The organism is Rhodanobacter ginsengisoli, assembly GCF_042657065.1.
GTDB classification, from domain to species: domain Bacteria; phylum Pseudomonadota; class Gammaproteobacteria; order Xanthomonadales; family Rhodanobacteraceae; genus Rhodanobacter; species Rhodanobacter ginsengisoli.
In genome coordinates, this window is record NZ_JBHSNF010000004.1 from 169919 (window position 1) to 227589 (window position 57671).

Annotated in this window: 42 protein-coding genes and 1 riboswitch; of the genes, 14 read left to right on the forward strand and 28 right to left on the reverse strand. The window is 67.5% G+C overall.

The window, feature by feature from the left end:
- Positions 1-149 precede the first annotated feature (149 nt).
- A complete protein-coding gene (locus ACFPPA_RS16845; protein WP_377322016.1) occupies positions 150-2273 on the forward strand; it encodes an autotransporter family protein in 2124 nt (707 codons plus the stop codon).
- 280 nt (positions 2274-2553) lie between these two features.
- Positions 2554-3924, forward strand: coding sequence for a M20/M25/M40 family metallo-hydrolase (locus ACFPPA_RS16850; protein WP_377322018.1), 1371 nt, complete (start codon positions 2554-2556; stop codon positions 3922-3924).
- A 29-nt stretch (positions 3925-3953) separates the two neighbouring features.
- On the opposite strand, the gene ACFPPA_RS16855 is transcribed toward ACFPPA_RS16850, so the two are convergent.
- The 13 genes from ACFPPA_RS16855 to gspE all read right to left on the reverse strand — a co-directional run bounded on the left by ACFPPA_RS16855 (position 3954) and on the right by gspE (position 20425).
- Positions 3954-6653 (reverse strand): bifunctional diguanylate cyclase/phosphodiesterase, encoded by a 2700-nt coding sequence (locus ACFPPA_RS16855; RefSeq protein WP_377322020.1) that lies wholly within the window; start codon positions 6651-6653, stop codon positions 3954-3956.
- 184 nt (positions 6654-6837) lie between these two features.
- A complete protein-coding gene (gene hrpB / locus ACFPPA_RS16860; RefSeq protein ID WP_377322021.1) occupies positions 6838-9363 on the reverse strand; it encodes an ATP-dependent helicase HrpB in 2526 nt (841 codons plus the stop codon).
- Positions 9364-9445: 82 nt separating this feature from the next.
- Positions 9446-11785 (reverse strand): type II secretion system secretin GspD, encoded by a 2340-nt coding sequence (gene gspD / locus ACFPPA_RS16865; RefSeq protein ID WP_377322023.1) that lies wholly within the window; start codon positions 11783-11785, stop codon positions 9446-9448.
- A gap of 3 nt (positions 11786-11788) precedes the next feature.
- Positions 11789-12541 carry a hypothetical protein gene (locus tag ACFPPA_RS16870; protein ID WP_377322024.1) on the reverse strand — a complete coding sequence of 251 codons (753 nt, stop codon included), beginning with the start codon at positions 12539-12541 and terminating at the stop codon, positions 11789-11791.
- A complete protein-coding gene (gspM, locus tag ACFPPA_RS16875) occupies positions 12538-13194 on the reverse strand; it encodes a type II secretion system protein GspM (protein WP_377322026.1) in 657 nt (218 codons plus the stop codon). The genes ACFPPA_RS16870 and gspM overlap by 4 nt, the downstream gene beginning before the upstream one ends.
- On the reverse strand, positions 13191-14378 hold the full coding sequence (locus ACFPPA_RS16880) for a type II secretion system protein GspL (RefSeq protein WP_377322028.1): 1188 nt from the start codon (positions 14376-14378) through the stop codon (positions 13191-13193). Before ACFPPA_RS16880 ends, gspM begins: the two co-directional genes overlap by 4 nt.
- Entirely contained in the window at positions 14375-15247 is an 873-nt protein-coding gene (locus ACFPPA_RS16885; protein ID WP_377322030.1) for a type II secretion system minor pseudopilin, read from the reverse strand. The genes ACFPPA_RS16880 and ACFPPA_RS16885 overlap by 4 nt, the downstream gene beginning before the upstream one ends.
- On the reverse strand, positions 15244-15912 hold the full coding sequence (locus tag ACFPPA_RS16890; RefSeq protein WP_377322032.1) for a prepilin-type N-terminal cleavage/methylation domain-containing protein: 669 nt from the start codon (positions 15910-15912) through the stop codon (positions 15244-15246). The genes ACFPPA_RS16885 and ACFPPA_RS16890 overlap by 4 nt, the downstream gene beginning before the upstream one ends.
- Positions 15909-16343 (reverse strand): type IV pilus modification PilV family protein, encoded by a 435-nt coding sequence (locus tag ACFPPA_RS16895; RefSeq protein WP_377322034.1) that lies wholly within the window; start codon positions 16341-16343, stop codon positions 15909-15911. Before ACFPPA_RS16895 ends, ACFPPA_RS16890 begins: the two co-directional genes overlap by 4 nt.
- Positions 16340-16798, reverse strand: a complete 459-nt coding sequence (locus ACFPPA_RS16900) for a GspH/FimT family pseudopilin (RefSeq protein WP_377322036.1) — start codon at positions 16796-16798, stop codon at positions 16340-16342. Before ACFPPA_RS16900 ends, ACFPPA_RS16895 begins: the two co-directional genes overlap by 4 nt.
- Before the next feature lie 2 nt (positions 16799-16800).
- Positions 16801-17226 (reverse strand): type II secretion system major pseudopilin GspG, encoded by a 426-nt coding sequence (gene gspG / locus ACFPPA_RS16905; RefSeq protein ID WP_377322242.1) that lies wholly within the window; start codon positions 17224-17226, stop codon positions 16801-16803.
- Between the two features lie 34 nt (positions 17227-17260).
- Complete coding sequence (gene gspF / locus ACFPPA_RS16910) at positions 17261-18478, reverse strand: type II secretion system inner membrane protein GspF (RefSeq protein WP_377322037.1); 1218 nt, start codon at positions 18476-18478, stop codon at positions 17261-17263.
- Positions 18479-18691: 213 nt separating this feature from the next.
- Positions 18692-20425: a type II secretion system ATPase GspE gene (gene gspE / locus ACFPPA_RS16915; RefSeq protein WP_377322039.1), complete on the reverse strand. Its 1734-nt coding sequence runs from the start codon at positions 20423-20425 to the stop codon at positions 18692-18694.
- Positions 20426-20783: 358 nt separating this feature from the next.
- Here gspE and ACFPPA_RS16920 point away from each other — a divergent pair, with 358 nt between their 5' ends.
- Both ACFPPA_RS16920 and ACFPPA_RS16925 read left to right on the forward strand, forming a co-directional pair.
- Complete coding sequence (locus tag ACFPPA_RS16920) at positions 20784-23543, forward strand: Calx-beta domain-containing protein (protein WP_377322041.1); 2760 nt, start codon at positions 20784-20786, stop codon at positions 23541-23543.
- A gap of 156 nt (positions 23544-23699) precedes the next feature.
- The gene (locus ACFPPA_RS16925) at positions 23700-24509 is read left to right on the forward strand and encodes a TatD family hydrolase (protein ID WP_377322043.1); all 810 of its coding nucleotides are present in this window, start codon (positions 23700-23702) and stop codon (positions 24507-24509) included.
- A gap of 34 nt (positions 24510-24543) precedes the next feature.
- Here the strand turns inward: ACFPPA_RS16925 and ACFPPA_RS16930 are convergent, their stop codons facing one another.
- The 4 genes from ACFPPA_RS16930 to ACFPPA_RS16945 form a co-directional block, all read right to left on the reverse strand.
- The gene (locus tag ACFPPA_RS16930; protein ID WP_377322045.1) at positions 24544-25080 is read right to left on the reverse strand and encodes a pseudouridine synthase; all 537 of its coding nucleotides are present in this window, start codon (positions 25078-25080) and stop codon (positions 24544-24546) included.
- A 29-nt stretch (positions 25081-25109) separates the two neighbouring features.
- Positions 25110-26096, reverse strand: coding sequence for a class I SAM-dependent methyltransferase (locus ACFPPA_RS16935; protein ID WP_377322046.1), 987 nt, complete (start codon positions 26094-26096; stop codon positions 25110-25112).
- A gap of 296 nt (positions 26097-26392) precedes the next feature.
- Positions 26393-27505: an S-(hydroxymethyl)glutathione dehydrogenase/class III alcohol dehydrogenase gene (locus tag ACFPPA_RS16940; RefSeq protein ID WP_377322048.1), complete on the reverse strand. Its 1113-nt coding sequence runs from the start codon at positions 27503-27505 to the stop codon at positions 26393-26395.
- Positions 27506-27576: 71 nt separating this feature from the next.
- On the reverse strand, positions 27577-28497 hold the full coding sequence (locus ACFPPA_RS16945) for a LysR substrate-binding domain-containing protein (protein ID WP_377322050.1): 921 nt from the start codon (positions 28495-28497) through the stop codon (positions 27577-27579).
- Positions 28498-28605: 108 nt separating this feature from the next.
- On the opposite strand from ACFPPA_RS16945, the gene ACFPPA_RS16950 reads away from it, so the two are divergent.
- Positions 28606-28785, forward strand: coding sequence for a hypothetical protein (locus ACFPPA_RS16950; protein WP_377322051.1), 180 nt, complete (start codon positions 28606-28608; stop codon positions 28783-28785).
- Between the two features lie 59 nt (positions 28786-28844).
- On the forward strand, positions 28845-29789 hold the full coding sequence (locus ACFPPA_RS16955; RefSeq protein WP_377322053.1) for an aldo/keto reductase: 945 nt from the start codon (positions 28845-28847) through the stop codon (positions 29787-29789).
- 30 nt (positions 29790-29819) lie between these two features.
- Here ACFPPA_RS16955 and ACFPPA_RS16960 read toward each other — a convergent pair whose 3' ends face one another.
- Together ACFPPA_RS16960 and aceK are read right to left on the reverse strand one after the other, a co-directional pair.
- The gene (locus tag ACFPPA_RS16960) at positions 29820-30836 is read right to left on the reverse strand and encodes a TraB/GumN family protein (protein WP_377322055.1); all 1017 of its coding nucleotides are present in this window, start codon (positions 30834-30836) and stop codon (positions 29820-29822) included.
- Positions 30837-30902: 66 nt separating this feature from the next.
- Entirely contained in the window at positions 30903-32639 is a 1737-nt protein-coding gene (aceK, locus tag ACFPPA_RS16965; protein WP_377322057.1) for a bifunctional isocitrate dehydrogenase kinase/phosphatase, read from the reverse strand.
- An 82-nt stretch (positions 32640-32721) separates the two neighbouring features.
- Positions 32722-32803, forward strand: a riboswitch (ZMP/ZTP riboswitch).
- A gap of 23 nt (positions 32804-32826) precedes the next feature.
- Between aceK and ACFPPA_RS16970 the strand changes: the two genes are divergently transcribed.
- The gene (locus ACFPPA_RS16970) at positions 32827-33459 is read left to right on the forward strand and encodes a LysE family translocator (protein WP_377322059.1); all 633 of its coding nucleotides are present in this window, start codon (positions 32827-32829) and stop codon (positions 33457-33459) included.
- A gap of 31 nt (positions 33460-33490) precedes the next feature.
- On the opposite strand, the gene ACFPPA_RS16975 is transcribed toward ACFPPA_RS16970, so the two are convergent.
- Positions 33491-34411, reverse strand: a complete 921-nt coding sequence (locus ACFPPA_RS16975) for a LysR substrate-binding domain-containing protein (RefSeq protein ID WP_377322061.1) — start codon at positions 34409-34411, stop codon at positions 33491-33493.
- 108 nt (positions 34412-34519) lie between these two features.
- On the opposite strand from ACFPPA_RS16975, the gene ACFPPA_RS16980 reads away from it, so the two are divergent.
- Positions 34520-34726, forward strand: a complete 207-nt coding sequence (locus ACFPPA_RS16980; RefSeq protein ID WP_377322062.1) for a hypothetical protein — start codon at positions 34520-34522, stop codon at positions 34724-34726.
- Between the two features lie 91 nt (positions 34727-34817).
- Here the strand turns inward: ACFPPA_RS16980 and icd are convergent, their stop codons facing one another.
- The gene (icd, locus tag ACFPPA_RS16985; RefSeq protein WP_377322064.1) at positions 34818-36077 is read right to left on the reverse strand and encodes an NADP-dependent isocitrate dehydrogenase; all 1260 of its coding nucleotides are present in this window, start codon (positions 36075-36077) and stop codon (positions 34818-34820) included.
- Here icd and ACFPPA_RS16990 point away from each other — a divergent pair.
- On the forward strand, positions 36076-36288 hold the full coding sequence (locus ACFPPA_RS16990; RefSeq protein WP_377322066.1) for a hypothetical protein: 213 nt from the start codon (positions 36076-36078) through the stop codon (positions 36286-36288). The two genes, icd and ACFPPA_RS16990, sit on opposite strands and share 2 nt — an antisense overlap.
- Positions 36285-39677 (forward strand): DEAD/DEAH box helicase, encoded by a 3393-nt coding sequence (locus ACFPPA_RS16995; protein ID WP_377322067.1) that lies wholly within the window; start codon positions 36285-36287, stop codon positions 39675-39677. The genes ACFPPA_RS16990 and ACFPPA_RS16995 overlap by 4 nt, the downstream gene beginning before the upstream one ends.
- 63 nt (positions 39678-39740) lie before the next feature.
- Here the strand turns inward: ACFPPA_RS16995 and ACFPPA_RS17000 are convergent, their stop codons facing one another.
- The 4 genes from ACFPPA_RS17000 to ACFPPA_RS17015 form a co-directional block, all read right to left on the reverse strand.
- Complete coding sequence (locus tag ACFPPA_RS17000; RefSeq protein ID WP_377322069.1) at positions 39741-40247, reverse strand: hypothetical protein; 507 nt, start codon at positions 40245-40247, stop codon at positions 39741-39743.
- A gap of 248 nt (positions 40248-40495) precedes the next feature.
- Positions 40496-43639, reverse strand: a complete 3144-nt coding sequence (locus ACFPPA_RS17005; RefSeq protein ID WP_377322071.1) for an efflux RND transporter permease subunit — start codon at positions 43637-43639, stop codon at positions 40496-40498.
- A 133-nt stretch (positions 43640-43772) separates the two neighbouring features.
- On the reverse strand, positions 43773-47009 hold the full coding sequence (locus ACFPPA_RS17010; RefSeq protein WP_377322073.1) for an efflux RND transporter permease subunit: 3237 nt from the start codon (positions 47007-47009) through the stop codon (positions 43773-43775).
- A gap of 204 nt (positions 47010-47213) precedes the next feature.
- The gene (locus tag ACFPPA_RS17015) at positions 47214-48452 is read right to left on the reverse strand and encodes an efflux RND transporter periplasmic adaptor subunit (RefSeq protein ID WP_377322074.1); all 1239 of its coding nucleotides are present in this window, start codon (positions 48450-48452) and stop codon (positions 47214-47216) included.
- Positions 48453-48963: 511 nt separating this feature from the next.
- Between ACFPPA_RS17015 and ACFPPA_RS17020 the strand changes: the two genes are divergently transcribed.
- Positions 48964-49485 (forward strand): c-type cytochrome, encoded by a 522-nt coding sequence (locus ACFPPA_RS17020; RefSeq protein WP_377322244.1) that lies wholly within the window; start codon positions 48964-48966, stop codon positions 49483-49485.
- Between the two features lie 114 nt (positions 49486-49599).
- Here ACFPPA_RS17020 and ACFPPA_RS17025 read toward each other — a convergent pair whose 3' ends face one another.
- Positions 49600-50193, reverse strand: a complete 594-nt coding sequence (locus tag ACFPPA_RS17025) for an acyl carrier protein phosphodiesterase (RefSeq protein WP_377322076.1) — start codon at positions 50191-50193, stop codon at positions 49600-49602.
- Between the two features lie 60 nt (positions 50194-50253).
- Here ACFPPA_RS17025 and ACFPPA_RS17030 point away from each other — a divergent pair, with 60 nt between their 5' ends.
- Together ACFPPA_RS17030 and zapE are read left to right on the forward strand one after the other, a co-directional pair.
- Positions 50254-50961: an alpha/beta hydrolase gene (locus ACFPPA_RS17030; RefSeq protein ID WP_377322078.1), complete on the forward strand. Its 708-nt coding sequence runs from the start codon at positions 50254-50256 to the stop codon at positions 50959-50961.
- 78 nt (positions 50962-51039) lie between these two features.
- Positions 51040-52155 (forward strand): cell division protein ZapE, encoded by a 1116-nt coding sequence (gene zapE, locus ACFPPA_RS17035; protein WP_377322080.1) that lies wholly within the window; start codon positions 51040-51042, stop codon positions 52153-52155.
- A gap of 201 nt (positions 52156-52356) precedes the next feature.
- Here zapE and ACFPPA_RS17040 read toward each other — a convergent pair whose 3' ends face one another.
- Both ACFPPA_RS17040 and ACFPPA_RS17045 read right to left on the reverse strand, forming a co-directional pair.
- Positions 52357-54123 carry a UvrD-helicase domain-containing protein gene (locus ACFPPA_RS17040; RefSeq protein WP_377322082.1) on the reverse strand — a complete coding sequence of 589 codons (1767 nt, stop codon included), beginning with the start codon at positions 54121-54123 and terminating at the stop codon, positions 52357-52359.
- A gap of 2 nt (positions 54124-54125) precedes the next feature.
- Positions 54126-55961 carry an ATP-dependent nuclease gene (locus tag ACFPPA_RS17045; RefSeq protein WP_377322084.1) on the reverse strand — a complete coding sequence of 612 codons (1836 nt, stop codon included), beginning with the start codon at positions 55959-55961 and terminating at the stop codon, positions 54126-54128.
- A 520-nt stretch (positions 55962-56481) separates the two neighbouring features.
- Between ACFPPA_RS17045 and ACFPPA_RS17050 the strand changes: the two genes are divergently transcribed.
- The gene (locus tag ACFPPA_RS17050; protein WP_377322086.1) at positions 56482-56961 is read left to right on the forward strand and encodes a hypothetical protein; all 480 of its coding nucleotides are present in this window, start codon (positions 56482-56484) and stop codon (positions 56959-56961) included.
- Positions 56962-57671: the final 710 nt, after the last annotated feature.

A 57671-nucleotide genomic window follows, 5' to 3' on the forward strand; every position in this document is an offset into this window, starting at 1 on the left:
CAAGCAACGCTTCCCGTTCTGCCGACACCACCAACACGTTTGCCTCCGGGGTGATACGCCAAACGGAGATCGACGAGCACCGCGTGCACCTGCTGACCCAGCAGGCAAGACGCTGCCGCGACCCTGCTCCCCACACCTGAGGCGACCCCATGAAGAAGAAACTCCTGCTCCCCCTGCTAGGTTCCGCCATGGTGGCGTGGCTGCCGCTGTCCGTCGCGCGCGAAGTCGTCGTGTTGCCGGGCGTGGTTGGCACCGTCGGTGTCACCAGCGGTGTCGATACACAGGGACCGGGAACCCTGCTGGTCGGCAACCAGGACATCAACACGGGCAATGATCCGGGCGGCGCGATCACCACCGATGCGGCCAACACTGCCAACATCCAGTTCAACAACAGCTCGACCGTGACCGGCTTTGTCGGCACGACCGGCTCGACGTTCCTCAACATATCCGCCGGCACCAATGCCAACACGGTGACCTTCAACGGCCCGGTCTACTCGACGACGTTCTCGGTGGCCGGCACCGGCACGGTCAACTTCAACGGTGGCTTTACCAGCAATACCGGCTCGAGCATGGATTTCGCCGGTGACGGCTTCATCAATGTGGCGGCGGGCCAGACGGTCAAGGCGGCCATCACCAACACGGCCGGTGCCAGCACCGGTACGCTGACGCTCAACAAGGACAGCATCCTGGACGGAGCCGTCGGCGCCGCGAGCGGCCTGAAGCAGATCAACGTGGTCGGCGGCAATGCGCTGATCACCGGTCAGGCCAATGCCGCCAGCTACACGCTGGGCACGAACACCCTGAATGTCGCCGGCGCGTTCGCGATTCCGGTGGCGGGCACCATCAACACCACGATCTACAGCGAGTCGCTGTACGGCAAGATCGTGCCGGTCGGTGCCGCCACCATCGGCAATGCGCTGCAGGTCAATGTGACGGTCACCGGACCGATTCCGGTCGGCAGCATATTCAACATCGTCGACGCTCAAAGTGGCACCGACGGCAGCACGGTGACCGCGACCAGCAACACCACGCGCTACGCGTTCTCGGCAGCGCCGACCACCCACGGCCAGGTACAGATCGTCACGACGCAGATTCCGCTCGCGGACGTCGTGGCCCCGGTCGGCAACCCCACCGCGCCGGTCATCGCACCGGTCGTCGATGCCCTGCCGTTGGTTCCGGTAACCGCACCGCTGTTGACCGCGATCACGCTGCTGCCGGATGCACAGCAGGTGGCCGATGCGCTGGCGCAGCTGCAGCCCGGCGCGGCCAGCCTCGCGGCGCCGCTGGCCAGTTACCGTGTCACCCAGCAATTCCAGGGGTTGTTGAACTCGCATCTGGAAGGGGCCGCGTGGCCCTGCAGCGAGAACGATCAATCCGATGACCGGAATGTGCCGAAGAGAGAGGATTCCTCCACCTGCCAGCCCGCGCAGAAGCGCTCGCAGTTGTGGGCCGCCGGGTTCGGCTATGCCGGCCGCCAGGAGGACCGCGACGGCTACGAGGGTTATACCGACAACAGCTCCGGCATGCTGCTGGCGTATGACGTCCCGCTCGGCCAGGCGACCACGGCCGGTGTCGGCATCCGCTACGCCAACACATCGCTGGAGGGCAGCAGCACGCTGAACCATGGCAACATCAAGTCGCATCAGGCGATGGCCTATCTCGGCTTTGCGCCAAACAGGTCGTGGTTTGCCAACGCGTCGCTGGTGTACGGCGAGGATGACTACTCGACTACGCGGAACATCGCATTTCCTGGTTTCAGCGCCCACACCGGCGCCCATTACACCGGGCATCAATACACCGCTTCCGCCGCCACCGGGTATCACTTCTTCCTGGGTGATGGACGGACCACGATCACCCCGATGGCCACGCTGCAATACACCCACCTGAAGACAGCCGGTTACACCGAAGCCGGCAACGCCGCCATCGACCTCAGGGTCGATCCGCGAAGCTACAACTTCCTGCAATCCGGCCTTGGCGTGAAATTCGCTCGTGACATCAGCACTTCCAACACCACGATCATCCGCCCGGAAGTGCACGTCAACTGGCTGCATTCGTTCCACGGCGACGCGATGCGCGATACCGCGACGTTCACCTCCGGCGGGCCGGCATTCACCACCACCGGTGTGGCGTCGGAAAAGGATCTGTTTGATGTGGGTGCCGGCGTCATGCTGGCGGGCAACACGACCTGGTCGGTCGAAGGCGTGTACGACTACCAGTGGAACCGCAGCTACAAGGCGGGCCAGGCCATGCTGAAGTTCACCCTGCATCTGTAAACCGAGCTGCAGTCAGCCGATGTCGCGACCCGTCGCGCGTCGGTGAAACCAAAGGCCCGAACGGCGACGTTCGGGCCTTTTTTTCTCGCCGCATTCCATGGCGGATCAGTCCTCGCCGCGGCGATATGCAGGCGCCGGGAATTGCGCGCGATGCGTTCCGGCGTCCCGCGGCCGCGCGGCCGCACGCCATCCACGGGGACGTTCCGGTTCGACCATCACCCATGGCGTCGTTGTATCGTGGTGATCCATTGCAGAGGGATGTCGACCGATGATTCGAGCCATGCGAGTACTGTCCTTCACCCTGCTGGCTGCAACCGGGGCCAGCCAGGCGGCACCGGCCGTGCCTCACGAGCAGCCGGCACTGCACCGGCTGGCCGGCGCCCCCAGCGAGGCGGAACTGCGCGCCACGATCACCCGGCTGGTCGGTTTCGGCACCCGGCATACGATGTCGGATACCCGATCCGACACCCGCGGCATCGGTGCGGCGCGGCGCTGGGTCAAGTCGCGCTTCGAGGCGATCTCGAAGGATTGCGGCGGCTGCCTCGAGGTGGTCACGCCGTCGCAGGTATTCAGCGGCGAGCGCCTCGACCGCCCGACCGAGGTGATGGACGTGGTCGCCATCAAGCGCGGCAAGGGCGACCCCGGCCGCGTGATCGTGATGAGCGGTCATCTCGATTCGCGTGTCTCCGACGTGATGAACAGCCACAGCGACGCGCCCGGGGCCAACGACGATGCCTCCGGCGTCGCTGCGCTGATCGAGGCGGCGCGCCTGCTCTCGAAGCAGGACAACGATGCCACCCTGGTATTCGCCGCGCTCTCCGGCGAGGAACAGGGCCTGTACGGCGGCAAGGTGCTGGCCGACTATGCCGTTGCCCGGGGCTGGCAGGTCGAAGCCGATCTGAACAACGACATCATCGGCAACAGCCGTGGCCAGAACGGCGTCCTCGACAGCACCACGGTGAGGGTGTTCTCCGAAGGCACCAAGAGCAATGAAACCCCGACGCAGGCCGCCTATCGGCGCTATCACGGCGGTGAAGTGGATTCGCCCTCGCGCAATCTCGCCCGCTACATGGCGACCCTCGCCGACGCCTACCTGCCGGATCTGCGGGTGAGGATGATCTATCGTACCGACCGCTTCGGCCGCGGCGGTGATCAGGTCGAGTTCCTCAAGGCGGGCTTTCCGGCGGTGCGCGTGACCGAGGCGCACGAGGACTACACGCACCAGCATCAGGACCTGCGCACGGAGCATGGCGTGCGCTACGGCGACACGATCGCCGGGATCGACTTCCGCTATCTGGCCCGGGTCACCGCGCTCAACACCATCACCATGGCGGCGCTCAGTCGTGCGCCGGCAGCACCGACCGGGGTGACCGTCGAGGGCGCGGTGGCGACCGACACTACGCTGCACTGGAACAAGCAGCCCGCGGCCGCCGGCTACCGCGTGCACTGGCGCGACACCACCGCGCCGCGATGGCAGTACCGGCGCGCGGTCGGCGATGTCGACCACGCCGTGCTTCACGACGTGGTGATCGACGACTGGTTCTTCGGCGTATCGGCAGTGTCGACCGATGGCTATGAAAGCCCGGTGGCGTTCCCCGGTTTCGCCGGCAGCTTCGAACGCTCGCCGGCCGCGGCGGCGGCATCCAGATAGCCCGGAACAAGGGCGGCCCCGGCGGCCCTTCAGCGACCCGGTGCGCGGTCGACCGCCTCGGCCTGCCCCGGCGCATCGCCCTCGCGATGGAACACGGCCAGTTCGGGACAGTGCAGGCTGAAGCCCTGCGCGCCGTTGATCCCCAACGCCGTCAGCGCCTGCACGGTCTCGGCATCGGTCACCCACTCCGCGACCACCGCCAGTCCGAGGCGGTGGCCGATGTCGGTGACGGCCTTGACCATCAGATGGCTGACCGGGTCGGTCAGCATGTCGCGCACGAAACTGCCATCGATCTTGAGGATGTCCAGGGGCAGGTTCTTCAAATAGGTGAACGAGGACATGCCGGCGCCGAAATCGTCCAGCGCCACCTTGCATCCGGCCGCGCGCAATCGCTCCATGAAGCGCACGACCTGCGACAGATTGCGCACCGCCACCGTCTCGGTGATCTCGAAGCACACCCGCGACGGGGCGACCCGATAGTGTCGCAGCCAACCGATGATCAGGTCGGCCAGCGCCTCGTCCTCGATGCTCGCCCCCGAAAGATTGATCGCCGCCATGCCCAGACCCGCACCCGCCGGGTGCAGCTGGTCGAAATGGGCCAGGGCCGTCTCGATCACCCAGCGGTCGACCAGCGGCATCAGGCCGTAACGCTCGGCCGCGGGCATGAACACGCCGGGCACCACCAACGCACCGGACTCGTCGCGAAAACGCAGCAACAGTTCGATGCTGGGCTGGCCGCCGGCAGCCAGCGGCAGCGGCCAGATCTCCTGGTAGGTCAACATCAGACGATGCTCGTCGACGGCCCAGCGCAGGCGATTGGCCCATTCCATCTCGCCGCGCCGACGCGCGGTCTCGTCGTCGCGCTCGGAATAGAAATGCACCCGGTTGCGACCCAGCTCCTTGGCCATGTAGCAGGCGGTATCGGCCTGGGCCAGCAGGTCCTTCATCAGCAGTCCCGGGCGATCGATCATCACGCCGCCGATGCTGGCGCTGATGGTGTAGCTGCGCTGCTCCCAGATGAACACGTAGCCATCGATGCATCGCCGCATCCGCTCGGCCACCTGCTCGGCGGCGGCGCGATCGGCCACTTCGGCCACGAGTGCGCCGAATTCGTCGCCGCCCAGCCGCGCCAGCACGTCGGCCCCGCGCAGCTGCCTGCGCATGACGTTGGCCAGCTGTGCCAGCAACTGGTCACCGGCGAGATGGCCGGAAGTGTCGTTGATCAGCTTGAACTGATCGAGATCCAGATACAGCAGCAGGGAAAGTGGCGACCCCGCGCTGCCCGACTGCAGCGCACCCTGCAGTCGATGCTCGAACGCGCGCCGGTTGTACAGTTCGGTCAGCACGTCATGGCTGGCCTGGTGACTGAGCAATTCGGTCAGCTGGCGCTGTTCGCTGATATCGCTGGCCACCATCAGCAACTGGCTGTGCCCGCCCAGCATGACCCGGGATATCGCCACGCTGGCCCAGAAACGAACGCCGTCGTCATTTTGCAGCAGGGCGTCGACCCTGCCGCATCCGCGGGTATCCGGGTCGCGCAACTGCATGTCCAGCAGCGGATCCTCGAACAGGTTCGGCAGGGTGTGTTCCAGCAGGCGCTCGCCCAGCCGATCGCGCGCGGCGCGGTTCGCGTAGGTGATCTGGCCGGCATCGACCTCGGCCAGCAACACCAGCGCCGGCAGCAGCTCGTTCAGGGCGCGAAAGCGTTCCTCGCTCTCGCGATAGCGGCGGCTCATGGCCCAGCCCAGTTCCAGCGCGCGCTGACGGGTACTCACCACGGAAAAGACCAGCAGCGCCAGCAGCACGCTCGCCAACAGGCCGGCCGCGGCATTGGACTGACTCCAGTCGATCGCCGCCGGTCCGGAGTCCAGCGGGCGCATCAGGACGCTCCACACGCGCCCGCCGTAGGCCAGCTGGCGCTCGAAGCGATAGCCTGCCGTCGGCATGGCGCGGTCCGATTGCGAATCGAACAACAGCGACGGGCTGCCGTCGGTGACATCGGTGATCCGCATATGCAGTTCGTGCTTCACCTGCGCCGGCAGCAGGTTGCCGATGAGGCGGCCTGCCCGGAATGACACCGCGATCGAACCAAGCGCACGGCGACGCCGTTCGGCGATCGTGCCGGGCGACTTGCCGGGGCTGAAGATCGGCAGGCGCATGGTGATGCCGTCTTCCAGCGCGATGGAGGTGCTCTGCTGCACCAGGCGGAACGGTCCCGACATGGTGGGCTCGTCGCTATCACGCGAAGCCAGCAGGCCGCTGAAATTATGTGGTTGCGCCGCCACGTCGAGTCCGCTCAGCGCCTCGTTCCCCGGCCCGGGCTCGACCCAGCGGGTGACGTAGTGTTCGCCGTCCGCACGCAGTTCGCGCGGCGCGTACGCCAGCGCCAGCAGGCTGGGAAACTGCTGGCGGGGCCGCAGGTTGGCGTAAAAGTCGGCGAACTCGCTCCGGCTCACCTTGTCGGACGCGAGGAACAGGGTCTGCATGGCACGCAACATGGCCCCGGCCGTTTGCAGCCGGGCCTCCAGGGCCAGATAGCTCTTGTCGGCCAGCTCGTTGCGAACGAAGGTCTTCTCGGCCTCCTGGTGGCGGCGCTGCTGCTGATGCAGCACCACCGTGGCCGCCAGCCCCAGCAGCAACGCCAGCGAGCTCCACAGATACGCACTCAGCCGCCATGGCGAGGGGCTCGGAACGGCGGGATCGGTTTGCTCGCGGCTTCCGGCCGACATCCGAACAAGGTTCTTGAAATCCTTTTTCTCTGGCAAGGGATCCCCCCACGCAACATCGTAGCGTTCGATCCTACCCGCAGACGCCGGAAATAGGCGTGAGCAAGGCACAGCGCCTGGAAGGTCCACACGGATCGGCAAAGGAGTTGCAGCAACGGCCTGATGGGCGAACCTGCCTCCTGGAGGCTCAGTGCCGTTCGCGCGGTTTCGCCCGATGGGTCGGCGTGGCGGTCCAAGGGTCGTCCGGCCAAGGATGGCGTGGATACCGACCCTTCAGCTCCTTCTTCACCTGCGGATAGGTGCGCTCCCAGAACCCCTTCAGATCCTGCGTCACCTGGATCGGTCGCCCCGCCGGCGAGAGCAGGTGCAGGGTGACCGGAATGCGACCGCCGCCGACCCGCGGGGTGTCGGCCAGGCCGAACAACTCCTGCAACTTGACCGCCAGTACCGGCGGTTCGCCTTCGCTGTATTCGAGCCGCCGCGATTGTCCGCTGGGCACCACCACGGTCTCCGGCGCCTGCTCGTCCAGCAGGCGGCGCTGCGCGTGGTCGAACAGCGCCATCAAGGCCTGCGACAGCACGTCCGCGCCCAGCGCATCGAGTCGATGCTTGCCGTGCAGCCAGGGCGCCAGCCAGTCATCCAGCGAAGCCAGCAGCGCCGTATCGGAAACGTCCGCCAGGCCAAGCTCGGGCATCCACGCCCGCAGCGCCAGCATGCGCGTGCGCAATCGGCGCGCCGGTCCACTCCACGGCAGCGCGTCGATGCCCCTGGCGCGTATCGCGGCGAGCAGACCCGGCAAGGCATCCTGCGGCTGCACCGGCACGCTGTGGCGCTCAAGCACGATGGCGCCGAAGCGCTGTTCGTCGAATGCCTCGAGTGCACCGCGTGCGTCGTTCCAGCGCAAGGTGCGTTCGCGGACGAATTGCGCGGGATAGTCGCGCTCGAGTACGCGCGGATCCAGCGGCGCCGCGGCCAGGATGAGGCTGTCGCGCGCCTCGTGGCGAAGGTCCAGCGCGACCAGCCACGGCTCGCCGTGCAGCGCGGTGTTCTCGTGCAGGCGTGCCCCGCGGCCACTGGCCAGCGTATATCGCAGCGGATTGCCGTCGTCACGGCGGGCGACGCGGTCGGGAAACGCATGCAGCAACAGCTCGCCCACGCTGTGGCTGTCCGGCATGCCGCTGGCGGCGCTGCGGACGTCCAGACGTCTGCGCCAGCCCTTGCTGGCCTGCTCGATCGCGACCAGGGCACCGGTATCCACCTCGCCGCGCACCGGCACGCCACGACGATCGCGCCAGGCATGCAGCGCGGCCACCCGCACGCGAAAATCATCGCTGCGCGCCTGTCCGCCACGCAGCGGCGAGCGCGCCTCCATCAAGGCCAGCAGGTCGGCGATCAGCGCGCGCAGTTCGGTCGGGGCACGCAGCGCGGCGGCAGCCAGCCGCGGGCTGGCGCCCAGCTCCAGCATCTGGCGACCGAGCGCGGTGATCCGCCCGTCGGCGGCGAGCGCGCCCAGCCGGCCCAGCAAATCGCTCGCCTGCGCCAGTGCACCGGCCGGCGGCGGATCCAGCCAGCGCATGCCGGCCGCATGATCCGGCGCCACACCCCATGCCGCCAGTTCCAGCGCCAGCGCGGACAATTCGGCCTGGCCGATTTCGGCCGTGCGCGAAGGCTCCAGCCGCCGGCTCTGCGGCCACAGCCGATACGCTGTACCTGCCGCCACCCGGCCGGCGCGACCGGCGCGCTGGTCGGCCGAGGCCTGCGAAATGGCGACGGTCTCCAACCGGGTGAAGCCGGAATTCGGATCGAACCGCGGCTCGCGCGCCAGCCCCGCGTCGATCACCACGCGGATGCCGGGCAAGGTGATGCTGGACTCGGCCACGTTGGTCGCCAGCACGATGCGTCGCGTGCCTGCGTCGGCCGGGGACAGCGCGGCTTGCTGTTCGGCCAGCGAGAGTTCGCCGTGCAGGGCCAGCACCTCGACATCGTCGCGTAGCAGGGTCTGCGACAACACCGTCTGGCTGCGCGCGATCTCGCGCCGGCCGGGCAGGAACGCCAGCACGTCACCCTCGCTTTCCTCCAGCGCCTGGCGCGCAATGCGCGCAAGCTGATGTTCGATGCTCTCCTGTGTCCGCGCCGGCGGGTGCTCGATCCGCACCGGGAAGCTGCGGCCGGGGCTGGAGATGCGCGGCGCCTGCAGCCATCGGGCGATGCGCTCGCCGTCCAGCGTGGCCGACATCAGCAGCAGGCGCAGTGCCGGTCGCAAAGTGTCCTGCACATCCAGCGCCAATACGGCGCCGAGATCGCCAGCCAGGTGACGCTCGTGGAATTCATCGAACACGATCGCGCCGATCCCGGCCAGCTCCGGGTCGGCCTGGATCAAGCGGGTCAGGATGCCTTCGGTGACCACCTCGACGCGGGTCGCGGCACCGACCTTCGATTCGAAGCGGATGCGGTAACCGACCGTCTGGCCGACCGCCTCGCCCAGCTGTTGTGCCATGAACTGCGCGGCCGCGCGGGCCGCGATCCGGCGCGGCTCCAGCATCACGATCTTCTGTCCCGCCAGCCACGGCGCATCGAGCAGGGCCAGCGGCACCTGGGTGGTCTTGCCGGCCCCGGGCGGCGCCTCCAGCACCAGCCGCGGATGCGCGGCCAGTGACGCGAGGATTTCCGGCAGCAGCGGGGTGATCGGAAAGGCGGGCGTGGCGGCGGTCATCCGCAGGATGATAGCGGCTGCCGCGGACGGCCTTCGCCTGGCCTCACCTCGCGCGGCTGCCGCCGGCACAGTGCTCCCGGCGTCAATGGGAAGCGGGAGACACCCCCGACGCAGGCTTGCCGGTCGTCCGCAACGGTGCCAGCGATTCGAACTTGCTCTGGTACTCGTCGGTGATCTGTTTGGCATCCTCGCCGCCGCGGATCACCCGCGGCGTGATCAACACGATCAGCTCGGTGCGGTTGCGGCTGCGGCTGGTGCTGCCGAACAGGCGACCCAGCCACGGGATCCGGTTCAGTCCCGGGATGCCGGTATCGGCGGTCCCTTCGGCCTGCTGGATCAGGCCGCCGAGCAGCACGGTCTGGCCGCTCTGCACGGCAACCTCGGTGGCCAGCTCACGCTGCGAGATGGTGGCATTGCCGTTGACCAGCGCCACCGACTTGTCGACCTGGCTGACTTGCTGGCCGATGTTCATGTAGACCAGGCCACCGGGATTGATCCGCGGCTGCACATTGAGGATCACCCCGGTATTGATGTAGCTGACCTGGTTGTAGCTGGTGGCCGTGCCGATCCCGGTATTGACGCTGGTCTGGTTGATCGGGATCTGGTTGCCGACCTGGATGTGCGCGGTCTGGTTGTTCATCACCACCATCGAGGGCGCCGACAGCGTCTTGGTATTGCCGCTGGTCTCCATCGCGTTCACCGCGACCTGCAGGTTGTTGTTGAGGAACGAATAGAAGAACGGCTGGCCGGTGAAGGTATTGCCGCCCTGACCCAGCGCGATCTGGCGCGGGTTGCCGGGATGGCCCGGCACGATATTGCCGCTGCTGTCGGTGGTGCTGCCGGCCAGCCCCTGCAGATACCACTGCACGCCGAACTTGAATTCGCCGGTGAGGTTGACCTCGAGGATGCGGGTCTCGATCTGCACCTGCAGCGGCACGTTGTCGAGCTTGCGGATCGCCGCCTTGATCTCCTCCCATTGCGACGGTCGCGCCCGCACCAGCAGCTGGTTGTTGCTGTCCACCGAACTGATCTTCACGCTGCCGTCGCTGGAACTGAACTGCTGGTCGGCCGCCGCACCACTGGCGTTGCTGGCCAGGCTGGCGCCACCGACGCCGGAGGCGCTGCCGCCCATGCCGGCCGCGCTCGGCCCGCTGCCGTCGCGACTTTGCTGACCACCGCTGCTGCCGAAGCCGGAACTGCCGGAAGCACCGTTGAGCCCGCCGGCCGCGCTGCCGAAGCTGCCCGCGGTGCTGCCCATGCTGTTGGCGCTGGCGTTGTCGGCACTGCCCAGGGTACCGCCGCTCAGGCCCGGCCCGACCTGGCCGCCGTTGTCGCCGCTACTGCCGCCGGCACCGTTGGTATAGATCCGGGCCAGGTATTTGGCCAGGTCGGAGGCCTTGATGTTGCGCACGTCGTAGACGAACAGTTGCGGCTCGTTGCCGCCGCCGCGGTCGATCCGGGTGATCCAGTCACCGACTTCCTGCAGGTATTCGGGCTGGGTGCTGATCACCACCAGCGCGTTGGTGCGCTCGATCGGGATGAAGCGCAGCATGCCGGCCAGCGGGGTGTCGCCGTGCACGCCGAACATCCCGTCCAGCTTGGGCATCAGCTCGCCGACGTTCGCGTACTGCAGGTTGAACACGCCCACCGACATGCCACGCAGCCAGTCGACGTCGAAGGTGTGCACCATGCTCTGGTAATTGGCCAGCTCCTCGGGCGTACCGGACATCACCAGCAGGTTGCGCGCCGGATCCACCAGCAGCACGGCATCCTTGCGCGCGAACGGCTTGATCAGCTTCTGCATCTCGCTGGCGGAGATATAGCGCAGCGGAAACAGCCGCGCCTGCAGCCCTCCGGCCGGTGCGCTGGCACCGAGGCTGGGCACCAGGTTGCCAGCCACGGCATCCTTTTCCGGCATGACCACGTAGCCGCCCGCGCGCTTGACCAGCGCGTTGTGCGTCCACGACAGCAGCGTTTCCAGGATCGGCAGGGCCTGGCTGGCGTCCACCGGCTCGGACGTGGAGAACGAGATATTGCCCTGCACGCCCGGCACGATCGTGTAGTTCTGCTTGAGCAGGTCGCCGAGGATCGCCTTGACCACCGCCTGCACCGGCTGGTTCTCGAAATTGAAGGTCACCGCGCCGGCGCCGGTCGCCGCCGGGCGTGGCGTGCGCAACGCCCCGGGCCGGACGAAGCGACCGCTGCCGCGGCTGATCTGCGATCCGGTCACGGCGCTCTGACCACTGTTGATGTCGTTGTTCAGCGGCAACGGCGCGGGCGGTGGATTCTGCGTGCCGGCCATCGCCTCGCGCTGCAATGCGCCGTCATCGTGCGGCTTCGGCAGGCTGGCGCAACCGGTCAGCCACACGGCGACGGCAAGCGTGGCGGTGCGCAGAACGTGCTGGGTGAGCGAGTGACACATGGATCAACGTACTCCTTCGTTGGCCGCAGCAGCATGTGCAGCGCGACGTTTCTGGATGCTCTGGCGGAGCCGTTCGATGGCCGATTCCGCGGGGCGGTCTGGCGGCGCCTGCTTTGCGGGCGCCGGCTGCCGCAGCGAGCGCATGCCTTCGCGTCCGCCGGGACGCGCATCCATTTTCTGTGCCCCCTCCCCACCGGCCTGCACGCGCATCATGGCATTGCCGACCGTCGCATTGCGCGGATTCTGCGCGTCGCTGCGGTCCGGTTTCGGTTCGTCGATCGGCGCACCGGCCGGCAGCTTCAGTTCGGTGCGTCCCGCCGAGGAGTCGAACAGGGCCGAGCGCGGGTGCACCTCCACCAGGGTCACGCTGCCGTCCGGCAACGACTCGCCTTCGCGCAGGCGTACCTCGGTGTCGCCGTTCTTGCTGTGCAGCAGGGCCATGCGCAGGCCGGGAGTGAGAATGATGCCGGTCAGTTCGAGATCGCCGAGGTTGCTGTCGCCGTCGGCGGCATAGGCCACCGGTTTGCGATCGGGAGTGAACAGCGGCTTTTGCCAGATCAATGCGAACTGCTGCAACGGCTGCGGCTGCGGCAGGTCGGCCCGATTGCCGGCCGGTGGCAGCGGTGCGAGTGGCCGCGCCCTTTCCCAGTGCACGCCGCGGCCGATGCCGCTGAGCAACAGCAGCAGCAGCGCGCCCAGCAGCACGGCGACGCCGGCCAGCAGCGGGGTCAGTTGACGCTGGTTGGCGGCGTTCATGGCTCGACCCCCGCGTCATCGGGCAACGCTGGTGCGGCTGCGGTACGCGATGGACGAACGTAGCCGGACAGGGTGAACTGCACTTCCAGCGGGGCCGCGTGACTCTGCTGCGCCGCCACCGGATTGCGATAGATGCTGAGGTCGTCGACGAACAGGTACGGCGTACCCTGTTCCAGCGCCAGCAACACGGTCGCCAGCGGCTCGACATCGCAACTCAGGCTGATGCTGACGGCGGCCTTGCGATAGGGCTCGCCGGGGCTGGCCGGCGGATTCGGCAGCGGCATCTTCTGACTCACCAGGCAACGGCCACCCGTGGTGCTGCTGCCAACCACATCGACCACCCGCTGCATCAGGTCGGCCGCCGCGGTGTTCGGATCGTCCGCCGCCAGAAACGCGCTGCTGGCGGCCTGGCCCGCACCAAGCGCGGCGAGGCGTTTCTGCAATTCCGGTTTCTCGGCGATCGCCGCGGCGTAGCGGCTCTGGGTATCGCGCAGCTCGGCCATCTCGCTGCCGATCTGCTGCAACGGCGCCACGAACCACCAGTGCAGCAGCACGAAATAGCCCAGCAGCAGGGCTAGCAGCAGCAACACGATGGCGGCGATCCGGCTGTCCCGTGGCTTCAGCGCGAGCGGCTTGAATGCGGCTGTCCTCATGGCGCACCAGTCCGGTTCGTGGATGTCGACGCGGCGGGCTTCGAGCCGCCGGCGGTCGGCTGCTGCACGCGGGCGGTCAGATAGAAACGCTCCTTGCCGGTAGTCGGATCGGGCTGGATGCTGCCCTGGAAGCTGGCATCGGTGATCAGCCGCGAGTCCTTCAGCGCATCGAGCAATTTCGCCGCCTGCGGGCTTTGCCCCTGGAAACCGATCTGACCCGTGTTGTCGACGCTGAAGCGCTCCAGCCACGCACTGTCCGGCAGGCGCAGGGTGGCCTCCTGCCACAGGCTGATCATGCTGACGGTGTTCTTCTTGCGCTGGACCAGGAAGCCCGCCGCACCGGCGTTGTCCTGCAGTTGCTGGCGCAACGCGGCCACCTGCTGCGCCTCGCCGCGCATGCTCTCGACCTCGCTCCGCATCTGGCTCAACGCTGCCTGCCGGTTGTGCAGCCACTCGCCGAGCACCAGCACCAACAGCAACACACACGCACCGGCCAGCAGCAGATTCAGGCGCCGCCGTGGATAACTGCGGCGCGGCGCCTGCTCCGGCGGCAGCAGGTTGACCCCGAGCCGTCCATCGGCCATGGCCAGATCCACCGCATCCACCGAAATGCCCTGCGCGCGCAGGCGGGCCAGCAGCGGATCGAGCGTGACACGCGTCACCACCACCAACTCGACGTTGAGGCGGCCGCCGGTCGCCGGCTCGGCCAGCTCGCGCACCGCGTAATACACCTGCGCCACATTGAACGGCGTCTGCCGATCGATCTCGAACGCGGCCACCTGCAGCAGGTTGTCGCGCGCCGCCCGGGGCAACGCCAGCGTTCGCCGCAACACCACGGCGGCCGGCAGCAGCAGCGCCAGGCGCAGGTCCTCGCGATCCACCTTCTGCAAGGCGGCCACCAGCGCGTCCGGTCGGGCATGCCCTTCGACCGCGGCAGCTTCGACGCCATCGTCCCAATCCGCCAGCAGGTCGCCGTGGCCATTGCGGCGCAGCGTCCACTGCGCGTCGATGTGCTGCAGCAGATACCAGTCCGCTCCGCTGCCGAACCAGCCGCGCCAGCGCCGCGGCAGCAGATCACGCAGCTCGCCGCCCCACCAGCCCAGGAATCCCGGCATCGGCGAAGCACGCCAGGCACGGCGCAGGCGATCCATCAGCGGTCGCAGCGACTGCGTTGCCGTACTCATTCCGCCTTCCCCTCCTGCCAGCGCAACACCACGTAGGGCTGTGCACCGGCTTGACCTGGTTGCGCACGAATCGTGGCGCGCACCATCGCGCTGGTACCGTCGGCCAGCGTAGCCTCGGACTGGATACTATGCGTCGTTCCATTGTTGAGAGCCAGACTCGGGTCGTTCGCGTTTTTCAGCCGTGCAGCCTGAATCGCCTGCTGCTGCTCCGGCGTCATCCCCGGAATCGCCGCCAGCGCCAGCGGTGGCGCGCTGTTCGGATCCGGCGTCTGGTTGCCGGACCAGACCGTGACCACCGGGGCCACCTGCCGGTAGATCGCCGGCGTCATGCCAAGCACCATCTGCAGTTCCTCGACGCTGGCAAACGGACCGTGGCGCGGACCGTAATCACGCCCTGCCGCCAGATACGCGGCATCGCGTTCGCCCGGCGTGCTGGTCGGATCCGGCGCGCTGCGCCAGTCGATCACGCTGGCTGCCAGCAATTTCGCCTTCGGCACGGGCATTCCCACCTGCCGGAACAGGCCCAGCAGCACCTCGGGCGTGGCCGTGTTCAGATCCACCTTGCCACCCTCATTGATGGCCGAGACCTTGATGGTGGCGTGGTCGTACTGGAAGGTATAGACCCGCCCGTCGCCGACCCAGCGGCGGCGGACCTGCGGATCCTGCAATTGGTAGAACGCGCGCATGACGCCCGCCTCGGCCGCGTAGTGCGCCCGGGTCTCGGCAAACTGGTAACGCGCCTGCAGGCCCTCGGTCCGCGCCAGTGCGGCATAGCCGCCCAGCAGGATTGCCAGCAGCGTGCACGCCCACAGCACCAGCAGCAGGGCGACGCCGCGCTGACCGGCGCGCCGTGTCGGTGGCCGCCTCATCGCAGCCCCCCGGGATTCAGGCCCATCCGCGGCGCACCCGACGGCACGCTGGCACTGGCCGGGTTGGCCCGCAGCGGCACATCCAGCTGCGGCCAGCCCACGTTGCCATCCGGTTGCAGCCGGATGCTCACCAGCAGCGGCAGCAACGGCCCTTCGGGCCACGCCTGGGACCACGGCAGCGCCTGCCCCCTGGCATCGACGCCGCGATAATTGAAGCCGCCGCCATGAATGTGGTCGAGCAGCACCTGCGGATCGCCCAGCGGCCGGAGTGGCCGTCCATCCGGTGGCAGCAGGGCCAGACTCAGTTCCAGCCGCAACTCGCCGTGGCCATCGTCGACCAGTTGCAACTGCTGCAGCTGCGGCCCCAGTTTGCCCAGGTAGCCGGGCAGCGGCGCGACGTAGCGCATCTCCCGCGCCGAGCCCTCGAAGTAGATCGGCTCGCCCTGCGCGGTGGTGCCGATCGGCTGGGTCATGCTTTGCGCCAGCTCGCGCCGCAGGAACTGCTGGGCCGAGCGCACCTGATCGAGGCGCTCGATCACGGCCGTGCCCGAACGCACGGAGTGGGTGGCGGTGCGGATGCCGGAATACACGCCGACCAGCAGCAGCGCCAGCAACACCAGCGAAGCAAGCACCTCCAGCAGGGTAAAACCGGCGGCGCGTTTCATCGGCCGGCCTGCGCATTGCCGGGGCCACCCGCACCGAAGGAGGGGCCACCGAGTCGCAGCGTGCGGAAGTGTGCCGAACGGGGATGTGCGGGTGGCCCCCACAGCACGTCCAGATCCAGCTGGTACAGCTGCAGCGGCGCATCCGGCGTTGTCGTCCCGGCCTGGTTCCAGGGTGTCACGTCGAGCTTCCAGCGAAACCGCCGGTCGAACCGGCCCGAGCTGCTGCCCGGCCTGACCACCTCGCCCACGAACGCGCTGTCGAGCAGGCTGCGCGCCCACATCGCCGCCTCGCTGTGTTCGGCGGCGTTGTGGGTCAGGCTGATCGAGGCCCCGGCCACCTTCATCAAGGCGGTGAACGCGATCGCCAGCAGCATGATCGCGGCGATCACCTCGAGCAGGCTGAAACCCCGCTGCGGCCGGGAGCGGATCATCGCGCCGCCACCGTGTCGACCACGCGCACTTCACCGGTCAGCCACGACACGTTGACATGCCATTGCCGCTTGCCTCTCTGCAAGGTGATGCGCCCGCCGGTGGAACTGCCGTCGGGGAAAAAGCGGATGCGCCCGGTGTGGTCGTTCGGCCGGTCCTCTTTCGCGCTGGTGATGCTCACGCGCAGGCCCTTGGGCAGGCGCACGTCCCGCTGCTTTACATTGCGATAGCTGTTGGCACGGGTGTCCACGTCGAAACTCTGCTCCTGTCCGCGCACGATCGCCTGCGCCCGGGTCGCCCGCAAGGCGCCCGCCAGCTCGCTGCTGGCCGCGCGCACCCGCGCGCTGGCCAGGCCCTGCGACACCGAGATCGAGACCGCCGCCGCGGCGATGCCGATCAACAGGATCACCGCCAGCATTTCCAGCAGGGTGAAACCATGGGCGCGCGCGGCTTTCATGCTTACTGCCAGTTCCCCACGTCCTTGCTGTAACCGTCCCCGCCCGGCTTGCCGTCCTGGCCATAGAAGATCAGGTCGAAACTGCCGTGCTGACCCGGATACTGGTAGCCGAACGGGTGACCCCAGGGATCCTTCAGGCCGGATGACTTGGTATACGGGCCCTGCCAGTTCGTCGCATTGGCCGGCTTCACCAGCAGGTCTTCCAGCTGTTGTGGCGGGGCGCCGTTGTCGAGCGCGTAGTTCTCGATCTTCTGGCTCAGCGTGGTCAGTTGCGCCTTGCCCGCGCCGTACTTGCCCTTGTCCACGTTCTTGCCGACCTGGGTCACCACCACCGCGCCGATGATGCCGATCAGCACGATCACCGCGAGCATTTCCAGCAGGGTGAAGCCGCCGTTCGAGCCGATACGTCGTGGTTGCCTGTACTGCATCTGGATCACCTCGGGTTTGCGAAAAATCATGGGTCTATTGAATGTTGCTGGTCAGGCTGAGCAGCGGCAGCAGGATCGCGGCCATGATGATCGCCACCATCACCGTCATCACGATGGTCAGCGCCGGCACCAGCGCGGCCAGCAGACGATCGATCGCGCGCTTGGACTCGAGTTCAAACGTGTCGGCGACTTTCAGCAGCATGGTGTCGAGCTGACCGGCTTCCTCGCCGACCTGCACCATCTGCATCGCCAGGCGCGGAAACAGTTTCGACTGGCCCAGCGCCAGGCTCAGGCCGGAGCCGCCCTTGACCTGTTCGTGCGCCGTGCTCAGCGCCGTGTCCAGCGCCAGATTGGCGGTGACCTGGCGCGCGATGGTCAGCGCGCTCAGCAGCGGCACGCCATTCTTCAGCAGCGTGCCGAGCGTGCGCGCGATCCGCGCGGTCTCCACCTTCAGCAGCAGCGGGCCGACCAGGCGCATCTGCAGCAGTCGGGTATGCCAGGCCAGCCGCAGCGCGGGATCGCGCAGCCGGGCGCGCCAGCCGAACAGGCCGCCACCGAGCAGCAGCAGGATCAGCCACCACCACGACTGCAGCGTGTTGCCGAGCAGCAGCACCGCCTGGGTGATCCACGGGATCGGTACCTGCATGTCCTCGAAGATCGGCACGAACTGCGGCACCACATAGGCCAGCAGCAGGATCAGCGAGCCGAGCACGCCGACCATCAGGAATGCCGGATAGATCAGCGCATTGACGATGCTGCCGCGCAGGGCCTGCGCCCGCTCCAGGTAATCGGCGAGCCGGCGCAGGGTTTCCTCCAGCGAGCCGCCCGCCTCGCCGGCGCGCACCAGGCTGACATACAGCTTGGGGAACACGCCGTGCTCCTCGTCCAGCGCCGAAGACAGGGTATTGCCGCCGCGCACCCGGTCGCGCACGCGCTCGATCAGTTTCTTTGCGTTCTCGCCCTCGGGCAGCTCCAGCAGGATGCTGAGGGCGCGATCCAGCGGCTGGCCGGCACCGAGCAGGGTCGCCAGCTGATGGGTGAACTGGGCCAGCTGGTCACCGTTGAACGGCCCGCGCTTGAACAGCGCGGCCAGGCCGCTGCCGCCGCCGGCACCGTCGGCCGGCTGCGCTTCCAGCGGGGTGTGTCCCTGATCCTGCAGGCGGCCGATCACTTCCTCGACACTGGCCGCCTCCATCTGGCCTTCCAGCGTCTCGCCGGCTTCGCTGACGGCCTTGTAGCGGAACTGGGTCATCGGGTTGCAGCCAGCCGCGACGCAAGGACGGGCCTGTTCCTCCTCTCCCCCCAGGGGAGAGGATCGAGGTGAGGGGCGGGTGCTCGCGGGGAATCGTCACGAGCGAGTGCTTCAGTTGGCGCGAATCCCGCGAGCACCCGCCCCTCACCCCTGCCCTCTCCCCGCAGGGGAGAGGGTATTCCCGCGCATCTCAGCCGTGAGGCGGCGTGCCGATCAGCCTTCCTGCGTAACACGCAGCACCTCCTCCAGCGTGGTCACGCCGGCCACGGCCTTGGCGATGCCGTCTTCGTACATCGTGCGCATGCCCTCGGCGCGGGCCTGCTTCTCGATTTCCCCGGCGTCCGCGCGCTGCATCACCAGTCGCCGCAGCGGGTCGCTCATGGTCAGGAATTCCAGGATCGCGCGGCGCCCCCGGTAGCCGGTGGGATTGGCCGCACTGCTGCCCGGCTTCCACAACCGGATCGGCCGCTCGTCGGTGTATTTCTCCAGCTCGAACTGCGCCACCACCTCGGGCAGCGCCTCGTACGGGATCGCGGTTTCCGGATCGAGCCGGCGCACCAGCCGCTGCGCCAGGATGCCGTTGATGGTGGAGCCGAGCAGGTAATCCTCCACGCCCATGTCGAGCAGCCGCGTGATGCCGCCGGCGGCGCTGTTGGTGTGCAGCGTGGACAGCACCAGGTGACCGGTCAGCGCGGACTGGATCGCGATGCGGCAGGTTTCCAGGTCGCGCATCTCGCCGATCATGATCACATCCGGATCCTGGCGCATGATCGAGCGCAGCGCGCCGGAGAAATCCAGCCCGATCTGCGGCTTCACCTGGATCTGGTTGATGCCCTCGAGCTGGTATTCGACCGGATCCTCGACCGTGATGATCTTCACGTCGGGGGTATTGATCTGCGACAGCGCGGTGTACAGCGTGGTGGTCTTGCCCGAGCCGGTCGGCCCGGTCACCAGCAGGATGCCGTGCGGCTTTTCCAGCACGTCGACGAAGCGCTGCTGGAAATTGTCGGTGAAGCCGAGCGACTCGAAGTCGAACACCACCGACTCGCGGTCCAGGATACGCATCACCACCGATTCGCCGAAGCTGGTCGGCACGCTGGACACGCGCAGGTCCAGCTCCTTGCCCTGCACGCGCAGCTGGATGCGGCCGTCCTGCGGCAACCGGCGCTCGGCGATGTTGAGCTTGGCCATGATCTTCACCCGCGAGATCACCGCCGCGGTGGAACTGGACGGCGGCGCTTCGACTTCATGCAGCACGCCGTCGATGCGATAGCGCACCTTCAGCCGGTTCTCGAACGGCTCGATGTGCACGTCGGAGGCGCGCTGTTCGACCGCGCGCTGCAGGATCAGGTTGACCAGCCGGATGACCGGGGCCTCGGAGGCGAGATCGCGCAGGTGCTCGACGTCGTCCTCTTCCGCCGCGCTGCCGTCCAGGTTCTCGACGATCGTGCCCATCGCCGAGCGACCACTGCCGTAATAACGTTCGATCAGACCGTCGATTTCCGAACGCAGACCCACGCGCAAGGCCACCGGGCGCCCCGCCGCCAGTTCCACCGCCTGCAAGGGATAGGGATCGGCGGGATCGGCCACGATCAGGGCAAGGCCGGCGACCTCGTCGAGCACGGGCACCACGTGCTGCTGCTTGAGAAAGCGCAGCGACAGTTCGAGGTCGGCCGGCGGCAGTTCCGGCGCATCGCGCGCGGACAGCAACGGCACCTGCAGCAGCTCGGCCCAGGCTTCGGCGAGGTCGCGCTCGGACACCAGGCCCAGCCGCGCCATCAGCGCGGTCAGGGTGCCTTCGCTGGACTCCTCGTGCAATCGACGGGCGCGCCCCAGGTCGCTGTCCTTCAGACGGCCGCGCGCCACCAGCCACGCACATACCTCCGCCTCGCGATCGTTGCCGTTCGCGTCCGACCCGCCAATCGCCGGCTCAATAGCTGCCGACATCCTCCACCCCGCTCGATACGTGCCAACGGCGTCATCGCGCCCCTTCCACGAGACGATGAGCGCCATAGTTATCACATCCGGCCGGCGACACGCGAATGTCCCCGGAGCTTGGCCCGCATGCCGTTCATGTTCCGCATGGCCCTCCATTGTGCCGGGTTGGCCGGCGATACAGGCGATACATCGCCTAGGAATATTTCCTGTATTGCGTACGTACGAGAGATTCACGCCGAAGTTCCGTTCAAAACTGCCGGCCTGTTCGCAAAGTCATGCGCCGGCGCCGGGTATCACTGACATGCAATTACGCTGTCATGCGCGATTGCTAGGTTCCGGCGTTGCATCCAACGAAGGGAGTCTCGTCATGCTTTGCACTCGTCGCGCCGTGGGGATGGCGCTGTGTCTCTTTGCGGCCTCGCTGCCCGCGCTGGCCTCCGATCTCACGATCAGCAATTTCCGCGTGCGCGGTCCGGCCGGCGGCAATGACGAATTCGTCGAATTGCACAACGGTTCGGGCGCACCCGTCGATGTGGGCGGCTATGCCCTGCTCGCCTCCAACGCATCGGGGACGACCGGCAGCCGCGCCACCCTGCCTTCGGGCACATCGATTGCGCCGGGTTGCTACCTGCTGCTGACCAACCGCGCCAGCAGCGGTTACTCGGGCGGTGTCGTCGGCGACGTGGGCTACAACACCGGCGTCACCGATACCGGCGGCCTGGCCATCGCCGACGGTTCCGGCAACGTGATCGACCAGGTCGGCCTGAGCAGCGGCTCGGCGTATGGCGAGGGCACGCGCCTGGCGTCACTCGGTTCCAGCAATACCGACCAGTCCTATGCACGCCGCAGCGACGCGGCGGGCAACGTGCAGGACAGCGGCGACAACGCGGCCGATTTCACCGTGCAGGCTCCATCGGTACCGCACAACAGCGCCAGCACCTGCTCCGACGTGGGCCTCAGCGTGTCGGTGGCGGACGCCGCGGTGCCCGAGGGCGACGGCGGCACCACCGCGCTCGGTTTCAGGCTCACCCTGAGCAAGCCGGCGCCGGCCGCCGGGGTGCAGGTGCGCTTCACCACCGCCGATGGTGCCGCCACCGTGGCCGACGGCGACTACGACGCGCTGGACCAGGTGGTGACGTTCGCCGCCGGTGACACCGCGCAGACGGTCACCGTCACCGTGCACGGCGACACCCGGGTCGAGCCGGACGAGGATTTCGCGGTGCATCTGAGCGAGCCGTCGAACGGCCTGAATATCGCCCGCGGCGATGCCATCGGCGCCATCCTCAACGACGATGCGGCGGAGGCGGAGATCTTCCAGATCCAGGGCGACGGCGCCGCTTCGCCATTCGTGGGCCAGCCGGTGATCACGCGCAACAACATCGTCACCAGTGTCGGCCCCGGCGGCTTCACCATGCAGACGCCGGACCGCCGCGACGACCACAACCGGCTGACCTCGAACGGCGTGTACGTGTTCACCGGCGCGGCCCCCCAGGTGACCGTGGGTGATGCGGTCGACGTGCGCGCCACGGTCGCCGAGTACTACGGTCTGACCGAACTGACCCATGCCCTGGTAAGCGTGGACAGCTCCGGCCACCGCTTGCCGCGCCCGGTGATCTTCGGCCGCGACGTGCCGTCCACGGATCCCGCCCACCTGTCCTGCGGCACGACCAATTTCGAGTGCTTCGAGGGCATGCGCATCCTGGTGCTCGACGGTATCGTCGACCGGGCCAACCAGCGCTACGGCAACGACCCGTTCGCCGAAGTGTTCGTCAGCGCCGACGGCACCCGCTCGCTGCGTTCGCAGGGCGTCCCGTTCGGCACCTTGCCGTCCGACATCCACTCCGGCGTGTGGGACGGGAACCCCGAGGTGTTCGAGATGGATGCGGACGCGCTGGGCGCCGTCCCCGCCGGCACCGGCATCGATGCGGGCGCGCGCTTCATTGCCGACGGCGTGATGAGCTACAGCTACGGCGACTACGACTTCCAGCCGACCAGGCTGCGCATCCTCGACGCCAATCCGATGCCGCGCCCGGTGCACGACTCACATGATCCGCACGCGCTGCGCTTGGGCAGCCTCAACATGCTGCGCCTGTGCGACACGGACGGCGGCAACAGCCAGTACGAGTGCGGCGACCACGGCACGCCCGGCGAAGCCGATTTGAAGCTCAAGCTGCAACGCCTGTCCGCCTACATCGGCGGCGTGCTGAAACTGCCCGACGTGCTGGCCGCCGAGGAAGTGGAAAGCCTGCCGGTACTGCAGCAGCTGGCCGACCAGCTGGCCGCGGACTACCACATCACCTACAGCGCCCACCTGGTCGACGGCCACGACCCCAGCGGCATCGACGTGGGTTTCCTGGTGCGCACCGACCGCGTGCGGGTGGACCAGGTGACCCAGCTCGGCGGCGATGCGACCTGGGTGGATCCGGGCACCGGCCAGTCCACCTACCTGCATGACCGCCCGCCGCTGTTGCTGGAGGCCACCATGCTGGATCGCCGCGGCTTCTCGTTCCGCCTGATGGCGGTGCACCCGAAGTCGCGCATCGGCGTGGACAGCGGCGCGGACGCGCCGCGCAACCGCGCGAAGCGTTTCGAGCAGGCCAGGGACATCGCACAGGACGTGCAGAAACTGCAGACCGACGCCAGGTCGACCTACGAACCGCTGGTCGTGCTGGGCGACTTCAATGCCTACCCGTTCACCGACGGCTGGGTCGACGTGGTCGGCGCCATCGCCGGCACCTACGACGACAGCGCCAACCAGCTCGACCTGGGCGGCAACATCGTGCGGCCGGCGCTGTGGAACGCGGTGCAATCGGTGCCGTCGAACGACCGCTACTCGTTCCTGTTCACCGAACAGCTGGGAGAAATCCAGGGCTACCAGCGCGCCGGCTCGTTCGACTCCGGTCGCGACGTGCCGGTGGCGCAGGTGCTGGACCAGGCCCTGCTCGACCGCCAAGCGCAGCGCTGCTTCCGGGGCTTCGAGTACGGCCGCGGCAACCTGGACGCACCCGACCAGACGCAGGACGATGCGGCCGCCGATCCCGGTATCCGCAAAGCCATCGGCGTGTCGGATCACGACGGCTTCGTGCTGGACCTGTCCTGCCCGGGTCACGCTCGCCACCGCCGCTGAGCGCGACCGAGCCGCATGCCATGAAGGAGGCCCGCCCGCGATGGCGGGCCTTTCTCCCTGCAACGCGACACCCGGTCATCGGGGACCGCGGCGATGCGCCGGCTGCCCGCCACGGCCGGCGTCTGCGAGAATGACGGGTCGGCATACGGAAGACCCATGCAGTTACTCGATATCGGCGCCAACCTGACCCACGAATCGTTCCAGCACGACCTCGACGCCGTGCTCCAGCGCGCGCTGGCGCACGGCGTCACGCGCATGCTCGTGACCGGCGCCTCGCGCGACGGCAGCCGTCATGCGGTGGCACTGGCCGAGGCCCACCCGGATCGGCTGTTCGCCACCGCCGGCGTGCACCCGCACCATGCGATCGACTACGACGACGCCACCGACGCCGAGCTGCGCGCGCTGGCGCAACATGCCGCCGTCCGCGCCGTCGGCGAGACCGGGCTGGACTACAACCGCAACTACTCACCACGCGAGGTGCAGCTGCAGGTGTTCGAGCGGCAGCTGCAGATCGCGGTGGACCTGGGCAAACCGGTCTTCCTGCACCAGCGCGACGCGCATGCCGACTTCATCGCCATGCTGCGGCGCTATCGCGAGCGGCTGCCGGCCGCCGTGGTGCACTGCTTCACCGATACCGGCGAGGCACTGCGCGACTACCTGGCGCTGGACTGCCACATCGGCATCACCGGCTGGATCTGCGACGAACGTCGCGGCACCCACCTGCGCACACTGGTGCGCGAGATACCCGCGAACCGGCTGATGATCGAGACCGATGCGCCCTACCTGCTGCCACGCACGGTGCGGCCGCACCCGCCGCACCGGCGCAACGAGCCGATGTACCTGAAGCACATCTGCGAGGAAATCGCCCGCGACCGCGGCGAACCGGCAGCGCTCACCGCGGCGAACAGCACGACCACGGCCGAGGCGTTCTTCGGCTTGCCGGCCCTCGCCGCGGGCACCCCCTAGGGCGGCGACCGGCACGTGCGCCGGTCGGCTGCCGTCATTCAGCGATCACCCGGATCTGGCCGGGCGCCAGCCCGTCCAGCGCATGTTCGCCGACGCGCACGCGGATCAGCCTCAAGGTGGGAAAGCCGACTGCCGCGGTCATGCGGCGGACCTGGCGATTGCGCCCCTCGCGCAAGCTGAGGCTGAGCCAGCTGGTGGGGATCGCCTTGCGAAAACGCACCGGCGGGTCGCGCGGCCACAACCAGTCCGGTTCGGCGGCGAGCACCGCCTCGGCCGGCAGGGTCGGGCCATCATTCAGCGACACGCCCCGCCGCAACGCCTGCAGTGCCGCCTCGTCGATCGCACCGTCGACCTGCACCAGGTAGGTCTTGGCCTGCTTGTGGCGCGGGTCGGTCAGCCGATGGGCCAGTGGGCCGTCGTCGGTCAGCAGCAGCAGGCCCTCGCTGTCCTGATCCAGCCGTCCGGCCGCATAGACGTCTTTTTGCCGGACGAACTCGGCCAGCGTGCGACGACCGCCCGCGTCGGTGAACTGGCACAGGACGCCGTATGGCTTGTTCAGTGCGATGAGCATGGTGCGAAGGGGGCGAGGGACATCAAGAGCTACTTGATGTCCTGCATCCCCGGCGGGCTCGACGCCGCCACGGCGGGCGCCTCCGGCTTGACGAAGCGCAGGGTCATGCGGTCGGATTCGCCGATCGCCAGATATTTCTCGCGATCCTTGTCACCGAGCGTCAGCGTTGGCGGCAGGGTCCATACGCCTTTCGGATAATCCCTGGTGTCCTTCGGATTGGCATTGATCTCGCTGCTTTCGTCCAGCGTGAAGCCGGCATCGGTGGCCAGCTTCACGACGTACGCGGTGGGCAGGTAGCCGCTCTGTTTCACCGCCGCCAGCGACGAGCCCTCGTCGGCGCGATGATCGACCACGCCCAGCACGCCACCGGGCCGCAACACGGCAAAGAACGCCTTGAACATCGCCGGCGCGGTACCGGCCCCATCCTTACTGGTGGCGACCCAGTTGTGCACGTTGCGGAAGGTCAGCACCAGGTCGGCCGAACCGGGCGGGCCGAACACCGGCGCCTGCGGATCGAATTCGACGATCCGTGCCTTGCCGTAGTGCTCCGCGTCGGCGGCAAACTTGCGATGCAGGGCGCTGTCGTCGCGGCGCGCCTCGCCATCACCCTTGGCCGCCTGCACCGCGGCAATGTAATGACCGTTGTCGCGCAGCAGCGGTGCCAGGATCTCGCTGTACCAGCCGCCACCGGGAGTGATATCGATCACCGTCTGATCCGGTTGTACGCCGAAGAACTGCAAGGTCGCCTTGGGGTGGCGATACACGTCACGCGCACGATTGGCCGGCGTGCGCCAGCTGCCTTCGATCACGCTGTCCAGTTGCCCGGCGGTGAAATCGCTGGCGCTGGTCGGCGGCACCAGCGTGTCGGCCGGCTGATCGGTCTCGACCGTCGCGGCAGGTGCCTGCCGTGCGGCCACGGCCGTGGGCAGCCCCAGCCAGCCGGCGAGCAGCAACAGCGCGGCCAGCGCTGCGCCAAGACGAGTGGTGTCGATCCCTGTTGTTGTCAGGTGCTTCATCGTTGACTCCCTGGCGTGTATGCCATCCAAGCGTTACGCAATATGACCGGGCCGGTGTGCAGGTCCGGTGGATGCTTCGGAACGGTCGCGGGCAGACCGGCCTGATGAAGCGCTCTTCCAGCGTCGGGCAAATCGTGGTCCAGCTGACCGCGCAGGCGACCGAGCGCCCTGGATGCGCCGGCGCCATGCCAAAGCGGTCGTGCGGGTGGCGCCGGCAGGACGCAGCCGGCAGCGTGCGCCCATTCTACAGAACTGCCGCAGGGCAATACGTCACCGGCTGCAACCCCGCGGCCTTCTCAGTAGTGGATCACCGACCGGATCACCTTGCCCGCGTGCATCAGCTCGAACGCCTCGTTGATCCGCTCCAGCGGCAACACCTCGGTGATCATCTCGTCGATCCTGATCTCGCCGGCCATGTAGCGATCCACATAACCGGGCAGTTGCGAGCGGCCCTTGACCCCGCCGAACGCCGAACCGCGCCAGACCCGCCCGGTGACCAGCTGGAACGGCCGCGTGCTGATTTCCTGGCCTGCGCCGGCCACGCCGATGATGATCGATTCGCCCCAGCCCTTGTGACAGCACTCCAGTGCCGCGCGCATCACGTGCACGTTGCCGATGCACTCGAACGAGTAATCCACGCCGCCGTCGGTGAGATCGACGATCACCTGCTGGATCGGGGTGTCCGGGTAGTCCTTCGGATTGATGAAATCGGTGGCGCCCAGCAGCCTGGCCATCTCGAACTTGGCCGGGTTGGTGTCGACCACCACGATGCGCCCAGCCTTCGCCATCACCGCACCCTGCACCACCGACAGGCCGATGCCGCCCATGCCGAACACCGCCACCGACGCACCCGGCTCGACCTTGGCGGTATTCAGCACCGCGCCGATGCCGGTGGTGATGCCGCAACCGAGCAGGCAGACCTTCTCCAGCGGCGCGGCCTTGTCGATCTTCGCCAGCGAGATCTCCGGCAGCACGGTGTACTCGCTGAACGTGCTGGTGCCCATGTAATGCAGGATCGGCTTGCCGCCGATCGAGAAGCGCGAGGTGCCATCCGGCATCAGGCCCCTGCCCTGGGTCACGCGGATCTTCTGGCACAGATTGGTCTTGCCGGACAGGCAGTATTCGCACTCGCCGCACTCGGGCGTGTACAGCGGAATCACGTGGTCGCCCACCTGCAGCGAGGTCACGCCCTCGCCCAGCTCCTCCACGATGCCGCCACCTTCATGGCCCAGGATCACCGGGAACATGCCCTCCGGATCGGCACCGGACAAGGTGAAGGCATCGGTGTGGCAGACCCCGGTCGCCACGATGCGCACCAGCACCTCGCCCGCTTTCGGCCCGGCCACGTCGACCTGTTCGATCGACAGCGGCTTGCCCGCTTCCCAGGCAACGGCGGCGCGTGACTTCATGGTTCAACTCCTGCTGGCGGGTCTGCAACGAACCGTGATGATGACGCGTGCGGCCACGATGCGAAACCACGCTATCCCACGGTCGTGTCTTCGGGCCGGAACGCCAGCATCTGCTGGCGGTAGTCGCCCGCCTCGTCCAGCAGCCATTCGCGAAACAGTTGCAGGCCGCGATGCTGCTGCGAGCGTGACGGATACACCAGCCAATAAGCCTCCTCCACGCGCAGGTAATGATTGCCCAGCACCTGCAGGCGCCCGGCGTCGATCATCGACTTTGAAGTCACCATCCGCCCCAGCGCCACTCCGAGACCTTCCAGCGCCGCATGGCGCAGCGCATCGAGGCTGCCGAACTGCGCAACGTAGCGCTTCGGTCGGCTGCCGCCGAAACCCTCGAACCAGTCGTTCCAGCGGGTCGACGGCGCCGGTTCGCCAAGCAAGGGCCAGCGCGCCAGGTCGGATGGATCGGCTCCACCCATCGCGGCGACCAACTCGGGCGCTGCCACCGGCGCGATCCACTCGCCGAACAGGCGCTCGCTGTGCAGGCCGGCCCATTCGCCGCGGCCATAGCGCAAGCCCGCGTCCACCGGCTCGCGCTCGAAATTGACCAGCGTCGAACCCGAGTGCAGGGTGAGTTCCAGCTCCGGGTGGGCCGCCACCAGGCGCGGCAGCCGCGGCACCAGCCAGCTCGACATGATCCCGGGACTGGCGCTGATCGTGAGTTCTTCATCGCGGCGCACCCGATACCGGCCCAGCGCCCGCTCGATGCCGTCGACGTGCTCGCCGACCGCTTCGAGCAGGCTGCAGCCTTCCACCGTCAGCTTCACGCCGCGGGGGCCACGGTCGAACAGCCGCCGCTCCAGCCGCTCTTCCAGCTGGCGCATCTGGTGACTGAGCGCACTGACCGTGAGGTTCGCCTGCGCCGCGGCGCGTGAAAGATTGCCCTCGCGGGCCACCAGCACGAACTGCTGCAACAGTCCCAGCGGCAACTTTCCCATCTTGAATATTCCTCAAGTCTGACTTGCGAATATATCGCTTTTTGGCGAGCTGGCGCCCGCGTACCTTGAGCGCACCCCAAACCACGTGCTTCCGAAGGAGGCGCTCCCATGACATCGCTCTGGAAGGATCTGCTGTTCCTGCATGGCCATCTCGTCCGCAAGGAAGACCTGACCTGGCGTCGCGATGCGGCACCCGAATCCGCCGCCCCCGAGGCCACCCCCCGATCATCGCCGCCGGCACCGTCAAAAGCACCGTCAAAAGAACAGGGCGCCGCCGCCTGCGCTTGATTCCGGCGCGGGTCGCAACCACCTCGGACGGGTAGCCGTTCACCACCCGGGGTATCGCCATGCAGACACGTCCACTCGGCAACTCGCCGCTTTCGATCGCCCCGCTCGCCTTCGGTGGCAACGTGTTCGGCTGGAGCGTCGACGAGAAACGCTCGTTCGAGCTGCTCGATGCGTTCGTCGACGCCGGCGGCAACCTGATCGATACCGCCGACGTCTATTCGGCCTGGGTGCCGGGCAATCGCGGCGGCGAGTCGGAAACCATCATCGGCAAGTGGCTCAGGCGCAGCGGCAAGCGCGAGCAGGTGGTGATCTCGACCAAGGTCGCCAAGTGGGTCGAGCAACCGGGCCTGTCGCCGACGAATATCCGCCAGGCGCTGGACGGTTCGCTGAAACGCCTGCAGGTGGACTGCATCGACCTGTACCAGGCACACGAGGACGACGCCAGCGTGCCGTTGGCGGAAACCCTCGGCGAGTTCGGGCGGCTGATCGAGGCGGGCAAGATCCGCGTCATCGGCGCGTCCAACTACAGCGCCGCCCGCCTGGCCGACGCGCTGGCCGTGTCGAAACAGCACGGCCTGCCGCGCTACGAGAGCGTGCAGCCCGAATACAACCTGGTCAGTCGAACGGGTTACGAGAAGGAGCTCGAGCCGCTGATCCGGCGCGAGAACCTGGGCGTGATCAGTTATTACGCGCTGGCCAGCGGCTTCCTCACCGGCAAGTACCGCAGCGAGGCCGACCTGGCCAGGAGCAGCGCCCGGGGCGGCGCGGTGAAGAAGTACCTGAACCCGCAGGGTCGGCAGGTCCTGGCCGCACTGGATTCGGTGGCGGCCGCGCACCGGGCCAGCCCGGCGCAGGTCGCGCTGGCCTGGCTGATGGCCCGTCCCGGCATCACCGCCCCGATCGCCAGCGCCACCAGCGTGGCCCAGCTGCACGAGCTGCTGGGTGCCACCTCGCTGCAACTCAGCCACAACGAGATAGCGCAGCTGGACCTGGCCAGCGACTGAGCGGGACGGGCGCGGATCCGCGAGCGGCGGTTACTCGGGCGCCTCGACCTGATAGCCCTCGGCCTGCAGCGCGGCCAGGTAGCCGTCCGTTTTCAGCAATTCGTCGATCGGCAGGATCGCCAGGGTCTGCGCGTTGCCCGCCAGGGCCGTCCGTGCGGCGGCCAGCCAGACCGCCTGCTGCTTCGCCGGCACATCGTCGAGACCGAGCGTATGCGCAAACCCGGCGTCGGCGAGCGCCGCCACGCAGGCATCCCGCCGCGCGCTGTCGGGCAGCGCGCGCAGCGCCGGCAGATCGCCGGTGGCCCAGGCATTGGCGCGCGCCTTCATCGCCGGCATGTCCTGTTCGATGCTGTCCAGCGTGCGGATGAAGCAGGTGACGTCACGCGGTGCCGAGCGCTTGAATGCCTTGATCGCCGCCCGTGGATTTTCGATGACCACCTGGTAGCTGGTCGGCACTTCCTTCACGCCATAGCGCTTGGCCAGGGCATCGATGCCGGCCTGGACGCCACCGGTCCGGCTCAGGCCATTGGCCTTGATCGCCTTGCGGTACAGCTCCTGCGCCGCGAAGATCGGCCGCCAGCGCTCGATGCCGCGATCGGCACCGATGTACTCCTGCTTGAGCACCTGCCAGCGCGCATACACCGGCGGCGGCAACAACTGCTGCAGGGTCGCGCCGTCATCGTTCTTGCGCGCGCTGTAGGCCGAGGGCAGCAGGAACAGCTTGCCGAAGAATCCCACGTCGGCCTTGAACTTCACCGACGGCGCCAGCAACACCTGCTGCGACTGGCCGATCACCTGCTCCAGCTCGTGCGAGCGCCATTGCATGCCGCGCGGCAACGGCGACAGCGTGCCGAGCACCCACAGCACGTGCTCGCCCTTGCTGACCTTCCACAGGCCCGGACCCGGCTGCACCCCGCTGACCACCACCGCGGGAAGATCGGCCACGACCGGCGCCGCCGCACCCGCCGATTGGGCGAACGCAGGCGACAGTCCGACCTCGGCGAACAGGAGAACGGCAAAAAAGCGGGCAACAGGCAGCAGGCGCATCCGGTGACTCCATCCTCGACAGCGGCCATTGTGGCAGGGCGTTGCTGACCCGCAGGTGGCCCGGACTCAGGCGCTCAGCCTGGCCTCGGCCGGATACGGCGCCACGTCGACATATTCCCCCGCGCGCAGGCGCGCCTGCATCGCGCACCACCACTGCGGATCGAAGATCTGCGGATGCGCCGCGCACAACGCCTCGCGCAGGCGCGGCGGCACGCCGAGGAAATTGACGAACAATTCGGGGAACACGTCCGCCGGCGCGGCGTACAACCACTCGCCCAGCGGTCGCGTCTCGTCCTCCTCGCGCATCGGCGGCACCGCACGGAAGCGGCATTCCTCGAGCAGGCACAGCTCGTCGTAGTCGTAGAACACCGCCCGGCCATTGCGCGAGATGCCGAAGTTCTTCAGCAGCAGGTCGCCCGGAAAGATGTTGCTGCCGGCCAGATCCTTGATCGCCTGGCCGTAGTCGCACATCGCGCGGCAGGCTTCGGCCTCGCCGACCTCGCGCACATACAGGTCCATCGGCCGCAGCCGGTGCTCGACGTAGCAATGCGCGATCACCAGCTCGTCGCCTTCCACGCTCACCGTGTCGGCACATTCGGTCAGCAATTCGTCGCGCAGCAGCGGATCGATCTGGCGCAGCGGAAAACGCAGCTGGCGGAACTCCTGGGTATCCACCAGCCGGCCCGCGCGATCATGGCGGAACACCAGCCGGTACTTCGCCTCCACCTCGCCGCGCGTGGTGTCCTTCGGCGCGGCGAAGCGGTCGCGGATCAGCTTGAACACCACCGGCAGGTCGCGCAGGGTGAACACCGCCATCACCATGCCGCGCTGGCCGTCGGCAGGCACCAGCCGCTCCTCCGCATGGATCGCCAGGTGGCCGAAGACGCGACGGTAGCGCTCGGTCTTGCCCTGCTTGGCGCGACCCAGCACGGTGTACAGCTCCTCCAGCGGCTTGTGCGGCAGCAGCGCGCGGACGAACGCCACCACCGCACCGACGTTGTCGATGTCGGCATGGAAGTAGCTGCGCGCGTAACCGAACAGGATCGAGATCTGCGCCCGCGCGGTGAGCAGCGCGTCCACCCGCACGCCGTCGTCGGCGTGCACCAGCGCGATCACCAGCGGATGCCGGCGATGACCGCCGCGCAGGCGGCCGACCAGGTAGGCCCGGCGCTCGCGATAGAACACCGCCTGCAGGATGTCGATCGCCTCGATCGCCAGCACGCCCATCCCCGGCAGTCGCGCCGTGAGCGTCGATGCCAGTCGCGCCGCACAGCCGGCGCGGTCGGCGTAGGCGAAGCCGGCATCGGCCAGCAGGCGGTCGCACAGCACCGTCAGGTCGCCGTCGGCCCGGTAGCACTGATGCGCGGCCGCGTCGCTGCCCTCGGTATAGGGCTCGCGATCCAGTACCACGAACTCCAGCTCCGGCGCCACCCCGCGCGTGTGGAAATGCCGTCGCGAGAGCGAGTTGAACCAGGTCTTGTACAACTCGCGATCGGCCAGCGCGGCGACCTGCTGTTCGTAGGCCTGGCGCAGCGCGATCCACAGCGCACGCGAGCGCAGCCGATCGTCCAGCAGCACATCCAGGCGCCCCTGGGTCTCGCGGATGCAGATGCCGTACAGATCGATCCGCGCCCGCGCATCCACCCCGGCCTGGCGCCAGTCACGCCGTTCGAAGCGCCGGCGCGCACGCCGGGTGATGTCGGCGAAACGCGCGTTGTAGTCGGCGAACGCATCGACCAGCAGCGCCGCGGCGGCAACGGCCTGCGGGTCCACGGACACAGTGGTGATGGCGCCGACCTCCATGCCGGCAAGTCTAGCGGGTACAAGGGCGCCGCGACGTCCTCACGCGGAACGTTTGCAGGTCCCGCCGCCGGTGGGATAATCGACCGGTTCGCGCTACTGGCGCTTCGGATGGTCACCATCGGGGATCGCGAACGCCGTACGAGCCGCGCGCCTGGGCATCTGCCACCCCCCTTCCCAGGATTGCCCCATGCCTGAATCCTCCAAACTGCTCGCCTTCAGCTTCATCTCGCTGGGTCTCGTGCTGACCCCCGGCCCGAACATGCTGTACCTGATCTCCCGGTCCATCTGCCAGGGGCGCGCGGCCGGCCTGATTTCGCTCGGTGGCGTGGCGCTGGCCTTCGTCCTGTACATGTTCAGCGCCGCGCTTGGCATCACGGCGCTGCTGTTCACCGTACCGCTGGCCTACGACGCGTTACGCCTGGGCGGTGCGCTCTACCTGCTCTATCTCGCCTGGCAGGCCGTCCGGCCCAACGGCCATTCGCCGTTCCAGCTGCGCCAGCTCGACCGCGACCGTCCGCACAAGCTGTTTGCGATGGGCTTCCTGACCAACCTGCTCAATCCCAAGGCAGCGATGCTCTATCTCTCGCTGCTGCCGCAATTCATCAGCCCGGGCCGCGGCAGCGTGCTGATGCAATCGGTGACGCTGGGCACCACCCAGATGGCGATCAGCCTCTCGGTCAATGCACTGATCGTGCTGCTGGCCGGCTCGATCGCCAGCTTCTTCGCCGACCGGCCTTCGTGGCTGCGGGTGCAGCGCTGGCTGATGGGCACCGTGCTTGCCGGATTGGCGCTGCGCATGGCCACGCAGGCCCGACGCTGACCACCGCGACCACCTGGCGACGCCCCCGCACTCAGCCGCCCCGACGACTCTGCCCGCGCGCTGACGCGCACTCCCGCTCGCGACTGTAACGGCGCGCCTCCTCCAGCAGCCAGCCACGGAACGCGAGCAGCGCGGGGTGCGCCTCGGTCCGCGGCGGGTACACCAGATAGTGGGCGAACTCGGCGCGCAGCCGGCGGGTGCTCAGCAACACCAGTTGCCCGCTGTCGACCAGCGGTCGCGCCATGGTCAACCGGCCGAGCGCGACGCCGATGCCCTCGATCGCGGCGCGATGCAGCGTCTCGGTGTCGTCGAAGTAGGCCACGTAGCGCGCGGGCGGCGTGCCGCCGAAGGTGCGGAACCACTTCGCCCACACATTCTCCGGATCGCGCAACAGCGGCCACTGCGACAGCTTCGCCAGCGTCGGGCGGCCGAGCCGGGCGATCAGTCCGGGGCTGGCGATCGGGGTCAGCCAGTCGTCGAACAGGTGTTCGGCGCGCAGCCCGGCCCACTCGCCCGGACCGAAGCGCATCGCCGCGTCGACCGGCTCGCGCTCGAAATCGACCAGCTGGGCACTCGACTGCAGGTTGAGCTGCAGCTGCGGGTACTGCGCCACGAATGTCGGCAACCTCGGCAGCAGCCAGCTGGAGGCCACCGAGGGCATCACGCTGAGGGTCAGCACGTCCGACTGCGGCGTGCTGAACTGCCGCAGCGCGCGATCGATCGCATCGAACTGCGGGCCCACCAGCTGGAGCAGGTGCGCGCCGTCCGGCGTCAGGTCGACACCGCGCGGCCCGCGCACGAACAGGCGCCGGTCGAGACGTTCCTCGAGACCGCGGATCTGGTGACTGAGCGCGCTGACACTGAGGTTGAGCTGCGCCGCCGCCTGCGTCAGATTGCCCGCATGGGCTGCCAGCACGAATCCCTGCAGGGCACTGAAAGGCAGTCGTCCCATATTGAATCCGCCTCAAGGCAGGCTTGCAAACATGTCGCTTTTTGGCAGCCTACGCCGGTCGTACCGTAGTCGTCACCCGGTAGCGGGATGAACACGAGGGCCACGACCATGCTGCTCTTCACCCTTCCATTCCTGATCATGTCATCGACGAAACCCACCCTGGCGGCCGGCACCGACGGCGTGCAACCCACGCCCCGCAGCCTCCGCCCGGCAATCACCGCCGAGATCGTGAACCCACCGCCCACGCCCCGCGTCGGCGGCCTCGACCACTACATCGACAGCCGGCTTGCCGGCGATCGGTTCCGTATCCACTGAAGCGTCCGCCGACAGCGCCGCGAAGCTTCCCGTGCGGCAAACGAAACGGCCCGCCAGGGCGGGCCGTTTCATCGGGAACCGGACCCGCCGGTTACATCGCCGCGATCAGCGCATCGCCGAACTCCGAGCACTTCACTTCCTTCGCGCCGTCCATCATGCGGGCGAAGTCGTAGGTCACCGTCTTCGCCGCGATCACCTTGTCCATCGCGCCGATGATCGCGTCGGCCGCCTCGTTCCAGCCCAGGTGGCGCAGCAGCAACTCGCCGGAGAGGATCACCGAGCCCGGGTTGACCTTGTCCATGCCGGCGTACTTCGGCGCGGTGCCATGGGTCGCCTCGAACACGGCGTGACCGGTGACGTAGTTGATGTTGCCGCCCGGCGCGATGCCGATGCCGCCCACTTCGGCGGCCAGCGCGTCGGAGATGTAGTCACCGTTCAAGTTCAGCGTGGCGACCACGTCGTATTCCTTCGCCCGGGTCATGATCTGCTGCAGGAATGCATCGGCGATCACGTCCTTGACCACGATCTCCTTGCCGGTCTTCGGGTTCTTGAAGGTCATCCACGGACCGCCGTCCAGATCGACCGCGCCGAATTCGTTCTGCGCCAGCCCATAGCCCCAGTCGCGGAACGCGCCCTCGGTGAACTTCATGATGTTGCCCTTGTGCACCAGGGTCACCGAACGGCGATCGTTGTCGATCGCGTACTTGAACGCGGCGCGCACCAGCCGCTCGGTGCCTTCCCGCGAGACCGGCTTGATGCCGATGCCCGAGGTTTCCGGGAAACGGATCTTCTTGAAGCGATCGGGGAAATGCTCCTGCAGCAACGCCATGAACTTCGTCGCCTCCGGCGTGCCTTCGGCGAATTCGATACCGGCGTAGATGTCCTCGCAGTTCTCGCGGAAGATCACCATGTCGACGTCCTCCGGCTTCTTCACCGGCGAGGGCACGCCCTTGAACCAGCGCACCGGGCGCAGGCAGGTGTACAGGTCGAGCTGCTGGCGCAGCGCCACGTTGAGCGAACGGATGCCGCCACCGACCGGCGTGGTCAGCGGGCCCTTGATCGAGACCAGGTAATCGCGGCAGGCCTGCACGGTTTCGTCGGGCAGCCAGCTGCCGGTCTCGTTGAATGCCTTCTCGCCCGCCAGGATCTCCATCCAGTGAATCTTTCGCTCGCCGCCATAGGCCTTGGCCACGGCAGCATCGAGCACGCGCACCGAGGCGCGCCAGATATCCGGACCGATGCCGTCGCCTTCGATGAACGGCACGATCGGGTTGGCCGGCACGTGGAGCTTGCCGTCGGTGATGGTGATCTTGCTGCCGTCGGCGGGCGGGGTGAGCTTGGATGCAGTCATGAAAGTCTCCAGCGAAAAGGTCGTGGCCATGGACATGGCGTTGAGCCAGGGAAAAGGCAAGCCAGCCATTTTCGCCGGAATCGCTCCGCTTGACCAATCGGGCACGGCGGCGGACATCCCGCCGGCAGCCGCAGACGCCGCCGCAGCCGTGCAGCGGCGGCATGCGAGAATGGGGATTGCCCTGCTTCTGCTCTTCCCCGACTGCCCATGATTCCTGAGCGCCTGCACCAGCTTCTGCAAGATGCGAGCTGGGCATCGAATTTCGACGAACGCAGCCTGCAACGGGCCACCGACTATGCGCGGCGGCAGCGGGTGACCTCGCTGCAATTTGTCGGGAGTGAGGATGACGATGCCTGCGTCCTGAATGGCATCGTCCGCGGCAGTGCGAAGCTGCCCTATCGCTGCCGCATCGGGCTGCGCGCGCAGGGTGAGGGCCTGCTCCTGAGCAGTGACTGCAGTTGCCCGGTGAGCGCGAAATGCAAGCATGCCGGCGCGATGCTGCTGATCGCCGCGAACCTGCCGCCGCCTTCCTGGCCCGGTGCCGGACTGGCACCGAAGCCCGCCGGCTCGTCGTCGCGTAGCGCACGGCAGTCCGCCGGCACGGTCCCCGGCCAGCCCGCGCCGCCGTGGACGCAATGGCTGCACCGACTCGACGCCCGGCCCGTCGGGGCGATACTCACGGCCCGCGATGATCGCCGGTTCGGGCTCCTGCTGCGCGGCAGCGAATCCGGTGAGCGGCTGCTGGCCAACCCGGCCTGGCTGCGCCCCGGCAAGACCAGTCGCGCCGCGCTGGTCGAGCCGCGGCGGCTGCAGCTGGACCGCCACGCCGGGCCGGTGCCGGCCCCGGCCGGCGGCTGGCCGGCGGAAGTCGGCAGCGCGCTGGCCGTGCTGCTGCACGATCAGACAGTCAGGCTCGCCGGCCAGCACTGGACGGCCATCCACGCCATCCATCAGGAACAGGCGCTGGAAACCGTGCTGGCGCGGTACCCGGTCTATTTCGAACGCGGCGCGGCGCCGCTGCAGCGCGGCTCGACCCTGCCCCTGCAGCTGCGCTGGGACAGCCTGCCCGACGGCAGCCAGCGACTGGTCGGCACGCTCGACGCGGACGAGCCGGCGCGGCTGCTGCGCGGCGCCGGCCTGTGGTACGTGCTGCCGACGCGGCAGATCTACGGTCGCGTCGATGGCGACCCGCGATGGCTCGACGGCATGGCCGACGCACCGCCGCTGCCGCCCGAGCAGGTCGACGCCGTGCGCCAGCAACTGCAGCAGCGCGAGCCCGACTGGCCGATCCCGCTGCCCGAGCCGCGCGGACCGGTACAGGTCATCCACGCCCGTCCGACCGCCGTGCTGCAGCTGCACGCGATCGAGCTGGCGATCGCCGCGCGTACCGGCCGGCGCATCGCCACCGCCCTGGGTTGCGGCCGGCTGTCCTACGACTACGCCGGCCACCTGCTGCCGCCCGCCGCCGATGACGCCCCGGCTGAGGTGGCCCGGGTCCTGCACCAGGGCCAGGTGCTGGAGATCGTGCGCGACCCGCTCGCCGAAAGCGCCGCCGGCGAACAGCTGGAGCGTCTGGGCATGGTCGAGGCCGGCATCTATGCCTGGGAACAGGGCATTCGCCGCCACACGCTGGACGACAACGACTTCCTGCTGCAGCCGCACGAACGCCAGCCACCGCTGCCGCCCGGCGAGTGGCGGCCGGTACTCGATCGACTGGTCGAGGCCGGCTTCCGGATCGACTACGCCGCCGACTTTCCGCGCGACGAACTGGTCGAGATCGACGACTGGCACGCCGAACTGCAGGTCAGCGGCAACCAGTGGTTCGAGGTCTCGCTGGGCGTGGATGTCGGCGGCGAACGGATCGACCTGCTGCCGGTGCTGCGCCGCCTGCTGGCCGACCCCGGCTTTCCGCGACAACCGCTGAAGGGCGAAAGCCGCAATGCCAGCTGGCGCGTGCTGCTGGATGGACAGCGCAGCACCGAGATACCGCTGAGCCGCCTGCGCACGCTGATCGAACCTCTGCTGGAATGGCTCGAGGGCGAAGGCGAGCTGCGCCTGCACCGCAGTCAGGCCCCGGTGCTCGCGGCGCTGGACGAACACCTGCACTGGCGCGGCGGCGAGCTGCTGCGCGCGCATCTGCGGGCCCTGCAGACAGCGCAACGCAGTGCCGATGCGCCACCGGGTTTCCTCGCCACGCTGCGGCCGTACCAGCGCGACGGCCTGGCCTGGCTGGATGCGCTCGGTGCGGCCGGCCTCGGCGGCATCCTCGCCGACGACATGGGCCTGGGCAAGACCGTGCAGGTGCTGGCACACATCCTGGGCGAGAAACAGCGCGGCCGGCTCGAACAGCCGGCGCTGGTGGTCGCGCCGACCAGCCTGGTCGGCAACTGGCAGAGCGAGGCCGCGCGCTTCGCCCCGGCGCTGCGGGTGCTGGTGATCCACGGCGCCGCGCGCGCCGACCGCTACGACGAGATCGCCGCGCACGACCTGGTCATCACCACCTACCCGCTGCTGCCGCGCGATCGCGAGCAACTGCTCGGGCAGCGCTTCGCGCTGCTGGTGCTGGACGAGGCGCAGGCGATCAAGAATGCCAACAGCCAGGCGGCCCGGGTGGTGCGCGAGATCCCCGCCACACGGCGACTGGCGATGACCGGCACGCCGCTGGAAAATCATCTGGGCGAACTGTGGGCGCAGTTCGACGCGGTGGAGCCCGGCCTGCTGGGCAGCCAGCGCGAATTCACCAAACTCTATCGCACGCCGATCGAGAAGCACGCCGACACCGATCGCCAGCAGCGCCTGAACCGCCGCATCGGCCCGCTGCTGCTGCGCCGGCGCAAGGACGACGTGCTCACCGACCTGCCCGCCAAGACCGAGATCGTGCGCACGCTGGAACTGGAGGGCGACCAGCGCGCGCTGTACGAAACATTGCGCCTGGCCCAGCACGAACGGGTGCAGCAGGCGGTCAGGGATCGCGGTCTGGCGCAGTCCGGCATCATCGTGCTGGACGCGTTGCTGAAACTGCGCCAGGCCTGCTGCGACCCGCGCCTGGTCAAGCTGGACAGTGCCCGGAAGATCACCGCCAGCGCGAAGCTCGACGCCCTGCTCGAGCTGCTCGACGGCCTGCTCGACGAAGGTCGCCGGGTCTTGCTGTTCTCGCAGTTCACCGAGATGCTGGGGCTGATCGAGGCGGCGCTGGAGCAGCGCGGGATCGCCTTCCAGACACTCACCGGGCAGACCCCGGCGCAGCAGCGCAGCGCGCTGGTCGCACGCTTCCAGGCCGGCAAGGTGCCAGTCTTCCTGATCAGCCTGAAAGCCGGCGGAGTCGGCCTCAACCTCACCGCTGCCGATACCGTGATCCATTACGACCCGTGGTGGAATCTGGCCGCCGAGGCGCAGGCCACCGACCGCGCCCATCGCATCGGCCAGGACAAGCCGGTGTTCGTCTATCGACTGATCTGCGCCGGCACGGTGGAGCAGAAGATCCAGGCGATGCAGTCACGCAAGGCCGAACTGGCGCGTGCCGTGCTGGAGGGCGGCGGGGCGACCACGCAGTTGCGCTTCGACGAGACCGACCTGGCCGAGCTGTTCGCGCCGCTGTGAGCGGCGACAGCCGGGGCGCGACCGCGTCGCGTCCCGGCTGCCTCGGGCATCACCGCAACGAACTTACTTGATCGTGAAATCCTTGCTGGCCACTTCGTTGCCGTTCAACGTGATCTCGACCTTGTAATTGCCGGCCGCAAAACCGCTCGGCTTGCTGATCATGAAAGCCGTGGTCTGCGGACCCTTCGCGTCGAGCACCTTGCTGTCCTCGTGCACGACCGTACCGTCCTGGTAGCTCCATTTCGCCGCCAGCGTGGCGTTGCCGCTGCCGCCGGTCTCGACCGAGGCGTAGACGGTGTCCTTCGGTGCGAAGCTGGTGCCGCTGGCCAGGATGCGGTTGTTGGCATCGACGGTCGAGCCCAGTTCCAGTGCGTTGAAGCTGACCGGGGCCGTTTCGCCGCTCATCGCCATCGCGGCGGTCGCCGCCGGTGCGGGTGCCATCACCGTCGCGCTCGGTGGCGGCGAGGCCGGCGTCGTCGAGGTCGATTCTTCTTTCTTGCCACAGGCGCTGAGTGCCAGCACGGCAGCGAGCGAGGCGGCAAGTATCAGGGGTTGGCTAGTCGTCTTCATGAAGTTTTCTCCTGCTTCAGGTCTTGGCCGGAATCTGCAACCTCCGGCCGGGCTTGATCCGATCAGGACCGGTGAATGGATGGCGGAAACGCATACGACTCGCTGGCGGGATTTCCCAACGAACGCATCTCCGTCTCGTGGAGCAGTGATAGCCACCCCCCGGTTAACGCCTTGTGAGTGTCGTTCGGGACCATTCAGCTAGCGCCACGCTTCCCCGCGCGCGCCCTCCCGGCCATGAGGTCGCCGGGTCAGCCGGCGCCGCTCCCGAGCAGCAGGATCTTGCGCTGGCGCCGCCGCGCACTCCACGCCTTGCGTCGCTCGGCCAGGCACGAAAAGATCACGTACAGCGCGGGGGTGCTGAGCAGGGTCAGGCTCTGCGAGATCAGCAGGCCGCCGATCAGCGCGATGCCGAGCGGGCGACGCAGCTCGGAACCTTCGCCCAGGCCGATCGCGATCGGCAGGGCAGCCAGGATCGCCACCATCGTGGTCATCATGATCGGGCGGAAGCGCACGAGGCAGGCGTCGCGCACCGCCTCGAGCGGGCTCCGGCCGTGCTCGCGCTGGGCGACCAGGGCGAAGTCGATCATCATGATCGCGTTCTTCTTGACGATGCCGATCAGCAGCACCAGCGCGATCTGTGCCACCACCGACAGCTCGGTGCCGGTCAGCCACAACGCCAGCAGCGCGCCGACGCCGGCGGCCGGCAGGGTCGACAGGATCGTGACCGGATGGATCAGGTTCTCGTACAGCATGCCGAGCACGATGTAGACGGTGAGCACCGCCGCCAGCACCAGCCACAGCATGCCGCTCTGCGATTGCTGGAAGCGACGGAAATCGGCGCCCACGTTGAGCTTGATGTCGCCGGGCATGCGCATATTGCTGGCGGTGGACTGGATGACCTGCAGCGCCTGGCCCATGCTCACGCCGGGCGCCAGATTGAAGCTCAGGTCCATCGTGGTGTACTGGTTCTCGTGGGTGATCTCCGATGGCGCCAGGCCGGATTCCTGGCGGGTGAAGGCGGCGATCGGGATCATCGGACCCTTGCTCGACTTCACGTAGATGCGATTGAGCGCGTCCGGCGTGGCGGTCTGCGAGGGCAGCGCGTTGACCACCACCTTGTACTGGTTGATGTCCGAGTAGATCGTCGAGACCTGGCGCTGGCCGAAGGCGTCGTACAGCGCGCCGTCGACCGCGCCCACGGAGACGCCGAGCCGGGCCGCCTTGTCACGGTCGATCACGATGTTCTGGCGCAACCCGGCCTCGTCGATGTCGCTGCCGACGTCGCGCAGCATGGGGTTCTTCTTCAACTCGGTGACCAGCTTCGGCAACCAAAGCTGCAATATGGCGAGGTCGTTGCCCTGCAGCGAGATCTGGTATTGCGCGCCCTGGCTGGTACCGCCACCGCCGCCGCTGGGCAGGTCCTGCACCGGGCGCAGGCGCAGGTTGAGGTCGGGGTACTTGGCGGCCTTGGCGCTCAGCCGCGCCAGCACCGCGAAGGTGTCGTCCCGGCGGCCCTGGGCGCGGGTCTTCAGATCGATGTTGAACGCGCCGCTGGTGCCTTGCCGGCTGCTGCCCAGGCGCGAGCCCACGGTGGCCACGTCCGGATCGGCCAGCAGCATCGCGGTCAGCCGCTGCAGGCGCTGCTTGCTCTCGGCGAACGAGACCGTGGCGCTGGAACTGGCGCGGCCCCAGATCAGGCCGGTGTCCTGCTGCGGAAACAGGCCGGTCTTGACCACCGTGAACAGATAGAACGTGGCGACGATCAGTGCCAGCGGCGTCAACGCGAACAGCAGCGCATGGCGCAGCGAGAAATCCAGCGCGCGCCGATACACGCGCAGCATGCCGGCATGGAAACCGTCCAGTGCCACGGCGAGTTTCGACGGCGGTTTTTCCAGCCGCGGGCCGCGCCCGCGATGGCCGCTGAGGAAGCGCCCGCACAGCGCCGGGGTCAGGGTCAGCGACACCGCCGCCGAGACCACGATCGCCGCCACCAGGGTGACCGCGAACTCGTGCATGAACATGCCGGTGATGCCGCCGGCGAACAGCAGCGGGATGAATACCGCGATCAGCGAGGCGGTGATCGAGACGATGGTGAAACCGATTTCCCTGGCGCCGGCCAGGGTCGCCTGCATCCGCGTCATGCCGTCGTCGATGTGCCGGATGATGTTCTCGATCACCACGATCGCGTCGTCCACCACGAAGCCGATCGCGATCACCAGCGCCAGCAGGGTGAGGTTGTTCAGGGTGTAGCCGAGGATGTACATCACCACGAATGCGCCGGCCAGCGACAGCGGCACGGCCACCGCGGCGATCAGGGTCGGCGCGAGCCGGCGCAGGAACAGCGCCATGGTCAGGATCACCATCGCCAGCGAAATCAGCAGGGTGGCCTGCACCTCGTGCAGCGAGGCGCGGATGGTCGGCGTGCCGTCGAAGAACGGGGTCAGCTCGGTGCCCGGCTGCAGGAAGTCGCGCAGCTCCGGCAGCTGCGCCCTGACCCGGTCCACCGTGGCGATGATGTTGGCGTCGGCCTTCTTGTAGACGTACATCAGCACCGCCGGCTTGCCGCGGAACCAGGCCGCCTGGTACGCATCCTCGGTCCCGGGGTAGACGTGCGCCACGTCGGACAGCCGCACCGGCGTGCCGTTGTGGCCGGCGATCACCAGCTGGGCGAATTCCGCGGCCGTGTGCAGCGCGGTGGTGGCATCCACCGACATGCGGGTCCTGCCGTCGGTAAGGAAGCCTTCCGGCGAGGTCACGTTGGCCGCGGTCAGCGCGTTGCGCAGCTCGTCCGGCGAGATGCCCATGGCATTCAATGCACGCAGGTTCACGTCGACCCGGATCGCCGGGGTCGCCGCGCCGGCGATCTCCACCGAGGACACGCCCGGCAGCTGGCGCAGCCGTTGCGCCAGCAGCGAATCGGCCACGTTGTAGAGGTCGCCCGCCGACTGCGTGTCGGAGGTCAGCGCGAACGCGATGACCGGGTCGTCGTTCGGGTTCGCCTTCTGGTAGCTCGGCGCGCCGTTGAGGCCGCTGGGCAGATCCGGCACGGCGGCGTTGATCGCCGCCTGCACGTCGCGCGCGGAGGAGCTCAGGTCGGTGCCGGTGTCGAACAGCATGAAGACGAAGGTGCGGCCCTCGGAACTGTGCGAACGCATCATGCTGATGCCCGGCACCTGGCCCAGGTGGCGCTCCAGCGGAGCGGCGACGGTCGAGGCCATGGTGCCGGCATCGGCGCCGGCCTGGCTGGCCTGCACGAAGATCGCCGGGAACTGCATGTTCGGCAGCGCCGCCACGCCGAGCAGGAAGTAGCTGATCGCACCGGCTACCAGCAACCCGATCGCCAGCAACGAGGTGCCGATCGGGCGGCGGACGAACGGGCCGGAGATATTCATCGATCGGGGGGAACCGGAAGGCAGGCGGCGTGCCGCAGGGACTGGGGACGGATCATCCCACCCTCAACGCATCAGCGCCAAAACGGTTGATCCGCCCGCGCCGCCGGGCTCGGGCGCCACCCCGCCGGCGAGATCACGCCACGCTCTGGTTCGCCACCCGCAGGGCGCGCTGTTCGCGCCGCGCCGCCAGCCATTCGGAGAAACGCTCCATGTACAGATAGATCACCGGCGTGGTGTACAGCGTGACCAGCTGCGACAGCAGCAGGCCGCCGACGATCGACACGCCCAGCGGACGGCGCAGCTCGGAGCCGATGCCGCTGCCCAGCGCCAGCGGCAACGCACCCAGCATCGCCGCCGCCGTGGTCATCATGATCGGGCGGAAGCGCAGCAGGCAGGCACGGCGGATCGCGTCGCGCGCGCTCAGCCCGGTGCGCCGCGCCTCGATCGCGAAGTCGATCATCATGATCGCGTTCTTCTTCACGATGCCGATCAGCAGCACGATGCCGACGATGCCGTCCACCGACAGGCTCATGCCGCAGATGATCAGTGCCAGCAGCGCGCCGACACCGGCCGGCGGCAGGGTGGAGATGATCGTCAGCGGATGGATGTAGCTCTCGTACAGCACGCCCAGCACGATGTAGATCACCACGATCGCGGCCAGCAGCAGCAACACCTCGTCGCCCAGCGAGGAGGTGAACTCGGCCGCCTTGCCGACGAACTCGCCGCGCACCTGCGGCGGGAAATTCTGCTGCGCCTCGATCTGGTGGATCGCCGACACCGCATCGGACAGCGAATAGCCCGGCGCCACGTTGAACGACAGCGTCACCGCCGGCAGCTGCTGCTGGTGGCTGATCACCAGCGGCGCGCTGGTCAGCGTGGCACTGGCCAGCGAGGACAGCGGGATGGTGCCGCCGCCGCCCAGCGCGATGCCGATGTTGCCGGTGCTGCCGATGCCGGTCGGCGTGGCCGAGTTGCTCGACTGCACCTGGCCGAAGCTGGTCGCATTGCTGCCGGTCAGCGCGCCCGAGCCGTTGCCGCGCACGGTCAGCTTGTTCAGCAGGTCGTCGCTGGAACGGAACTCCGGCGCCACCTCCAGCACCACCCGGTACTGGTTCAGCTGGGTGAAGATGGTCGAGATCTGGCGCTGGCCGAACGCGTCGTACAGGGTGTCGTCGATGCTCTGCACCGGCACGCCCATGCGGCTGGCCTTCTCGCGATCGATGCTCAGCTTCAGCGCGTTGCCGCTGTCGGCGAGGTTGTTGTCGACATCGGCCAGCTCCGGCCGCTGGCGCATCGCCTGGGTCATCCGGTCGGCGTACCCGGCCAGCTCGGCCGAGTTCACCTCGGACATCGCGTACTGGTATTCGGTCGCCGAGACGGTGCTGTCCAGCGTCACGTCCTGCACCGGCTTCAGGTACAGCGCCACGCCCGGGATGCTCGCCACCGTGCGCTGCAGCCGCGGCAGCAGCTTGTCCAGGCCATCGCGGTCGCCGCGGTCCTTCAGCACGATGCTGAGCTGGCCCTGGTTGAGCGTGGGGTTGATCGTGCCGGCGCCGATGAAGGCCGCCACCCCGGCCACCGCGGGATCCGCGCGCAGCGCTTCGGCGACGGCGCGGGTGCGCTGCTCCATCTGCGGGAACGCGATGTTGTCGTCGGCCTGCACCACGCCGGTGATCAGGCCGGTGTCCTGCTCCGGCAGCAGGCCCTTGGGAATGGCGATGTACAGGAACACCGTCAGCACCACGGCCGCGCCGGCCACCAGCACGGTCAGGCGCTGGTGATCGAGCACCACGTCCAGCGTGCGCGCGTACAGATCGACCGTGCGCGACCACACCGTCCGCTTGCCGGCCGCGGCGTGGCGCTCGTGCGCGTCGTCGCCTTCGGGCAGCTGGTCGGGCCTGAGCAGGTAGGCGCACATCATCGGGGTCAGGGTCAGCGAGACCAGCATCGAGATGCTCACCGCGATCGTCAGCACCCAGGCGAATTCGTGGAACAGCCGGCCGGTGACGCCGGGCATCAGCAGCAGCGGCAGGAACACCGCCACCAGCGACACGGTCAGCGACAGCACGGTGAAGCCGATCTCCTTCGCGCCGATCTCGGCCGCCTCCTTGCCGTCCTTGCCCTGCTCGATGTAGCGCACGATGTTCTCGATCATCACGATCGCATCGTCGACCACGAAACCGGTGGCCACGGTCAGCGCCATCAGCGACAGGTTGTCCAGCGACATGCCGGTGAAGGACATCACCCCGAACGTGCCCAGCAGCGACAGCGGCACCGCCACCGACGGGATCACCGTGGCCCACAGCCGGCGCAGGAACACGAAGATCACGCCGACCACCAGGAACACGGTGAGGATCAGGGTGAACTCGACGTCGTGCACCGAGGCGCGGATCGTCACGGTGCGGTCCGCGAACACGTCCAGGTGCACGTCGGCCGGCAGCGCGCTGCGCAGCTCCGGCAGCACCCGGCGGATCTGCTCCACCGTCTGCACGATGTTGGCGCCCGGCTGGCGACGGATGTCCAGCAGCACCGCCGGCTTGCCGTTGGCCCATGCGGCGAGCTGGTCGTTCTCGACGCCGTCGACGACCCTGGCCACGTCGGCCAGCCGCACCGGCGCATTGTTCTTGTAGCTGATGATGGTGTTCTTGTACTCGCTGGCATCGGACAGCTGGTCGTTGGTGCCGATCGAGTAGCTCTGCGTCTTGCCGTTCAGCGTGCCCTTGGGCGCGTTGACGTTGGCCTGGGTCAGCGCCGAGCGCACGTCCTCCATGGTCAGGCCGAGGTTGGCCAGCTGCGCCGGGTTGACCTGCACGCGCACGGCCGGACGCACGTTGCCGGCGATCGAGACCAGGCCCACGCCCTGCACCTGCGACAGCTTCTGCGCCAGGATCGAGTCGGCCAGGTCGTTGACGTCGCGCAGCGGCCGGCTGTCCGACTGCAGCGCCAGGGTGAGGATCGGCGCATCCGCCGGATTGACCCGGTTGTACACCGGCGGGTACGGCAGGTTGCCCGGCAAGGTGCCCTTGGCCTGGTTGATCGCCGCCTGCACGTCCTGCGCCGCGATGTCGATGTCCCGGTCCATCGCGAACTGCAGCACGATGGTGGACAGCCCGGCCGAGGAGTCCGAGCTCATCATGTTCAGCCCGGAGATCTGCCCCAGGTTGCGTTCCAGCGGCGTGGTGACCAGGGTCGCCATGGTGGTGGCGCTGGCCCCCGGGTACTGGGTCGTCACCACCAGGCTGGGCGCCTCGATTTCCGGCAGCGCCGATACCGGCAGCTGGCGGAAACCCAGGATGCCGAGCAGCAGCACGGCCACCATCAGCAGCGAGGTGGCGATCGGTCGGCGAATGAAGAGGGTCGAGAATCCCATGGCTACCTGTACACCTTCGATTGGATCGGGCTTGATTGGATCGGCCTTGATTGAATCGGCCCCGATTGAATCAGCCCGGTGAAATCGGTCCTGATGGAATCGGCCTTCCGTGGATCGGCAGCGCCGTCGATGCGAGCACGGCGCGAGAGTCAGTTCATGACGGCGGCGCGATCCGTACCTGCATCCGCGCCGTCGCCCCGACGATCAACCGTGACCGTGGCGGCCACCGCCCTTCTGTCCGTCCTTCTTGGCTTTTTCCAGCTCCGCCGCGGTCGGCACCGCCGGCACTTCGCCGGGCTTGAGCGGCTTGACCTTGCTGCCCGGCTTGAGCCGGAACTGGCCTTCGGTCACCACGCTGTCGCCCACCTTGAGGCCGCTGCCGACCATCACGTGGCTGTCGCCCACTTCGCCGGCGACCACGATCGCCTGCATCTTGACCGTGTTGTCGCCCTGCACCTGATACACGTAGTCGCCGTCCGGGCCGCGCTGCACCGCCTGCGACGGAATCACCAGGCCGCCGTCGACGGTGTTCACCAGCAACTGCACGTTGACGAACTGGCCCGGCCACAGGGTGTTCTGGTCGTTGCTGAACTCGGACTTCAGACGGAACGTGCCGGTGGTGGTATCGATCTGGTTGTCGATCACCTTGAGCACGCCGCCGCTGGCGATCGGATGCGCATCGACCCGGTCCAGGGCGGTGACCTGCAGCGGCAGGCCGCCCTGCGCGGCGCGGCGCACCATGTCCAGATTCTGCTCCGGCAGAGTGAACATCACATTGATCGGGTGCAGCTGGGTCAGCGTGACGATCGAGGTCGAGGTGTTGACCACGTTGCCCGGGTCCACCGCGCGGATGCCGGCGAGGCCGTCGATCGGCGAGCGGATCTGGGTGTAGTCGAGCTGCACCCTGGCGTCGCGGATCGCCGCATCGTCGGCCGCCACGGCCGCCTGGTACTGGGCCACCGTGTTCTTCTGCGTGTCGAGGTTGACCTTGGCCACGTACTGGCTGTACTGCGGATCCTGCGAACGCCGATAGTTGCTGCGTGCAGTCGCCAGCAGCGACTCATCCTGGTTGCGCTTGCTCACCGCCTGGTCGTAGCTGGCCTGGAACGTGCGCGGGTCGATCTGCGCCAGCACCTGGCCCTTCTTCACCGGTCCGCCTTCGGTGAAGTTGATGCTCATCAACTGGCCGGCCACCTGCGGATTCACGGTCACGGTGTTGAGTGCCTGCACGGTGCCCAGCGCGGTCAGATACACCGGCACGTTCTGCTTGACCACCGGCACCACGGTGACCGGCACCGGCGGCGTGGCGTCCTTGCCGTCCTTGCCCTTGGCCGCGGTCTGCGACGAGGCCGTGCCGGCCGGCTTGTGCAACAGGCGAAAACCGACAAGCGCCAGCACGACCACTGCCACCACGATCAACGTGATCTTCCAAAAACGCGACATGTAGAACTCCTGGACTGAACGGTGCGGTCGACCGTCACTCGTAATGACGCAGCATGCGTCTTCGATATGTCTGGCGTTTGTCGGGGGCCTTACCGCCCATGGCTCTTCCGACAAGCGCCGCTGGAGGAAAGCATAGGGGCAGTTGAACGGATTTGAACAATGCCGGTTGACACGGGTGAGCCATGACCGATGGCAGGGTTTGCCGCCCGCGCGGGCGCGATCCGAGGGCCCGTGCGGGTTGCACCGGCGACAGCCGGCTGCATCCCGGGTCGCCCGGCCGACCTGAAACTTGCCGCGCGCTTCGTCTATAATCCGCGACTGGTTGCCTGCCCGGCCCACGGCGGCGTCGGACGACAAGCGGCAACCATGTCGTACACCGAAGGTACGGCACCCACATGCCGGGATGTATTTCGCCAGACCGGTACGACAGAACAGGCAATCAGGCGGGTCGGGGCAGCCATCGTGGCCGTCCGCCCCGCCCACCGACAGGAGTACGTGCGTGAGCGGTTCCATTACCAAATCCGATCAGAGCTTCCTGCGCCAGTTTTCCATGATGATTGGCGGCCTGGCAGTGCTGACGGTGGTGCTGATCCTCTCGGCACTGGCGATCTACTCGCACGAACCGAAGGAAACCAATCCGAACGAGCCGGCCAAAATCGCCGAACGGATTGCCCCCGCCGGCGCCGTGTACGCAGGCAACACCGGACGCGCCGCGATGCAGGCCGCGGCCGAGGCCGCCAGCAAGGCCGCAGCCTCGCAGGTCGCCTACGGCGGCACCACCGACGGCAAGGCGATCTACGATCACCTGTGCACCAGCTGCCACACCGCGGGCATCGCCGGCGCGCCCAAGCTGGGCAACAAGAGCATGTGGGGCCCGCGCATCGCCCAGGGCCTCGACGTCCTGGTCAAGCACGCCACCGAGGGTTATCACGGCCCGGACGGCTACTTCATGCCGCCCAAGGGTGGCAACCCGGCACTGACCGAGGCGCAGGTCAAGGCCGCGGTCAGCTGGATCGTCGGTCAGGCCAAGTAAGCCGCGCTTCGATCAAGTCAAACCAACGCCGCCTTCGGGCGGCGTTTCGTTTACCCCTTCTCCCCCGCGGGGAGAAGGTCGGGATGAGGGGCCGGTGCTCGCGCGACACCCCACTCACACCACCTGCACCTCAACCCAATCCCGCGCAAACTCCTGCAACTGCGGAAAGAACGCGTCGAAGTGCTGCCGCAGCGCAACCTCCCGCTGTACCAGCACCGGCAACGCCGAATCCAGTGGATTGGCCCGGCTCAAGCGCTGCCCGATCCCCGCCAGTGCCCGTCCCAGCATCGCGCGGTCGGCATAGCCGGCCGGCAGGTCGTGCGCCTCCATGTAGTCCCGAAAGCGCCGCAATGCCGGTGGCAGCAGCGCATCGTGTTGCCGCAGCAGGTCGCGCAGCTCGGACGAGCGGCGCTCCAGCGATCCGCCGCTCCAGCGGGGAAAGTCCCGCGCCAGGCAATGATCGAACCACATGTCCAGCAGGATCCCGGCATAACGCCGGTACGGCGAGGGCAGGCGCGCCTTGGCGGCCAGTACCTCGGGGTGGGCGTCGGTGTAGACGTCGATCGCGCGATGCAGGCGGATGCCGGTGATCACCCGCGACGGAAAGACCGCCGGGTCGGGTTGTCCATGCACGAAATCGCCCAGCATGCCGCCCAGCTGCAGCTCGTCGTCGTCGCCGGCCAGCAGCGCATGCGCCAGATGGTTCACCGGCACGGCCCCGGCGCGGGCCACAGGCGGCGAACGCGCCCGGCGGTTATCATCGTGCCCATGAATGTCACCGAGCTCCCCGCCGACCCTGCCGGCTTTCCGGATGTCGCCGCCAGTTTCATGCTCGACGGCCCCGCCGGCAAGCTTGAAACGATCAGCGAAGTCGCCGCCCCGGCCGGCGCCCGCCGCGGCGTGGCCGTGATCTGCCATCCGCTGACCGTCGAAGGCGGCAGCATGCACAACAAGGTGGTGACCATGGTCGAGCGCGCGCTGCGCGAATCCGGCCTGGACACCGTGCGCTTCAACTTTCGCGGGGCCGGCGCGTCCTTCGGCAGCTACGACAAGGGCCACGGCGAGCGCGACGATCTGGCTGCGGTGGTGGCCTGGGTCCGCCGCGTGCGGCCGCACGATGCGCTGTGGCTGGCCGGCTTTTCGTTCGGCAGCTATGTGAGCATCGCCCAGTCCGTGCCGCTGCACGCCGATGCGCTGATCAGCATCGCGCCGCCGGTCGGGCGCTGGGAGTTCGAGCCGATCGCGCTGCCGGCCTGCCACTGGCTCGTGGTGCAGGGCGAGGCGGACGAGGTGGTCGATCCGCAGGCGGTGTTCGACTGGGTCGACACGCTGGAGCCCAGGCCGGAGCTGGTGCGCATGCCCGATACCAGCCATTTCTTCCATCGCCGGCTGATGGATCTGCGCGGGGCGATCAAGCATGCGGTGCGCGGCTGGTTGCCCGCGCTGCGCGGCCAGCCCGGGGCAAGCAGCGAGTAGCGGGGCGCGGCATCCATCCCTGTCTCCCCGACCGTCGTCCGCGACGGCCTCGTGCCCCTCCCGCCCCGATCCGCGACCATGCCCGAAACCACGCTAGCCCCCTCTGCCCGTTACCACGAAGGCGTCGCCGCGCATCGCTGGGAGTCCGATCCGACCCAGCTGGCGCTGCTGCCGGAGCTGGACCGCATGCACGCGGCCCTGTGCTGCGAGCCCGCCGCCGAGAACGGCCTGTTCGGCCGCCTGAAGTCGCTGCTCGGCAGCGAACCGCCCGCGCCGGTCGCGGGCCTGTACCTGTGGGGCACGGTCGGGCGCGGCAAGACCTTCCTGATGGACCTGTTCGCCGCCAGCCTGCCGCACGGCGTCGCGTTGCGCCGGCACTTCCACCGCTTCATGGGCGAAGTGCACGAGAGCCTGCGCGAACTGGGCGATCGCCAGAGCCCGCTGGTCGAGGTCGCCGCCGGCCTCGCCGCACGCTGCCGGGTGCTCTGCCTGGACGAGTTCCTGGTCAACGACATCGGCGACGCGATGATCCTGGCCAACCTGCTGGAGGCCCTGTTCGCGCGTGGCGTGAGCCTGGTCACCACCTCCAACACCGCGCCGGCGAACCTGTACAAGGGCGGCCTGCAGCGGGCCCGCTTCCTGCCCGCGATCGCGCTGATCGAGCGGCGCTGCCACGTGGTCGAGATGGCCTCGTCGCACGACTGGCGGCTGCGCGCGCTGACCCAGGCGCCGGTCTACCTGACCCCGCCGGGAGCCGAGGCGCACCGCACGCTGGAGCGCACCTTCCTGCACCAGGCCCGCGGCCCGATCGAACACGACGGCACGCTGCGCATCAACGGCCGCGACATCCCGTTCCACAAGCGCGCCGACGACATCCTGTGGTTCGAGTTCGCCGCCCTGTGCGAAGGTCCCCGCGCCGTCGCCGACTACATCGCCCTGGCCCAGGCCGGCGCCACCGTGATCATCGCCAACGTGCCGCAGTTCACCGTCTACAGCGAAGACGCCGCGAAGCGCTTCGTGCAACTGGTCGACGAGTTCTACGACCACCACGTCAAACTGGTGCTGTCCGCCGCCGCCCCGATCACCGAGCTGTACGACGGCGAACGCCTGCGCGCCGAATTCGGCCGCACCGAATCCCGCCTGATCGAAATGCAAAGTGAGGACTACCTGGCGCTGGAGCATCGGGGGGAGTGAGGGGTGGTGGGTGCGACGGGCGCGAATGACGGCTGGGCAAATTGCTGAGGGCAGAAGTCGACCCTAATCCGTCCTTCAACACGCCCAAAGCGAACGTCCGCTTTAGGCTACAGGGGGAGCGGTGAGCGCCGGCATGCGACGTATCCTTTCGCTTACGTCGAATCTATTCAAGCCGGAGTTGAAGTAGCTCTGTGCTTTATTTTAGAGCTTGTGCCGCCCGATAATTGGGCAGCTTGGCCAGATTGGGCCGACCATTAGTGTGTGTGTCCTGGCACGGGTGATTGCAACGCGGAGTATCTTGCGGCTTCGGTGATACGGGGGCTCATCACCCCACCACACGAACGACGACACCATCTGCTCGCCGTTGTGCCGTCCTTCCCGGACGACGATGACACCATCGAACTGCTTGCCTTTCGACTTGTGGATCGTCATCACTTGCACACCGGGCGGGTCATCGACGCCGCCAAGAATCTGGTCTTGTGCGAGAGCCAGGTCGAGCACTTGACGTGCGCCCGTGTACTTCCCATCACGCGTCCAGACGGCTCCAAGTCCTCCGCTGATACGCTTGCCGCGATTGAAGGCAATCAGGTAATCCAGGTTCTTCGCCGCCTCCGTCAAGTGCGCGTCGCCGGCTGCGCGCAACGCGATCTTGACGCGAGTCCAGTCCTTCGCCGGATCGCCTGAGAAACTCTGGGTCCGCAGTCCGTCCAAAACACCCAGCACTGCCTGAACGAACTTCGCTTTCGGCACCTTGCCAGCCTGGACCGCCAACGCCCAGACTTGCCATTGCTTCGCGGCTGCCAGACCGTTAGCCCGTTTTGCCGTAGCAAGAAGATCAAGAGCTGTTGCAAGATCGAGCATCCGATCAAGCTCTCGCTTGGGTTCAAGCAGGAACGCCGCGAAACGCGCTGTCAACACGGCTTCGGCCTCATCGAATGACAGCTTGTGTCGAACTGGCTTCGGTGTCGCGTTCAGCGCCGCCGAAATCTTGGCCGCCGAATCCCCGGAATGGGTAAGGATGGCCACGTTCTTGCCGTACTTACCGGTTGACTTCCTGATGGCTCGCTGCAGCATGCCGATGGACATTCGCATGATGGCGCTCAGCGTCCTCAGCTTGGGGTTGTAGGCGAAGGCAGAGACGCCGACATATGGCGACCCGCGAACTTTGCCGAGCAGAACGTCCTGTCCGAAGATGGCGATCTCGGTACCGCTGCTGCGGTGGTTCTGCGCGCCGAGGTCGATCTCCAAAGGATTCAGCGACTTCTTAATGGCCACGATCCGCTCTGGACCAATGCCGGGAAGGTGGTCGAAAATCTGCTGTTCAAGGTCCGCCAGGCAGATCACCTGCGCAGCAGGTGCCAGCAACTCGATGCAGCGCCAGGCATGTTCGTTGGTGTCCTGCGCCTCGTCCACGATGATCAATGGGTGACGTTGAGTGATGAGGCGGCGGACGTGCGCGCTGCGTTCGAGCAGCTGCGCCGCGTTGGACGGGAAGAGGTCGAAGGCAATCAGCCCATCCTCCCGAAACAACCGATCGCGCTCCTGCAGCCAAGCTCGCCATTCCAGGTTCTCTTCCTTACGATCCTTCGTCTTGATCATCCCGTACTTGGCTTGCTCATCCTGCGGCAGCAAGATGCGCAACGACTTCGGTGCGCCGAGCAAGTAGGCGTGCGCCGACAGCAGCGTCCAGAAGAAGGAGTGGAAGGTCTGCATGCTCAGCATTCCGCGCTGCGCCTTCGGCACCTCGATCCTTGCGGCCTCGCCGACGCGAGCGACGGCAGCCTTGGAAAAACTCAAGAAGAGGACGGACTGACCGGGGGCCAGCCCATCGCTGATGCACACGACTGCCTTTTTCAAGGCAATCGTAGTCTTGCCACTTCCCGGGCCACCGATGACGAGGGCGTGCCCCTTGCAGTCAAGGAGCTGCTGGCGAAGGTCGCAGACCTCCATCGGCGTCTCTTCGCTCAAGCTCAGGCAGCCGGCAGCACGGCGCCGACTTCTGCGGCGGGCTTCGCGGGCATCACCGCCATCGCGACTTCAACAGGAATGTCGGCCGGCTTCGGGAAGGCCGCGTACACCTGTTTCAAAAATCCCGTCACCGTCGGTGGCAGCTCGGCTACCGTGCTGCCTTCAAAGAGTCTTGCAGCCCAACCGGCGCCCTTGCTGCCGTCCAGTGCCGACCGAGCCAACTTCTTCAGGTCCGCATCGACAGGACGCATAGCGGGAATCGTGAAGTTGCCGTTGTCACCAGTCATCCGAAGATCGTCGAGGAAAGCCCACAAACGATCGAGCGACATCTCGCTCACTATCAGCGCCTCGAAGCCTGTGTGCGCATGCTCGCAATCCACGTCGAATGCATCGGTAAACAGCTTCTTCTTCTCCGGTGGGCGAGGCATCGAGTCATAGAACGAGAACGTCTTCAGACCAAGCGCCTTGAAGAAGGTGCCGAACTTCGGCATCGACCCCTCGCTCTCCGCGTCGAAGAACGCGGCGCCAGCGATGTCGAGCGGCTGCAGCGACGCGTCGCTCTCTTCCAGCTTTCTGGCCGCCACCGGCAACGCGTGAAACTCCGTCAGGCCCTCAACGACGATGGCGCCCTTGCCCAACATGCATTCTGTTAAGCCGCGCCGCGCAAACCGCTTAAAGTCATTGCCTTTGAGGCCGCCCGCATCGGACACCTTCATGGCAGTGACGCTGGAGTCGGGTCCGCGCGACAAGAGTAGGGTTTGTTCCGGCTCGAAGCGCTCGATGACATACGGTGAGTGCGAAGTCGCAAATGCCTGCGTCGTGTTGTGGAGCAGGTAGTCCGCGATACGGCGCTGCGTATGGGGCGGCACCGCAATCTCGGGCTCCTCCATCGCGAAAATGACCGACGCCGGCTTCAGCTCTGCGATGAACGACAGAAGAGCAAGCACCAGGACATTCAGGGTGCCGGTGCCCACCTGCTGGAATGGCACCGGCGTCTGCTCCTTGGACATCGACAGGAAGAACGCCATGGTCTTGCGGAGATGCTCACGCGTCAGCTGGGACACGTGCAACTTGGTCGTCCTGCCATCCACGTCTGACGCAATGTAGCGTCCGAGGCGCGCTTCGATCGACTTCAGGACGGGCTGCAGGTGAGTAGCATCCTTCTCGATATCCAGGTTGCGCAGGCGTTCGATTGCCTTCTCCCAGAGGCCTGCGCGTGAGCCTCTGAGTCGAAGGATGACATCGAGCAGCGAGCCTCGCTCCAAGCTCAAGGCGCGGGAGCCTGTCCGAACCGCACGCAAATACAGGAAACCGAACAGGCGCTTGACTTCCTTGCTGACCTTGTCCAGCTCGCCGGGCTCGCCGTTCGGACTGTGCGAATAGCAGGTCTTCGCCTCGAACTCGTCCTCTTCCGGGTTGTAGACAGCCTCGGTCTCCAGGCGCAGGCAACTCACGACCAAGGGAGGGTTTGCGGCGTCGGCCTCACCTTCGTTGAGGGTCCGCCTCTCAGTCGAGTGCCAGAACTCAAGGTGCTGACCGCATCGGTTCTCGACTTCGGGGCTGATGTCGACGAGCACGACCTCGATCTTGATCGGCACGGGCGTAGGCTCTTCGCCCTCGATCGCCGCGGGAGCCAGGTAGTGCGCGTTGTGGAAGTCGAACTCCTCGACTGGCGGGAACTTCGATATGCGATCTGGCCCCAGCACCAAATCAAGCGCTTCGCAGATCGTGCTCTTGCCAACGTTGTTCGGGCCGACGATTAGGGCGTGCCCGTTGAAGTGCAGCTCGGCGCTCTTGATGCTCCGAAAGTTCGTGATCTTCAGTCGTACGACTTTCATTCTTGTTCGTCCTTGTCTGATTCTCGGTACACATCGGGGCATGTCCGCGGAGTGTGTGCTGCCGCAGAAGATCATTCTGTGCAGCGATTGAGCTCACGCCGGCGGGCGATCGATTGAGTAGTTGATGTTAGCCCCTGTTTTGCATTCTCGACGAGCGAGGACGGCGAACTAGGCTTCTGGCATGACAGACTCAGAAGCGGACGGTCGGATCCTTCACAGCGACCGTCGGCTCCTGGCCGATGACGGACCCAAAAATCAGGGTTTAGAGTGCACTTTCATTGAGGCCGGGTCCTTCGGAGGTCGCCCCCAGCCGGTTTCGATCCCGGCTCGCCTCCTGTCAGTCAACCTCTACGCCACGCCCTCCCTTCGCCGACAGCCACATGCTGCCGTCTCTGGCATCGTTCCAGTGCCCCTCACGCCCGGCTGTCCGCCGGACGAGAGGGCGCTACCTGTCGCCTGGACGCGCAACGGAGCTTGTGCGGGACGCAGGCGATCTCATCAAACCGATACGGAGATCGTGATGTCACAGAACCTGATTTCGCTGGCCTTGACGGCCGACCAGTTGACCGCCATCGAGGGTGCGTTGGTGACGCTGGAGCAGAACATGAGCGGGCTGATCGCACTGCAGCCGGCGCAGCGCCGCACACTGATCAAGATGGGCGACAAGTCCGAGGTGTTCTGCCGGCAGACGCTGAAGCTGCTGCAGCAGAACCCGCAAGTGGTGCCGCCCAGCCTCAGCGTGGACGAGGCGCAGGCGGATCTGGCCGCGTACGACCAGATCGGCACGTTCCTGTTGCGGCTGGCCCGGCTCAGCGAGCGCGCCCAGGACACCTCGACCGCGCTGGGCAGCGACCTGATGAGTTTCGCGCTGGAGGGTTACGGGCTGCTGCGGGTCAGCGGCAAGAACCAGGGCCTGGAAGACCTCCGTCGCGAACTCGGCGCCCGCTTCGCCCGCGGCGCCGCCCACACCACGCCCGAAGCGCCCCCCGTCACCGCCTGACGACCGCAGGCCACACCTGAGCGGCCGACCCCACGGCCCGGTGCCTGAGCCAAACAGCCTCATGCACCGGGCTTTTTTGTGCGCGCCCCGCCGCCGGAGCCCGGCGCGCGACCCAGCGAACCGCAACACCCGAGCTCGCCGCTCGACCCGCCGTCCGACGAACCCGACCCGCCACCCGTTTCGCTCGGCCGCCCGGGCTTTTTGCTCGACCCGCCACCCTTTTTGCTCGACCCGCCACCCTTTTTGCTCGGCCACCCGAGCTTTTTGCTCGACCCGCCGACCTTTTTGCTCGACCCCCCGAGCTTTTTGCTCGACCCGCCGAGCAGGTGAGCCTCACGCGCCGAGCTTTTTGCTCGACGCGCCGAGCAATTTTCTCGGCCGCCGAGGCTATTTTCCTCACGCCCCGAGCAAATGGCTCGGCCACCCGAGGTTTTTGCTCGACCCGCCGAGCAGATGAGCCCCACGCGCCGAGCTTTTTGCTCGGCCCGCCGAGTAATTTTCTCGGCTGTCGAGGCTATTTTCCCCACGCCCCGAGTCCGCCCGCCCACCCGCCGGGAAAATTGCTCGGCGGGCGAGGCTATTTGGCCGGGCACTGGAGCTCGGAGCACAGATCAGCGTCTGACGTACTCCCGGGACAGGGAAACATCGACCCCGGATGCCCCCCGTGAACCAACGCGCTGGTAGAGCACCGGCTTCAACCCAAGCAAGCA

What these genes read in the sequence shown, in the direction of transcription:
- ACFPPA_RS16845 (WP_377322016.1), top strand. Translation starts at nt 150, where the DNA reads ATGAAGAAGAAACTCCTGCTCCCCCTGCTAGGTTCCGCCATGGTGGCG.
- ACFPPA_RS16850 (WP_377322018.1), top strand. Translation starts at nt 2,554, where the DNA reads ATGCGAGTACTGTCCTTCACCCTGCTGGCTGCAACCGGGGCCAGCCAG.
- ACFPPA_RS16855 (WP_377322020.1), bottom strand. Translation starts at nt 6,653, where the DNA reads ATGTCGGCCGGAAGCCGCGAGCAAACCGATCCCGCCGTTCCGAGCCCC.
- hrpB (WP_377322021.1), bottom strand. Translation starts at nt 9,363, where the DNA reads ATGACCGCCGCCACGCCCGCCTTTCCGATCACCCCGCTGCTGCCGGAA.
- gspD (WP_377322023.1), bottom strand. Translation starts at nt 11,785, where the DNA reads ATGTGTCACTCGCTCACCCAGCACGTTCTGCGCACCGCCACGCTTGCC.
- ACFPPA_RS16870 (WP_377322024.1), bottom strand. Translation starts at nt 12,541, where the DNA reads ATGAACGCCGCCAACCAGCGTCAACTGACCCCGCTGCTGGCCGGCGTC.
- gspM (WP_377322026.1), bottom strand. Translation starts at nt 13,194, where the DNA reads ATGAGGACAGCCGCATTCAAGCCGCTCGCGCTGAAGCCACGGGACAGC.
- ACFPPA_RS16880 (WP_377322028.1), bottom strand. Translation starts at nt 14,378, where the DNA reads ATGAGTACGGCAACGCAGTCGCTGCGACCGCTGATGGATCGCCTGCGC.
- ACFPPA_RS16885 (WP_377322030.1), bottom strand. Translation starts at nt 15,247, where the DNA reads ATGAGGCGGCCACCGACACGGCGCGCCGGTCAGCGCGGCGTCGCCCTG.
- ACFPPA_RS16890 (WP_377322032.1), bottom strand. Translation starts at nt 15,912, where the DNA reads ATGAAACGCGCCGCCGGTTTTACCCTGCTGGAGGTGCTTGCTTCGCTG.
- ACFPPA_RS16895 (WP_377322034.1), bottom strand. Translation starts at nt 16,343, where the DNA reads ATGATCCGCTCCCGGCCGCAGCGGGGTTTCAGCCTGCTCGAGGTGATC.
- ACFPPA_RS16900 (WP_377322036.1), bottom strand. Translation starts at nt 16,798, where the DNA reads ATGAAAGCCGCGCGCGCCCATGGTTTCACCCTGCTGGAAATGCTGGCG.
- gspG (WP_377322242.1), bottom strand. Translation starts at nt 17,226, where the DNA reads ATGCAGTACAGGCAACCACGACGTATCGGCTCGAACGGCGGCTTCACC.
- gspF (WP_377322037.1), bottom strand. Translation starts at nt 18,478, where the DNA reads ATGACCCAGTTCCGCTACAAGGCCGTCAGCGAAGCCGGCGAGACGCTG.
- gspE (WP_377322039.1), bottom strand. Translation starts at nt 20,425, where the DNA reads ATGTCGGCAGCTATTGAGCCGGCGATTGGCGGGTCGGACGCGAACGGC.
- ACFPPA_RS16920 (WP_377322041.1), top strand. Translation starts at nt 20,784, where the DNA reads ATGCTTTGCACTCGTCGCGCCGTGGGGATGGCGCTGTGTCTCTTTGCG.
- ACFPPA_RS16925 (WP_377322043.1), top strand. Translation starts at nt 23,700, where the DNA reads ATGCAGTTACTCGATATCGGCGCCAACCTGACCCACGAATCGTTCCAG.
- ACFPPA_RS16930 (WP_377322045.1), bottom strand. Translation starts at nt 25,080, where the DNA reads ATGCTCATCGCACTGAACAAGCCATACGGCGTCCTGTGCCAGTTCACC.
- ACFPPA_RS16935 (WP_377322046.1), bottom strand. Translation starts at nt 26,096, where the DNA reads ATGAAGCACCTGACAACAACAGGGATCGACACCACTCGTCTTGGCGCA.
- ACFPPA_RS16940 (WP_377322048.1), bottom strand. Translation starts at nt 27,505, where the DNA reads ATGAAGTCACGCGCCGCCGTTGCCTGGGAAGCGGGCAAGCCGCTGTCG.
- ACFPPA_RS16945 (WP_377322050.1), bottom strand. Translation starts at nt 28,497, where the DNA reads ATGGGAAAGTTGCCGCTGGGACTGTTGCAGCAGTTCGTGCTGGTGGCC.
- ACFPPA_RS16950 (WP_377322051.1), top strand. Translation starts at nt 28,606, where the DNA reads ATGACATCGCTCTGGAAGGATCTGCTGTTCCTGCATGGCCATCTCGTC.
- ACFPPA_RS16955 (WP_377322053.1), top strand. Translation starts at nt 28,845, where the DNA reads ATGCAGACACGTCCACTCGGCAACTCGCCGCTTTCGATCGCCCCGCTC.
- ACFPPA_RS16960 (WP_377322055.1), bottom strand. Translation starts at nt 30,836, where the DNA reads ATGCGCCTGCTGCCTGTTGCCCGCTTTTTTGCCGTTCTCCTGTTCGCC.
- aceK (WP_377322057.1), bottom strand. Translation starts at nt 32,639, where the DNA reads ATGGAGGTCGGCGCCATCACCACTGTGTCCGTGGACCCGCAGGCCGTT.
- ACFPPA_RS16970 (WP_377322059.1), top strand. Translation starts at nt 32,827, where the DNA reads ATGCCTGAATCCTCCAAACTGCTCGCCTTCAGCTTCATCTCGCTGGGT.
- ACFPPA_RS16975 (WP_377322061.1), bottom strand. Translation starts at nt 34,411, where the DNA reads ATGGGACGACTGCCTTTCAGTGCCCTGCAGGGATTCGTGCTGGCAGCC.
- ACFPPA_RS16980 (WP_377322062.1), top strand. Translation starts at nt 34,520, where the DNA reads ATGCTGCTCTTCACCCTTCCATTCCTGATCATGTCATCGACGAAACCC.
- ACFPPA_RS16990 (WP_377322066.1), top strand. Translation starts at nt 36,076, where the DNA reads ATGAAAGTCTCCAGCGAAAAGGTCGTGGCCATGGACATGGCGTTGAGC.
- icd (WP_377322064.1), bottom strand. Translation starts at nt 36,077, where the DNA reads ATGACTGCATCCAAGCTCACCCCGCCCGCCGACGGCAGCAAGATCACC.
- ACFPPA_RS16995 (WP_377322067.1), top strand. Translation starts at nt 36,285, where the DNA reads ATGATTCCTGAGCGCCTGCACCAGCTTCTGCAAGATGCGAGCTGGGCA.
- ACFPPA_RS17000 (WP_377322069.1), bottom strand. Translation starts at nt 40,247, where the DNA reads ATGAAGACGACTAGCCAACCCCTGATACTTGCCGCCTCGCTCGCTGCC.
- ACFPPA_RS17005 (WP_377322071.1), bottom strand. Translation starts at nt 43,639, where the DNA reads ATGAATATCTCCGGCCCGTTCGTCCGCCGCCCGATCGGCACCTCGTTG.
- ACFPPA_RS17010 (WP_377322073.1), bottom strand. Translation starts at nt 47,009, where the DNA reads ATGGGATTCTCGACCCTCTTCATTCGCCGACCGATCGCCACCTCGCTG.
- ACFPPA_RS17015 (WP_377322074.1), bottom strand. Translation starts at nt 48,452, where the DNA reads ATGTCGCGTTTTTGGAAGATCACGTTGATCGTGGTGGCAGTGGTCGTG.
- ACFPPA_RS17030 (WP_377322078.1), top strand. Translation starts at nt 50,254, where the DNA reads ATGAATGTCACCGAGCTCCCCGCCGACCCTGCCGGCTTTCCGGATGTC.
- zapE (WP_377322080.1), top strand. Translation starts at nt 51,040, where the DNA reads ATGCCCGAAACCACGCTAGCCCCCTCTGCCCGTTACCACGAAGGCGTC.
- ACFPPA_RS17045 (WP_377322084.1), bottom strand. Translation starts at nt 55,961, where the DNA reads ATGAAAGTCGTACGACTGAAGATCACGAACTTTCGGAGCATCAAGAGC.
- ACFPPA_RS17050 (WP_377322086.1), top strand. Translation starts at nt 56,482, where the DNA reads ATGTCACAGAACCTGATTTCGCTGGCCTTGACGGCCGACCAGTTGACC.